The organism is Streptomyces sp. NPDC032721 (assembly GCF_055579625.1).
This window is the reverse complement of sequence record NZ_JBVIMX010000008.1, coordinates 215,498-267,882: the sequence shown is the minus strand read 5'-3', so window position 1 is coordinate 267,882 and position 52,385 is coordinate 215,498. Positions and strand designations below refer to the sequence as shown.

Genomic DNA, 52,385 nt, shown 5'->3' with positions numbered 1-52,385 from the left:
ATAGAACGCTGCACGATCACCTCGCCCGCCGAGTCGGGCTTCTACGTGTCCGCCGAGGGGCGCGGCACCTTCCACAACTGCCGGGTGACCGGCAGCAGCGGCTACGGCTTCCACGTCATGGACGGCTGCCGTACGACGCTGACCCGGTGCCGCACCGAGCGGTGCGCGCGCGGGGGTTACGAGTTCGCCGAGGACGGCCCCGTCGCCGAGGACTGCACCAGCGACGAGAGCGCGGTGCGGACCGCGCCCGAGCCGCCGCCGGTGACGCTGACCGCCACCCAGACCCCCGGACTGCTTTCGACGATCCCCGCCCCGCAGCCCGCCCGCAGCGCGCCCCCGGTGCCGGCCGAGCCCAGCCGGGACTCGCAGTCCGTGCTCGGTGAACTCGACGCGCTGGTGGGCCTGGAGAACGTGAAGAAGGAGGTGCGCGCCCTCACCGACATGATCGAGATCGGGCGCCGCCGCCTGGAGGCCGGCCTCAAGGCCGCCTCGGTCCGCCGCCATCTGGTCTTCACCGGCTCCCCCGGCACCGGCAAGACGACGGTGGCCAGGCTGTACGGCGAGATCCTGGCCTCGCTGGGGGTCCTGGAGCGCGGGCACCTGGTGGAGGTGTCCCGGGTCGATCTGGTCGGCGAGCACATCGGGTCGACGGCGATCCGCACCCAGGAGGCGTTCGAGCGGGCGCGCGGCGGGGTGCTGTTCATCGACGAGGCGTACGCGCTGTCGCCGGAGGACTCGGGCCGGGACTTCGGCAAGGAGGCCATCGACACCCTGGTGAAGCTGATGGAGGACCACCGGGACGCGGTGGTGGTGATCGTCGCGGGCTACACGGCGGAGATGGAACGCTTCCTCACGGTCAACCCCGGTGTGGCGTCCCGGTTCTCACGGACCATCACCTTCTTCGACTACGAGCCGGATGAACTTCTGCGGATCGTGGAGCAGCAGGCCGACGACCACGAGTACCGCCTCGGCACGGGCACCCCGGAAGCGCTGCTGAAGTACTTCACGGCGCTGCCCAAGGGGCCCGCCTTCGGCAACGGGCGCACCGCGCGGCAGACCTTCGAGTCGATGGTGGAGCGGCACGCGGGCCGGGTCGCCCAGTTCACCGAGGTGTCCACCGACGACCTGACTCTGCTCTACCCGGACGACCTGCCCGAACTGCCCTGATTCCCGGCACTGTTGGCGTCGGGGCCGGTCGGTCCCGTGCTCTGCCTGGGCAGTTCCGGTCCCGGCAGCCGTGCCAGGAGCTTGTCGCGCTCGATGGCGAACTCGGGGTCGGCCTGGTACTCGGAGTGGCCCAGGATCGGTGCGGGCAGCGGCTGTTCGCGGGTGCGGCCGTAGGCGAGCGGGTCGAGGAGCGCGTCGTGGTCCACCGGGTGGCGGCCCTCGTCGGGCACGACGCGGACCGGGCCTCCTATCGGGTCGGTGTGCCGCCAGAGGTTGCGCCAGCAGTCGACCTCGTCGTGCAGGTTGCGCAGGCAGGAGGGCCCGAAGTAGGCGGGGAACCAGCGCCCGTACAGCCGCTCCAGCGGGGCCCCGTAGGTGAGCAGGGCCACCCGGCGCCGGGTGGGGTGCGGGAGCTGCCAGACGGCGGCGGAGGCGAGCACGCTGCCCTGGGAGTGGCCGGAGATGACGAGCCGGCCGCCGGTGCGGTCGGTCCAGGTGGCCATCCGCCAGGTGAGGTCGGGGACGGCGCGTTCCGCGTAGCAGGGCGGGGCGAAGGGGTGGGCGGCGCGCGGCCAGAAGGTGCCGACGTCCCACAGGATCCCTATGGTGCGCCGCGCCTTGGGGTCGCGGTAGGCGCGCCTGCCCCAGGTGACGAAGAGCAGGAAGCCGAAGCCGATCAGCCAGGAGCCGAGGGCCTGCGAGGTGTGGGTGAGTGCCTCGACGGGGGCGGGCATGTCCCTGGCGGCCCGGCCGGGCACCTCGTCGTACAGATAGGCGCCGAGCAGGGCGACGCCGCCGAGCAGCAGTGCGGAGCCGGAGAGCACGGCGATCATGCGGGGGGCGAAGTCGGTGAGTGCGGCCGCGGCGCGGGCCAGCGCGATGCGGCCGGTACGGACCGGGTCCGGCGTCTCGCCCGGGTAGGCGGCCTCGACGACGGGGCCCAGGGCGTTGCGGGTGCGCCAGGTGCGGATTCCGTAGCGCACCGCCAGCAGGAGCAGTACCAGCAGGATCGGCGGGATCACTGAGGCCTGCCAGGTCAGCAGCACCGGTGGGCCCGCGACCTCGTCGGCGGGGCCGGTGCCCATGCCGGGGGTGCCGGATCCGTCGAGCCAGTCGGCCACCCGCTGGGCGACGCCGCCGGACATGACGCCGCCGAGCGCGCAGGCCAGCATGGCGACGGCCGGTCCGCCGAGTCCGCGCATGGCGGTACGGGCGATGGGCGCGCGGTGGTGCAGGAACAGGGCCACTGCCGCCAGGGCCAGGACGAGGACCAGCTGGGAGAGGGCGAGGAGCCCGAATCCCCTCGCACCGCCAGTGAGTTGGCCGGTGGAGCGCCAGTCGGGCCGGGACCAGCCCGCGTACAGCACGGCCAGTGCGAGGCCGGTGAGCGCGGCGGCGGGGAGGAGGGTGATCAGGGCGCGGTCCAGGGCGAGGTCGAAGCGGGTTTCGGTGCGTCCGCGCCGGCAGATCACCCAGATGACGACGACACCGCCGACGGCGATCACGGCTTGCAGGGCCCAACCGAGCGCGTCCAGGAGGGAGTTGTCGGCCGAGCGGTCGTAGCGGGCGGTGGCGACGGTGAGGGCGGCGGCCACGGTGAGGAAGCCCGCTGCGGTGTGCGCGCCGCGCAGCCGGGCGACCAGCCTGCGCCCGTACCAGAAGCCGGGGCGGCCGAGGGCGGGGCCCTGGGCGGATCCGGGGTCCTCGCCGAGGGTGGGCAGCGGCTGCTGGGACTCGTAGGCGCTCCAGGTGCGGTGCGAGAGGTACCAGAGCAGTCCGGTGAGGGCGGCGGGCACCAGGGCGGCGAGGGCGATCCGGCGTCCCGGCTGGCTCCACCAGCCGCCGTGTGCGGCGGACATGAAGCCGAGCCAGGACTTCTCGCCGGAGCAGCCGGCCGAGCCGCCGCACTGCCAGGCGGTCAGGTCGAGGGCGACCTCGCAGGCGGCGCCGACCAGCAGGAAGGTGAGGCTGACGGCGATCAGGCGGACGAGTACGCCGTAGAGGCGGACGAGGCGGGGGTGGCCGTTGTCGCTGGGCCGCATCCAGTGGGCGAGGTTGACCACCATGAAGGGGAGCAGCAGCAGCCACAGGGCCCGGATGCCGTTGCCGGAGGTGAGGTTGGACCAGACGTACGCCTCGGGGACCGGCTTGTCGCGGTAGTCGGCGGGCCGTTCCTCGGCGCCCACGTCCTCGGTGCGGCGGAACACGGCGGCGGTGTGGTCGCCGGAGACGCGGACGGTGCGGGGGTCGCCGAGCATCTCCTCGGGGGTGGCGCCGCCCACGCCGTGGACGAGCAGTTCGAGCGCGGGCGCGGGGCCGTCGGCTCCGGCCGGGGAGGGCGTGGCGGATGGGGGTGGGGAGAGGGGTGGGGAGGGGGACACTGGAGGGCTCGCTCTCGCGGACGTACGGCGGGGTGCGCGGCGGAATTTCAGCATCCCGGAACCGGGCCCTCCTGCCCAGCCCGCCGCACATTCTTCGCGAGTCGCCTTCACTTCGTGCGCACCGGACGCCCCTCTGGAGCCCGGCCGCACCACCCGTGGAGGCCCGTCCCCGCCCGTGGGAGGATGAGCAGCCCTTACGACCAGAAGAAGGACCGGGGCCCGCAGTGACCGAGAATCAGAACCTGCTCGCGGAACAACGGCGGGCCCTCATCCTCGACGAGGTACGGCGGCGCGGCGGCGTGCGGGTCAACGAACTGACCCGGCGGCTGAACGTGTCGGACATGACGGTCCGCCGCGATCTCGACGCACTGGCCCGCCAGGGCGTCATCGAGAAGGTGCACGGCGGGGCGGTGCCGGTCACCGAGGCGAGCACCCACGAGCCCGGGTTCGAGGCGAAGTCGGCGCTGGAGCTGTCCGCCAAGGAGGACATCGCGCGGGCGGCCGCCGCGATGGCCGTGCCCGGCAGTGCGGTGGCCCTGTCGGGCGGTACGACGACGTACGCCCTGGCCCGGCACCTGCTCGACGTGCCGGATCTGACGGTGGTGACCAACTCGGTGCGGGTGGCCGACGTGTTCCATGCGGCGCGGCAGTCGGCCGGTGACGGTGGCGGGGCGGCGACGGTGGTCCTCACCGGCGGGGTGCGCACGCCCTCGGACTCGCTGGTGGGTCCGGTCGCGGACCAGGCGATCGGCTCGCTCCACTTCGACGTGCTGTTCCTCGGGGTGCACGGGATATCCGTGGAGGCGGGTCTGTCCACGCCGAACCTCGCGGAGGCGGAGACCAACCGGCGGCTGGTGGACTCGGCGCGCCGGGTGGTGGTGGTCGCGGACCACACCAAGTGGGGGACGGTGGGCCTGAGTTCGTTCGCGACGCTGGCACAGGTGGACACGTTCGTGACGGACCAGGGGCTGCCGGCGGCGGCCCGCGAGGAGATGGCGGAGCACCTGCCGGGCCTGGTGGTGGCCGGGAACCCCAGCGACCCCGTGGACCTCGACGACAACTGACGTGACGTCAATTACCTTTGCGCGTACGCACAGGATCCACCGAACACCCGTTCACCGATCCGGAGGTACACCCCGCATGGTCCGCCAACTCCGGGACGTCGGGCTCGACTTCGTCGAGTCCGCACCCGTCGCCCTGGTCTTCGCCGCCGATCTCTCCGCACCGCCCGAGGACGTCTACCGGGCGCTCGCCGAGGAGACCGCCGACTGGCCGCGCTGGTTCTCCGCGGTGACGTTCGCCCGGCCGAAGGAGGGCGGCCGCGAGGTGCATCTGCGGGGCGGCACCAAGTTCATGGAGACCGTCATGGCCGCCGACCCGTCGAAGCGGTACGCCTACCGGGTCGACGTCTCCAACGCCCCGGCCGTGCGCGCCATGCTGGAGGACTGGCGGATCTGGCCGACGGGCGCCGCGACCCGGGTGCAGTGGACGATGGCGGTGGACGGCCCGCCACCGCTGCGCCTGCTGCTGCGGGCGGCGCGCCCCGGAGTGGGGCGCTCCTTCCGCGACGCGATGCGGGCACTTGACCAGCGGCTGGCCGAGCGGCCGGACATACCCTAGGGCCAGACGCCGGTCTCCAGGAACTGTTCGATGGTGGCCGAGTACGGGGCGATGTCGAGCCCCTGCTCGGCCAGCCAGTCGTCCGAGTAGTACTTGTCGAGGTAGCGGTCGCCGGGGTCGCAGATCAGGGTGACCACGCTGCCGGTGCGGCCCTGTTCGACCATTTCCGCGACGATCTTCAGTGCGCTCCACAGCCCGGTGCCGGTGGAGCCGCCCGCCTTGCGGCCCAGTACCGCGTCCAGGGCCCGTACCGCGGCGACGCTCGCCGCGTCCGGGACCTTCATCATGCGGTCGATGGCGCCGGGGACGAACGACGGCTCCATGCGGGGCCGGCCGATGCCCTCGATGCGCGAGCCGCAGTCGCTGGTGGCGTGCGGGTCACCCTTGGTCCACCCGTCGAAGAAACAGGAGTTCTCCGGGTCGGGGACACAGATGTAGGTGTCGTGCTGCATGTAGTGGACGTAGCGCGCGATGGTCGCCGAGGTGCCGCCGGTGCCCGCCGTGGCGACGATCCAGCTGGGCTCGGGGTAGCGCTCCAGCCTCATCTGCTGGTAGATCGACTCGGCGATGTTGTTGTTGCCGCGCCAGTCGGTGGCCCGCTCGGCGTAGGTGAACTGGTCCATGTAGTGACCGCCGGTGTCCGCCGCGAGGCGGGCGGACTCCTCGTACATCTTGCGCGAGTCGTCGACGAAGTGGCACTGGCCGCCGTGGAACTCGATGAGCCGGATCTTCTCGGCGCTCGTCGTGCGCGGCATCACCGCGATGAACGGCACCCCGATCAGCTTCGCGAAGTACGCCTCGGAGACGGCGGTGGATCCGCTGGACGCCTCGATGACGGGACGGCCCGGCCGGATCCAGCCGTTGCACAGCCCGTACAGGAAGAGCGAGCGGGCGAGCCGGTGCTTGAGGCTGCCGGTGGGGTGGGTGGATTCGTCCTTGAGGTACAGGTCGATGCCCCACTGCTCGGGCAGCGGGAAGCGCAGCAGGTGCGTGTCGGCGGACCGGTTCGCGTCGGCCTGCACCTTGCGTACGGCCTCTTTGAGCCAGGCCCGGTACTCGGGGTCGCTGTGGTCCACGTCGACGGTGGGTACGGCGGTGGGCCGGGTGGCCGGAACACCGCTGCTGTGTCCTGCCGGGTCGCTGATGCTCATCCGCGCCGCTCCTCGTGCTGTTCCGTGCGATTGCGTACGTCCGTGTGACGTCCGGGCGGGGTTGCTGTGCCGTTGGCATGAGCGAGCGGCACGGCTTTCCCGCACACGCCACTTTAAGCCTCCTACCTGCACAAACGTTGACTTTGGGCAGCCATAGGGCTCCCTTGTGTCACCGGTCCCGCGCGGCCGGGGGCGCAGTCGGCGGTGTGCGCCCACCGATGCGCCGTTCCCCCTGGTGCGTGCGCCCTCCCCCATGCAGACTGCCCAGCAGGACGCGGGGGCAGGAACGGGGGCAGGCACACAGCCGGGTTTTCACGGGAAGGGGGCGAACAGGCAATGCCGGAGCCCGATTTCAGCGTGCTGGGCGTACGGATAGAGCGGTGGCCGCGCGCTCTGACGAGGGCGGGGCAGGTCGTCGTGCAGAACGGCACTCTGGCCCTGCTGAGGAGCGACGGTCAGGTGATCGACAGTGCGCCGCTGGGGTCGGTCACCGCGGGGCGGCCCTGGTTCTCCGTCGGCGACGGGCATCTGGTGGCCCGGCTGAACGGCATCAGGTACCGGCTGACCATGCCGGAGGCGGACGGCCGCCGACTCGCCTCCCTGCGTGGCGCAGATGGCTGAAGCGACGCGAGTTGCGGAGTGGTACCCGCTGGGTCACCCTGGCGATATCTCACCCAGGGTGCGTGAGCGGTGACGCTGCGATCCAGCCCGCCGCCCGGTTCGTACCTGTCAGAACCGGATCGTCTTCGACCGCCTTCCGACCTCAATCGGGGAGTCGCAGCCGTGACCAGCCAGCCCAGCAGGCACTGCACGGTGGAGCTGCAAGCCCTGCCGTCGCGGATCGGCCAAGTCCGCAGGATCGTTTCGGCGCAATTGCGCTACTGGCATCTGGACCCATTGATAGACCAGGCCGCGCTCGGTGTCACCGAGCTGCTGACCAACGTGCACCGGCACGCCCAGCCGGACAAGACGTGCACCGTGGAGATCGAGCTGCTCTTCGACCGGCTCACGGTCTCCGTCCACGACCACGATCCCCGGCTGCCCACTTTGCGCGTGGCCGAGCCGTCCGACACGGGCGGGCGCGGTCTCTCCCTGGTCGAGGCGGTCAGCGAGAGCTGGGGCGTACGTCCTCAGGGCGCGGACGGCAAGACCGTCTGGTTCGTCCTGCCCACCCACTCCCCCGCGGCCCCGGCAACGTCCACGTCGCCCGGGGGACACAGCCGCAAGAAACGCACGGCGCAGGTCCGGTCGGCCCCTGTGGGCTGACCGGACCGCGCCGGGCGGCACCGGGCAACACCGGCATCAAGCCATGCCGTTCTTGCCCTTGAGCGGTCCCTCCGTGCTGCCGAACTGCTCGTCCAGCACGGACAGCCTGCGCCAGTACTCGTCCTCGTCGATCTCGCCGGTCGCGAAGCGGCGGCCGAGCACGGTGATCGGCGACTGCTCGCCGTGCCCACGGTGGTGGCCCGCCATCCACGGCGGCCCGCCCGGGCCACGTCCCCGGCCGCGCCGGACCGTGCGGCGCAGGAGGGCGATGCCGCCGATCACGACGGCCGCCCAGAACAGCGGGAAGAGCAGCATCCACGGGCCGGGCCCGCCTGCGTGCGCCAGGGTGTTCATCTCGGTTCAGCTCCTCGGTAGCGGTGGGGTGGTGCTCTGCTGCTACCGAGAGTGGCCCCGGGAGGGGGTGCGGGTCGTCGTGCGGCCGGCTGCTGTTCGCGTACCTCCCCGGGAGTACGGGAGGGGGTTCGGTCTGCTCCGTTGCGGGACCGGGGTCAGCGCGGTTCGCCGTACCAGCGCCACTTGTCCCGGCGCTCGTGGCCCGGGAGTTCGCCCCGGCCGGTGGCCCAGAGCATGGTCGGCCAGGGCGGGGTGTCGGCGGGTACGTCGGGGAAGAGCCGGTGCAGGGTGCGGGCGCACAGGTCGGCGGGCGGCTGCCAGCTGTCGCCGACGCCGAGCCCGGTCGCCAAGTCGTGGGTGTGCACGAGGGTTTCGATCACCCCCATGGCGGCGAACCCCTCGGGGTCCGCCACGCCGAAGGTGTGGTGCGCCCTGGCCTCGGGCGGCTTGACGGTGGTGACGGCGTACAGCAGCCCGGCCGCCGAGTCCAGCGCGGTGAGCAGCCCCGGCACGCCCGCCTCGCGCTCGACGCGCACCGCGTTCCCGGGGGCGCCGGGGGTCTCCTGGGTGTAGCGGAACGGGACGTCGATGTCGGTGCGTTCCGAGGCCAGTTGGACGGCGTAGGAGAACAGGTCGTCGATGAGGTGCTCGGCGGTTTCCCAGCAGTCCCAGTCAAGTCCGCCTGCCTTGACGCTCCAGTCGGCGTCGAGGGCCCGGCCGAGGGTGTCGGCGGCCAGGTCGGCGGCGAGGCGTACATCAGCGGGGGTGATCGTCATGGCCGGACGGTAACAGCCGCCGTCCGAACGGCCACGCGGTTTTTCCGCTCGCCCCCGCCCGCCTCCGCTTGCCCTAGGCCCCGACGCCCACCGCGAGTCCGCGCAGCGGGTCGTCGAGCACCGGCTGCCAGGCCAGCTCGGCCGCGCCGACGAGGGAGTTGTGGTCCAGGGTGCAGGGGAGGATCGGTACTCCCCCGCTGCGTCCCCACAGGCTGCGGTCGGCGACCACCGCGCGCAGCCGGTCCGGTGCGGCGGCCAGCAGTGCCTGGTGGAGTCCGCCGAGGATGATGCGGTCCGGGTTGAGGATGTTGACCAGTCCCGCGAGGCCGAGGCCCAGGCGGTCGACGAGGGCCTCCGCGGCCGCCCGTACGGCCAGTTCCGTGTACTCCGTACGGAGCAGGTCCTTGGACTGCTGGAGCAGCGAGACCTCGGGGCCCGGGGTGCGGCCCGCCTCCGCGAGGAAGGCGAGCGGGTCGACCTCCACGTCGAGACAGCCCCGGCTGCCGCAGTGGCAGGGGCGGCCGTCGGAGTTGACCGTGAGATGGCCCACTTCCAGGGCGAGGCCCGAACTCCCGCTGTGCAGGCGGCCGTCGACGACCAGGGCGCCGCCGACGCCCCGGTGTCCGGTGGCGACGCAGAGCAGGTGCTGGGCGCCCCGTCCGGCGCCGTGCCGGTGCTCGGCGAGGGCGGCGAGGTTGACGTCGTTGCCGGTGAAGGCGGGGCCCTCGATGCCCGCGGCGGCGATGCGCGCGGCGAAGATCTCGCGGACCGGGGAGCCTGCGGGCCAGGCGACGTGGAGGGGGTTGAGCGCGGTGCCCTCGGGTTCGGCGACGGCCGAGGGGACGGCGAGTCCGGCTCCGGCGCAGCGGCGTCCGCTCTCCCGCAGGAGCTGCGCGCCGGTGTCCACGACGGCGCCGATGACCTGGGCGGGGTCGGCGTCGACGACCGTACAGCCGGGGGCGGTGGCGACGATCCGGCCGCCGAGGCCAACCAGTGCGGCCCGGTAGCCGTCGGCGTGCACCTGGGCGGCGAGCACGACGGGTCCGGTGTCGTCGACGGTCAGCCGGTGCGAGGGGCGGCCCTGCGAGCCGGCGGCGGCGGGGCGGGAGTCGACCCGGATCAGCCCGAGGGCCTCCAGTTCGGCGGCGACCGCTCCGGCGGTGGCGCGGGTGACGCCGAGTTCGGCGGTGAGCACGGCCCGGGTGGGGGCGCGGCCGGTGTGCACGAGTTCCAGCGCGGGCCCGAGTGCTCCCCGGCCCCGCTCCAATTTCGTTCTGGTGCTGGCCACCCTGGTCCCCTCGGCGTTCATGGGGTGGAGTCTGCCACGACCCGCAACCGTCTTGCCCCGTTCGCGGAGCCCACCCTATGCTGAGTTTGTGCCGAACCTAAACAAAGTCCGGACGGCCGCACCGGGGGGACCGGGCGCAGACAGCGCCGCACCCTCCCTCTCCCGTCTCCGCACCGTACTGACCCTGTTCTTCGCCCTCGACGGCTTCATATTCGCCGGGTGGGTGGTCCGCATCCCGGCCATCAAGGCCCAGACCGAGGCCTCGGCCAGCTCGCTGGGGCTGGCCCTGCTCGGGGTGTCGGCGGGCGCGGTGATCACGATGACGATGACCGGACGGCTGTGCAGCCGCTTCGGCAGCGCACGGGTCACCGTCTTCTGCGGAGCACTGCTCTCGCTGAGCATCGCGCTGCCGCCGCTGACGCACTCACCGCTCGCGCTGGGCCTCGTACTGCTGGTGTTCGGGGCTCTGTACGGGGGCATCAGCGTCGCCATGAACAGCGCGGCGGTCGACCTGGTGACCGCGGTGCGCCGCCCGATCATGCCCAGCTTCCACGCGGCGTTCAGCCTGGGCGGCATGGTCGGCGCGGGGCTCGGCGGGCTGGTCGCGGGGAGCCTGTCCCCGCTGGTCCACCTGTCGGTACTGTCCGCGATGGGGCTGGTGCTCACGGCGGCTGCCGGTCCGGCGCTGCTGCGGGAATCGCGGAAGCTGCCCCAGGCGGTCGCGCCGGAGCAGGCACACGCTCCCACGTCTCCCACGCCCCCCATGTCCCCCGGGAAGCCGCGGACCGCGCCCGCCACCCGGCGTACCGTCGCCCTCTTCGGCGTCATCGCGCTGTGCACCGCGTACGGCGAGGGCGCGCTGGCCGACTGGGGTCCGCTGCACCTCCAGCAGGACCTGGGCGCCCATCCGGGACTGGCCGCCGCCGGGTACTCCCTGTTCGCGCTGGCCATGACCATCGGCCGGCTGACCGGGACCACCCTCCTGGAGCGCCTCGGGCAGACCAGGACCCTGGTGCTGGGCGGGGCGACCGCAGCCGTCGGCATGCTGCTTGGCGCTCTCGCGCCCTCGCTGTGGCTCGCGCTGCTCGGCTTCGCCGTGACCGGGCTCGGGCTGGCGAACATCTTCCCCGTCGCGGTGTCCCGGGCGGGCGAGCTGGCCGGTCCGAGCGGTGTGGCCACCGCCTCCACCCTGGGCTACGGCGGCATGCTGCTCGGTCCGCCCGCGATCGGTTTCCTCGCCGACTGGTTCACCCTGCCGGTCGCCCTGACGACGGTGGTACTGCTCGCCACCGCGGCGTCCTGCCTCGGGCTGGTGGCCCGCAACGCACCGTCCCGGGTGGGGACCGAGGTGCAGTCCCAGGAGCAGACCCGGACGCAGACCCAAGTGGCCGGATAGACAGCCCCGGATCGCGGTACCCGGGCGGAATCGGCGACTCGGGGGCACGATGTCCCCACGGGGAAGTACCGCCGATCCGTCTGGGGGGACGAGATGAAGGCACACCGCTCGCACGAGTTCGCAAGGCTCACCTTCCGCAATCCCGCGTCGCTGGTCTATCTGGCGCTGGTCGCCGCGGCCGCGCTGTTCGTCACCGTCGACATGCTCCTCGTCACGCAGGACGACACCTCGCCCGCCGGGGTCTGGCTGTTCCTGCTCGCCGCGCCGACCGTCTTCGTGTTCCTGATCGGCGGCGCTCTGCTCGCGAGCGGCGTCGCCGATTCGGCCGTGTACCTCTATCCGGCGCTCGTGCTGTCCGTACTGGTCCAGTCGTACGCGCTCGGGTCCTTCGTCCACCTGTGGCGGGGCGGGCGCGCCGCCGTGCGCGGCATGTCACGATCGACCGTATGAACATCACCGCGCACATCGAACACCTCGCGCTCCAGGGTGGGTTGACGGCAGCCGCCGCCGAGCGGGCGGGCACGGACGCGGTGGTGCCCACCTGCCCCGGGTGGCGGGTCACCGGCCTGTTGCGGCACACCGGCATGGTGCACCGCTGGGCGGCCGACCATGTGGCGCACGGGCTCCGGGAGTTCCACCCCGGCAAGGGCGAACCGGACCTGGACGGGAGCGAGTTGATCGCCTGGTACCAGGCGGGGCACGCGGAACTGGTGAAGGCACTGCGCAACGCGCCGCAGGACCTGGAGTGCTGGACGTTCCTGCCCGCGCCTTCCCCGCTGGCCTTCTGGGCCCGGCGGCAGGCGCACGAGGCGGCGGTCCACCGGCTGGACGCGGAGTCCGCGGCGGGCGGTCAACTCAGCCCTTTCGCACCGGAGTTCGCGCGCGACGGGATCGACGAGCTGCTCAGCGCCATGCACGCCCGCACCCGCAGCCGCGTCAGGACCCCCGCCCCGGGAACGCTCCGCGTCCGGGCCACGGACGGCCCCGCGCCCGATGCCGTGTGGACCGTACACCTGTCGCCGGACGCTCCGCCGCGCACCGTACGGAGCGACGAGGGGGCGGCCGACACCGAGCTGAGCGGTCCCGCCGAGCGGCTCTACGCGGTGCTGTGGAACCGGCTGCCGACCGGGGCGGTCGAGCTGTCGGGCGACCCCGAACTCGCGCGCGCCTGGCGGACGTTGTCCGCCATCACCTGGAGCTGACGCACACCCGGATCAGAGCTGACGGTCCGCCAGCATCCGCTCCAGCACTGTCTGCCGCAGGGGCCGCGTCTCCGCATGGAGGCTGCGGCCCTTTTCGGTCAGTGCGACCCGTACGCCACGCCGGTCCGTCTCGCACATGCCACGCGTCACGAGCCCGTCCCGCTCCAGCCGCCCCACCAGCCGCGACAGGGCGCTCTGACTCAGGTGCACCTGGTCGGCGATCTCCTGGACCCGCAGCGGCTTCCGCTCGGCATCGCACGCCAGCACGTCGAGCACCTCGAAGTCACTGGCCCCGAGTCCGAAGGGATGCAGCTCCCGGTCGAGTGCGCACATGGTGCGGGCATGCAGCCCGAGGACACCGCGCCACTCCTCCACGAGTTCGCGCTCCGACTTCTCCGGCTTCTTCACTGCCATGGCCGCACGTTAGCAGAGAGCAGACCCTTTGTTGCACAAGAATTAAATGCACTTGCATCCCATGCATGTGCATGTAGCTTTGCTGCCCATGACCACTGCGCCCGACACCCCACGCACCAGGACGAGTTGGAGCCCCCGACTGTGGGGCACCCTGCTGGTGCTCTGCGCCGCGATGTTCCTCGACGCCCTCGACGTCTCGATGGTCGGCGTCTCGCTCCCGTCGATCGCCGCCGATCTGCACCTGTCCACCGCTTCGCTCCAGTGGATCGTCAGCGGCTACATCCTCGGCTACGGCGGCCTGCTGATGCTGGGCGGCCGGGCGGCCGACCTGCTCGGCAGGCGCCGCGTGTTCCTGATCGCGCTGGCCGTCTTCGCCGCCGCCTCCCTGCTCGGCGGCCTCGTCGACTCCGGGCCGCTGCTCATCGCCAGCCGCTTCATCAAGGGGCTGAGCGCCGCGTTCACCGCCCCCGCAGGACTGTCCATCATCACCACGACGTTCCCCGAGGGCCCGCAGCGCAACCGGGCCCTGTCCATCTACACCACCTGCGCCGCCACCGGCTTCTCGATGGGTCTGGTGCTGTCGGGCCTGCTCACCCAGTTCAGCTGGCGCTGGACGATGCTGATGCCTGCGCCGATCGCCCTGATCGCCCTGTTCGTCGGCCTGAAGCTGATCCCGAAGAGCGCCCGGGAGGACGCGAAGCACGGCTACGACCTGCCGGGTGCCATCACCGGCACCCTCACCATGCTGCTGCTCGTCTTCACCGTCGTACAGGCCCCGGAGGTCGGCTGGGGTTCGGCGCGCACGCTGCTGTCCTTCCTGGCGGTGGTGGCCCTCTTCACGCTCTTCGTGCGCATCGAGAAGCGCAGTGCCAGCCCGCTGATCAGGCTCGGGGTGCTGCGCTCCGGCCACCAGATCAGGGCCCAGCTCGGCGGGGCCGTGTTCTTCGGCTCGTACGTCGGATTCCAGTTCATCGTCGTGCAGTACATGCAGTCGCTGCTCGGCTGGTCCGCGCTGCAGACCGCGCTCGCCTTCCTCCCGGCGGGACTGCTCGTCGCCCTGTCGTCGACGAAGATCGGTGACGTGGTCGACCGGTTCGGCACCCCGCGCATCGTCGCCGCGGGCTTCCTCGCCCTGGTGATCGGGTACGCGCTGTTCCTGCGCATCGGGCTCGACCCGAGCTACGCGGGCGTCATCCTGCCGTCGATGCTACTGCTCGGCGCGGCCTGTGCCCTGGCCATCCCCTCGCTCAACATCCAGGCGACCAACGGGGTCCACGACGACGAACAGGGCATGGTCTCCGGCCTGTTGAACACCTCCTTCCAGGTCGGCGGAGCGCTCTTCCTCGCCGTGGTCACCGCCGTCATCACGGCGGGCGGCGGCACCGAGGAGGGGACCGCGGTGTCCCCGCAGGCACTGCTGGACAGCTTCCGGCCCGGACTGATCGTGGTGACCGGGATCGCCTTCCTGGGGCTGGTGATCACGGCCACCGGGCTGCGGACGCGCCGCCCCGCGCAGTCTCTGGTGCTGCTGGGCTCGTCGGCCGACGGAACTCCGGCAGCGGCGCCGGACACCGTACGCGAGGAAGCCGTACGCAACGAGCCCGTACGGAAGGAAGCCGCCGAGGCCGTCACCGTACGGGACTGAGCGGCGGGCATCCCACTGACGGACTGCCGCAGGGGGAACACGGCCGGTGGGCGAGCACTGCTTGCCCACCGGCCGTACCGCGCAGCACACTTGGACCCATGGCCCCCCGGACGCAGGCCCAGCGGGACGCGATGACGATCGAGATCGGCTACGCCCTGGTCAGTGCGGCGGTCCTCGCGGGCGTGACCTTCGCCGCCGTCTCCGCACCGGCGTACCTGCTGGACGCCCCGGCGGGCTGGGTCACGGCGACGACCGTCCTCGGCTGGGTGCTGGCGGGCGTGGTCTTCGTCGTACGGGTGGTGTACGTGCTGTGGCGTTACTGGGGCGCCCCGGGCACCGAGCCGGGCGGTCCGGGGCGCAACGCCCGCTAGAGGTACGGGCCTCTGCGCCCGCTAGCCGAGCCACCCCGGCCGTACGAGCCCCGACTCGTAGGCCAGCACGACGAGTTGGGCCCTGTCCCTGGCACCCAGTTTGACCATCGTGCGGCTGACGTGGGTCTTGGCGGTGAGCGGGCTGACGACGAGCCGGCGGGCGATCTCCTCGTTGGACAGCCCGATGCCGACCAGGGCCATCACCTCCCGCTCGCGCTCGGTGAGTTCGCGCAGCACACCCGCCTCGGCCGGTTCCTTCGAGCGGGCGGCGAACTCGGCGATCAGCCGGCGCGTCACCCCGGGCGAGAGCAGCGCGTCGCCGTCCACCACCGCCTTCACCGCGCGTACCAGCTCCTCCGGTTCGGTGTCCTTGACCAGGAATCCCGAGGCGCCGGAGCGGATCGCCTCGAAGACATACTCGTCGAGTTCGAAGGTGGTCAGCATGACCACCTTCACCCCGTCGAGCTCCGGGTCCTCGGTGAGACGGCGGGTGGCCGCGAGGCCGTCGAGGCGCGGCATCCGGATGTCCATCAGGACGACGTCCGGGCGCAGTTCGCGCACGAGCCGCACCGCCTCCTCGCCGTCGGCCGCCTCCCCGGCGACCTCGATGTCTGCCTGAGCCCCGAGCAGGGCCCGGAACCCGGCCCTGACCAGCGCCTGGTCGTCGGCGAGCAGCACCCGGATCACGGCGTTCCCTCTTCCTCTTGTCGCAGCACGTCCTGCGGTACGTCTTGCGGTACGTCTTGCGGGGCTTCCTTCGGGGCCTTCTCCGGTACTTCCTGCGGCCCGCCGCAGGCCCGCCGTGCGTCGCGCGGGGCGGCGCTGAGCGGGAGCTCGGCCTCGACCCGGAAGCCCCCGCCGGGGCGCGGGCCCGCGTCGATCGTGCCACCCAGCGCGGCCGCCCGCTCCCGCATCCCGGCGAGTCCGTTGCCGCTGCCGCCCGCGTCGTCGCCGGTGGCCGGTCCCGCGTCGTCGATGCGCAGCCGCAGGCCCGAGGACGCGTACGTGACCAGTACGTCGGCGGTACGGGAGCCGGAGTGCCTGACCACATTGGTCAGCGCCTCCTGGACGATGCGGAACGCGGCGAGGTCCGCACCGGGCGGAAGCCTGCGCACCTTGCCGGTGGTCTCGGTGCTGACGGTGAGACCCGCGGCGGCGGCCTGCTCGACGAGTTCGGGGAGCCGGTCGAGACCGGGGGCGGGGGTGCGGGGTGCGTCGCCGGGGGTGCGCAGCGAGTCGAGCACCTGGCGGACCTCGCCCAGCGCCTCCTTGCTGGCGGCCTTGATGGTGGTGAGCGCGGTACGGGCCTGCTCGGGGTCGGTGTCGAGGAGGGCGAGGCCCATGCTCGCCTGGACGTTGATGACGGAAATGCTGTGCGCCAGGACGTCGTGCAGCTCACGGGCCATCCGCAGCCGTTCCTCCTCGGCCCTGCGCTTCTGGGCGGCGGCCCGCTCGGCGCGGGCGTGCTCCCACTGCTGGCGTTTGACGCGGACGAGTTCGGAGGCGGCGAGGATCGCCGTCATCCAGGCCGCCGGGCCCAGGCCCTCGGTCCAGGACGCGGGGCTGTCGCCCGTCGGCGGCAGCCACCGGTACAGCCAGTGCCCGATGAGCAGGTGCCCGGCCCACAGGAGACCGAGCGCGCTCCAGGCGGCGACCCGGTGGCCGTGCACCACGGCCGCGAAACAGCCCAGCGCGACGGTGAGGAAGACCGGTCCGTACGGATATCCGGCGCCGAGGTAGACCAGCACCGTCCCGGTGGCGGCGAACACCACGGGCACGGGAAACCTGTGCCGCCACAGCAGTACGAGGGGTCCGGCGAGCAGCAGCGCACGGGCGAGCATGTCGATCTGTTCGCGGTCGGGCTGCATCCGTTCCGCGAACCGGGAGCCGAGCAGGAGGAACACGGCGAGCACCAGGGTCGACACCCAGGGCAGCCCGGCGATTCCGGCACGCCGCCGGGCGGGGCCCGCCCCCTCGCCCGCCCCGCCTCCGGCCTCCTCCCAGTGCCTGGCCCAGCGGGGCGGGCCGAACGGCGGACCGAAGGGCGGGCCCGGCCGGTGCCGGCGGTGGAAGTGGCCGCCGCCCCGACGGCCCCGGGCATGCCCCTGACGGCCCTCGCCCCGGCCCGGCCGCCGGGAGGGGCGGCCCGTGCGTGCGTCCTCTTGCTCCATGCGTTCACGCTAGACGGAACGGGCGGGCCCGGCGTCGGCCGCACGGCGTGATCACTCGTACTCCTACGGGAGTACGGGGGTCCCCGTCACACCCCTGTCACGCCTCCGGCAGCACGCCCACCGTCCGTGCCAACTCCCCCGCCGCGTGCGCGAAGAACGCGTCCCGGTCCTCCACCACTCCTCGGAAGTGTCCGAACACCTCGAAGGAGATCAGCCCGAACAGCTGGGACCACACCTGCACAAACGCCATGGCCACCTCCGGGGGCAGGTCGGGGGCGATCTCGGCCGCCAGCCGTTCCGCCTCGGTCCGCAGTCCGGCGGGCACCCGCCCCCGGGCCAGCCCGCGCGAGCCGTACGCGTCGCGCGCCACGGAGATCAGTACGAGGGCTACCCGGGCCGCGGGCTGGGCGGTGGTCTGCGGCGCGGTGTAGCCGGGCACGGGCGAACCGTAGATGAGGGCGTACTCGTGGGGGTGCTCCAGCGCCCAGCGCCGCACCGCCACGCACACGGCCAGCCAGCGCGCCGGGTGATCGGTCCCGGCCTGGACCGGGACTTCGGCGAGCGCCGACTCCGCCGCCTCGCCCACGGCGTCGTAGGCATCGGTGATGAGCGCGGTCAGGAGGTCGTCGCGGCTCGGGAAGTAGCGGTAGAGGGCGGAGGAGGCCATGCCCAGTTCCCGTGCGACGGCGCGCAGCGAGAGCTTCGCGGCACCTTCGGCGCCAAGCTGTTTGCGTGCCTCTTCCTTGATGGCGGCGGTGACTTCGGCCCTTGCCCGCTCCCGGGCCCCACGCATGGTGCTCATGGTGCCTCAGTGTGCCAGCCACGGTGAGCACTGCACAACAACGCGATCGCTGCACAAAAGAGAGAGCACTGCTCTTGCTTTGGATCGGCGATCCGGTGCAGACTGGTGCTCACAAACGAGAGCACCGCTCTCGCAATGTTCCTCCGACACCCAAGGGGACCCTCCATGACCACCACGCGCTACCTCAAGCCCGGCCGCTTCGACAGACTCTTCGGCAGCGCCGTCGGCTGGCTCGCCCGGCACGGAGTCAGCCTCATGGGCAGCGCCGAACTGTCGGTGGTGGGCCGCAGGAGCGGCGAGTGGCGCCGCGTCCCGGTGAACCCGCTTCCGTACGAGGGCGGGCCCTACCTGATCTCCGCCCGCGGCCACTCCGAGTGGGTGCGCAACATGCGTGCCGCCGGTGGCGGGAAGCTCCAGGTCGGGAGCAGAACCCAGGAGTTCACCGCCGTCGAGGTGCCGGACGCCGAGAAGACGGTGATCCTGCGGACCTACCTCAAGAAGTGGGGCTGGGAAGTGGGCCGCTTCTTCGACGGCGTCACCGCTGACTCCTCCGACGAGGAGCTGCTCGCCGCCGCCCCCAAGCACCCGGTCTTCCGCATCACCGTCACGCGGTGACCTCCGCGCGCACCACACTCCCGTACACACGGAACGACCCGCCGGACCACAGGGGTCCGACGGGTCGGGCAGGACGGGCGAAAGAGGCAGGACGGGCGGGCTTTACGCCGCGTCAGCGCTCGTCGGGGCGGTGCGCCGCGTTCAGCGCGCGCTGCGCCCAGGGGTGCATGCGTACGAGTTCGGCGAGGGTGGTGCGGCCGCTGGTGATCCGGGCGAAAGCACGCCAGGCCGGCCTCAGGCCGGTGAGTGCCGCGTGCAGCATCCCCGGGTGGCGTTCGAACTGGGCGAGCATGCGCTTGCCGACGCCCATTTCGACGCCGAGCCCCGCCTTGATGGCGAAGGCGTAGTTCAGCGCCTGCCGCCGTGCGTCGACCGCGTCCTGCGCCTCGGCGATCCGTACCGCCCACTCCCCCGCGAGCCGCCCGGACCGCAGCGCGAAGGAGATGCCCTCGCGGGTCCACGGCTCCAGGAGTCCTGCGGCGTCCCCGCACACCAGCACCCGGCCCCGGGACAGCGGCGATCCGGCGGCCCGGCAGCGGGTCAAGTGGCCCGAGGACACGGACGGTTCGAAGCCCGCGAGGCCGAGGCGGGCGATGAAGTCCGTCAAGTACTGCTTGGTGGCGGCACCTTCGCCCTTCGAGGCGATGACGCCGACCGTCAGTGTGTCTCCCTTGGGGAACACCCACCCGTAACTGCCGGGAATCGGGCCCCAGTCGATGAGCACCCGCCCCGCCCAGTCCTCGGCGACCGTCGGCGGCACCGGGATCTCCGCCTCCAGACCGAGGTCGACCTGGTCGAGCTCCACCCCGACGTGTGCCCCTATCCGGCTGGCGCTGCCGTCCGCGCCGATGACCGCCCGCGCCAGGACGGTCTCGCCGTCGGAGAGGACGACCGCCACGGTGCGCCGGTCGGGGACCGCCGCTCCGTGCTGCTCGACCCGGGCGACGGTGGCGCCGGTCCGCAGCACGGCGCCCGCCTTCGTCGCCGACTCCACCAGCGCCTCGTCGAATTCGGGCCGGTTGATCAGCCCGAACAGCATCTGCCGGGAGCGCCGGGTGCGCGTCAGCTTCCCGTCGAGCGAGAAGGTCACCGCGTGGATGCGGTCCCGCAGCGGCAGGACGAAGCCCGGCGGCAGGCTGTCGCGGGACGGGCCGATGATGCCGCCGCCGCAGGTCTTGTACCGGGGCAGTTCGGCCTTCTCCAGGAGGAGCACCCGCCGGCCCGCGCTCGCCGCCGCGTGCGCCGCGGAGGCTCCGGCCGGTCCGGCCCCTACCACCACGACGTCCCACACCGGTGCGCCGTCCTCGCCCGAGCCGTGTCCGGTGTCTGCTGCGGCGTCTGCGTTCTCGCTGCTCACGATGTGCTTCTGCTCCTGATCCGAACCGTGGCCATGCTGTCCTGCGGCATCCTACGGCGCGGCGGAAGCCGGGGTCGCTGTGGGAGGATCGGCCATGTCTTCGGCGTGCACACATCTGTCCGCGAAGCACCCCCGATCCGCTGTCGCACCCACAAGGAGCGTGTCCATGACCGCCGTCCACCCGATTGCCTCGACCGTCGCCTCGCTAATGCCCCGCGCCAAGGCGGAGCTGACCGAGCTGGTGGCCTTCCGGTCGGTGGCGGATCCGGCGCAGTACCCCAAGAGCGAGTGCGAGGCCGCCGCGGGCTGGTGCGCCGACGCGCTGCGCGCCGAGGGGTTCCAGGACGTGGCTCAGTTCGACACCCCCGACGGCACCCAGTCCGTGTACGGCTTCCTGCCCGGCCCCGAGGGCGCGCCGACCGTACTGCTGTATGCGCACTACGACGTACAGCCGCCGCTCGGCGAGGACAAGTGGGTGTCGCCGCCGTTCGAGCTGACCGAGCGGGACGGCCGGTGGTACGGGCGCGGTGCGGCCGACTGCAAGGGCGGGTTCATCATGCACCTGCTCGCGCTGCGCGCCCTCAAGGAGAACGGCGGCGTCCCGGTCAACGTCAAGGTGATCGCCGAGGGCTCCGAGGAGCAGGGCACCGGCGGCCTTGAGCGGTACGCGGAGGCGCACCCGGACCTGCTGGCCGCCGACACGATCGTGATCGGTGACGCCGGGAACTTCCGGGTCGGCCTGCCGACCGTGACCGCGACGCTGCGCGGCATGACGATGCTGCGGGTCACCCTGGACACCCTGGAGGGCAATCTGCACTCGGGGCAGTTCGGCGGCGCGGCCCCCGACGCGCTCGCCGCGATGATCCACCTGCTGGCCTCGCTGCGCGACGCGGACGGCTCGACGACCGTGGACGGCCTTGTGGCGGACGGGACTTGGGCCGGTCTGCAGTACCCGGAGGAGGAGTTCCGCCGCGACGCGAAGGTACGTGAGGGGGTCGAGCTGATCGGTACCGGTACGGTCGCCGACCGCATCTGGGCCCGCCCCGCGGTCACCGTCATCGGCATCGACTGCCCGCCGGTCGTCGGTGCCACGCCGTCGCTCCAGTCGAGCGCGCGGGCGCAGATCAGCCTGCGGGTGCCGCCGGGCATGGACGCGGCCGAGGTGACGAAGCTGCTCACCGCGCATCTGCACGCACACGCCCCGTGGGGTGCCAGGGTCACCGTGGAGCAGGTCGGCCAGGGCCAGCCGTTCAAGGCGGACACGGCCAGCCCCGCGTACAGCTCGATGGCGGACGCGATGCGGGTCGCCTACCCGGGCCAGGAGATGCAGATCTCGGGCATGGGCGGCTCCATCCCGCTGTGCAACACCCTCGCCGCGCTCTACCCGGAGTCGGAGATCCTGCTCATCGGCCTGAGCGAGCCGGAGGCGCAGATCCACGCGGTGAACGAGAGCGTCTCGCCCGAGGAGCTGGAGCGCCTCTCGGTCGCCGAGGCCCTCTTCCTCACCCACTACGCGGCATCGAAGAAGGTCTGACCCGCTCCGCTCCACCAAGATCAGCGCTGAGCGAACTATGCGCTGAGCGAAGACCCGTGCGGCGGACGTATGCCGTCTCGTACGTTCGCCGCATGGACCTCGTAGAACTGCTTCCGCACCTGCACATGCTGCGTTTCCCCATCGGCCAGGCCTATCTCTGGCGCGACGGCGGGGAGTTGACCCTGATCGACGCGGGGCACAAGGACGCCGCCGCCGACATCGAGGGCGCGATACGGAGCCTGGGCGCGGATCCGCGCCACCTGCGCCGCATCGTGCTGACCCACTGCCACCGCGACCACGTGGGCGCCGCCGAGGAGTTGGCCCGGCGGTACGGGGCTCAGGTGCTGGCGCACCGGCTGGACGCGCCCGTGATCCGTGGGACGCAGCCCACGCCGGAGCCCCGACTCCTCGACTGGGAGGTCCCGTTGTACGAGCACGGGCTGACGGTGCCCGCCGCCCCGCCCACCCGGGTCGACCGGGAACTGGAGGACGGTGACCTGCTGGACTTCGGCGGCGGTGCCCGGGTCGTCCACGCCCCCGGCCACACGGACGGCTCGATCGGCGTCCATCTCCCGCACCACGGCGTGCTGTTCACCGGTGACAGCGTCGCGGCCGTCGGCGAGGTGATGCTCGGGGTGTTCAACGTGGACCGCGCCCAGTCCCTGGCCACCATGCGCCGGCTGGCCTCGCTCGCCCCGTCCGTCGCCTGCTTCGGCCACGGCGACCCGCTCACGAAGGACACCGCCACCCTGCTCCTGGCGGCCGCCGAAAAGGCCTCGTCGGCCGGCTGACAGGCACGACCGCCCCTCGGCCCGCACGCCCACCTCGGCCGCGCCGCCTCCCGGCCCGCCCCTCTCAGCCGACCGGCACCCCCGCCTCCAGGTTGAGCACCGTCCCGCGCTCCCGCGCCCGCAGCGCCCAGCGCAGCCGCTCGTACCGCTCGGGCGGCAGCAGTCCGGCCGCCTCCTCCTCCGTGACGAACCGCCACTGCCTCAACTCTGGGCCCGGCAGCAGGACTTGACCGGCCGCCTCCCCGTCGAGCCGGCCGCCGTCGAAGAGCATCCGCAGCCCGCCGAACCCCGGTGGCCGGGGCGGCTCCCAGTCGACGACCAGCAGCCGGGGCACGCTGTTGAGGCGTATCCCTATCTCCTCGGCGACCTCCCGCACCCCCGCCCGCGCGGGCGCCTCGCCGCTTTCCACCACCCCGCCGGGGAACTCCCAGCCCGGTTTGTACGTGGGGTCGACGAGCAGCACCCGGTCCTGGGCGTCGAAGAGCAGCACCCCGGACGCCAGGGTCTCGGCGGTCGGCGGCGGGGTCTGCACGATCTCGCACGGCCCGGCCGCCCCGGACCGGAGCGCGTCGGCGATGGCTTCGGCGGTCTCGTACGGGGTGGCCCGTCCGGCGTCCACGACATGCGCGTCCAAGGTGATCCACTCCAGCGCGCCGAGGTAGGCCGGGATGTGGTCGTACGCCCATTGCCGTACCCGCACCTCGGCGTCGGCCGCCGTCATGCCCGGCACTTCACGGCGTGCGATCCGCTCCCGCAGGATCGTTTCCTCCACCTTGATCAGCACGTGTCGTACGGCTATCCGGCGCGAGGCCAGCCCGCCGAAGATCTCGTCCCGGTACTCCTGCCTCAGCAGCGTCATCGGCACCACCAGCACCCCGCCGACCTCCGCGAGCAGCGCCGCCGCGGTGTCCACGACCATCCGCCGCCACATCGGGAGGTCCTGGAAGTCGGTGACCTCCGCGAGACGCTTGGCCGGGAGCAGCTGCCCGAGCCCGGCACCGGTCAGCTCCGGGTCGTAGAACGTGCTGTTGGGGATCAGATCGAGCAGCTCGCGTGCGGTACTGGTCTTGCCCGCCCCGAACGCGCCGTTGATCCAGACGATCATCCGTACTCCAGAACCGATAGGCTGCTGAGCAGCGACGGAGCCTCTCCCGATAGATCATTTGGGAGCGGCATGGGAAACGGCGGCAGCCAGAGCCCAGCGCCCACAACTTCCTTTTCCCATACCTCCTGCAAGTAGGCCACGATGCGCCGCTCCATCGCGAGAGTCACCTCGCTGTAGACGCCCTCGATGCCGGGCAGCTCATGCCCCATCCGTGCCTCGATCGCCACCCGAGGGATGTCCCCAGGCTCGTCGAGTTTGCCCTTGTGCCAGTGCCGCAACCGGTAGATGTCTTCCCCCGCCATCTCCTCCACGGCCGGCATCTCCGGCCGAGCCCACCGCTCGTACCGCGGCCGAACAGGGCGCTCGGCTGCGCCGTCGCGGATCGGGTACCAATAGTTGCGGGTGAAGGAGGCATCCAACAGATGGCCTCCGGTCATTGAGGGGAACACCCACGGGCTGAGATGTGACGCCAGCAACGCCTCATGCATCTGATGCAGGAATGGCGGGATCACAAGTGTTCTCCAGCTGTCGTACTTCGGAGCCGCAAGCACCGAGCACGCGCCGTCCTTGTAGGTCTGGTACTGCACTCGGATCGCGTGGAGGTCTCGATACCGCTGGGTTGCCTCCTCCTTCAGTTCCTGGTCTGGCTCGCTCTGCGGCCAGTGCACGGAGGAGTATCCCCGTTGCAGCCCGAAGGTCTCCCCCGGCGGGCGCATGCCTGTGAACGGGATGGTCCAGATGTAGGCCCACCCGACGTATCCCCAGAGGGTGTATGCATTCATGGCGGTCGCGTGGATCGCCTGGATCGACAGCTCGCGCTTCTTCCTGCGCGTCTGCTGTTTCTTGTACCGGCCGCGCCGACGCTCCTCGACGATGGGCGTCTCCGTACGGAGTTTGTGCAGCCGTACGGCATCGTCCATCAGCATCTTGAAGAGGCCGAGGACGTTCTTCCGGTAGTTCGCTGAGTACTTCGCCGTGACGTACTTGTCGAACGCGGCGTACTCGATGGGCTTGATCTGGTCCACGGTCCATGAAGCCCAGTACGGCTTGATCACGGAGTTCAACATGGACCGGTACTTGACGTTCGACCGCACACGCAGGTCGACCTCGGCGAACCAGAGATCGCAGTACTCCTCCATCCCGACGCGGCTGGAGGCGCGGGGGCGGGGGCGGTGGTTTCGGAGATCAGATTCGCGGTCGAGGCCGAAGTCGTAGGCTTCGTCCTCGTCCTGGAACGGCACCCCGGGCTCAGGCCCGGACGCTGATTCGTAGATCTTCGTCTTGGTGGTTCGGCCGTCGGGGCCGCGCTTGTACTCTCCGCCCCACCATTTCACGCGAATTGAGCGGCCCCGTGTCTCGACATAGGGCATGTCATCCCCCCGGATGTTGGCGAATTGGTGCGGAGGCGCGGGCGGGTACCCCTACCGCCGCGCTTCCTGCTGCTTACTCTGCCGTGCCTACCGAACAGCCACGACAGCTTTCGCAGTCTCGTCCCTGCGCCCTCATGAATCGCCTCACGCGCGCTCGCAAATCGCGATCTCCGGCAACCCTGGAGGGCAGGACGCACACCATCTCGCCGTTCACTTGGGTCGGGTATCCGAGAAAGGACGCCGCCCCAAGATCCAGAGTGATGACAATACTCACCGGTCCCCCTTAGTTACTCTGCGGGACCTCCTCGGGTGAACGGCAAGGGTGACATGACAAATGCGCTAGCGGGAGGGGTTGTTGAGGTTTCACCAGCCCCATGAGGTAACGATCAGGTCACGGCGAAAAGGTTGTGCGCCGATCAATACCGATCAGTCAGAGTCCTCAATCTCACCCGCCCTTCGCAGTGCCGCCACAAGTTCGTCACTGAAGGCGTCAATGTCCCCGATCGGCGCCCCGGGCAGCTTCACGCGCGCCGCCTCAAAAGCCGCAGCCCTCACAGCACCTTCATCAAGGAGGACCCGGGGCTGCGCGCGGCCCGTCGGATCATCGACGAGCACCGGCTCACCGCCCTCACTGACGGCCACACAGCTGCCGACCGCCCAGCCGAGCGCCTTGTCGATCGCGGCGTAGGTCGTGTCACGCACCGACTCGCCCTCTTCGACACGCCGCCACGTGTCCTTGGAGATGCCGGCGGCGGCAGCTGCGGCGAGTCGCGAGGCGAACAACTCAAGGCGGTGCGCCTTAACAACTTTTGCCAGTCGGCCGGGATCTCGGGTTGCCATGTCGACATCTTGGCAGGCTGCGCCAGTTCCAACCAGTTCCACCTAGGTAATCGGCCGGTATTCACTGAGGCAAGGCTAACTAGAGCTAACTATCAGCACACTCTGCGACCCGCCACGCCCACATGAAGGCTAACTAAGGCTAGACAAGTGAGGCTAACTAGGGCTAGTTTTACGGCATGCACCAGCCGCTGACCTTCGAGGTCATCGGAGACGCGATCCGCGAGGAGCGCATGGACGCGGGGCTCACACGCGCCGAGCTGGCGAGACAGGTGGGAATCAGCCCCCGCTACGTCGCCCACCTCGAAAACGGCACCCGCAGACACATGGGCCCCACGCCGTATAGGCGCCTCCGCACAGCCCTCAACACCACGGACGAGCGCCTCCGCCGTCCGATCTGCCCCACACCGGAGGCACAGCCCCCAGAAAGGAAATGAACATGGCCACCAAGGCCTACGAGCTCTACGGAGTACCCGTCGCCCCACAGGACGAGAACCAGGAGTTCATGACCGTCCAGGAGACGGCGCATGTCCTGAAGTGCAGCGTCTCGTGGCTCCGCCGATTCCTCGCGGAAAACCGCGACCTCCACGGCCGCAGCGGACGCCGGATCATCACCAACCGCGCCGACCGCGCCGCCATCTACGAGGCGATCCGCGCAGGTGATCCGCGCAAGGGGCGCAGCAGGCCACAGCGCCGCCGCCCCGTACACCGGGCCGCACTCAGCGCCTGACCCAAAAGAAAGCGGGGCCGCCCGGACGGTCCAGGTCCGATGCAGCCCCTCGGCACACCGCTCACCACAGGAGAGGTACACCGTGACGATCAATCTAATCCACCCGGCAGGAGAGGTCTCCGCCGAGACCGCCCAGCGCGACGGGCACATGACCGCGCTGTCGGTCGCCGAGAACATCATGAGCGCCTCGCCGGTCGTCCCGGCCGAGCTGGAGACGCACTGCAAGCCGTGGGCAGTCAATCGCCTCGCAATCGTTCTGCACTTTTTCGACGCTCCCAACGACGTCGCCCTGTTCGCCGAGCACTTCACGCTGGACCTGTCGCGCATCGTGTGCAGCGACGGGGCGACCGAGGTCATTGCGGAGGGTGTCATCTCCGGGGTGCAGGTCCGGGCCTGGTGCCGTGTCCGCCCGACGCCCGACGAGTCCGCTGCCCGCCTGTCCGAGTTTCTCGCCCCGTCCTCGGTGGTGACCGCGTGAGCGCCGGCCGGACGGTGGTGGCGTCCCGGGTGATTGTCGCCGCGTGGGAGGCGAGTGGCCGTCCGACGGCGGAAGTGGCGGCCGAGGCGCTGGAGTCGGCGCAGCTGCTCCAGGACCCGGAGGTCGCGGCCCGCGCGGCGAAGCTCCAGGGACTGCTGGACCAGCGGTCCGCGCAGGTGGCAACCATGTCCGAGCAGCTGCGTGGGTTGGGTGCGGACATCACTGCGCTGCGGGCCCGGGTCTCCGAGCTGGAGGCGCTGACCCCGGCTCCGATCCAGACGTGCCAGAACTGCGGCGCGGGCTACACCTACGGCCAGGCCTGCGGGAACTGCGAGTTCAAGGCGCGCATGGCCGCCGACATCGAGGAGCGGGGTGACGCCTCGTGATCTGGCTCGAAGCGCTTCTCATCGCCAGCCTCGCCGCGCTCTTCGTCTTCGCCGCGCTCGGCCTCGACGACACCCACTTCGACGTGGACCACCGGGAGAACCGATGACCGACCACCAGCCCACCGTGGACGGCCCGTTCCGTATCCACGTCCAGGCCATCCCCACCGGCGCGACGCTCGACGTGTCGCACTACCTCCACACCCTGATCGTCGCCCTCGCCCACGCGGCGGAAGAGGACGGGGAGTCGGTCCTCGACAACCTCCGGCACATCGCCGGGCTGGACCGGTCGGCCGGCGTGCAGGGGCCCGACTCGCACGCCACACACCAGCGGGACGCCTGCGTGGAGACGCTCCTGGACGAGCTGGTCGACGGCGGCCTCATCCCGGTGTACGGGGTGCAGGTGCTGCGGCTCGCGGACCGGCTCCGGGAGATCGGCCAGCCGAAGGCGGTACCCGCGCAGCTTCAGGAAGGTGCCGCGTGAACGCCGCCCGTGACGACATCCTCTACGCCCTCCGACAGGTGTCCGGGGCGGTCGGCGACGACCTGCCCGAGACGGTACTTGCCCGGTACGAGGCCGAGATCCTCACCAAGACGGCCGCCGAACTCGACGCCGTGTGCCAGGAGTACGGCGTGCTCGGAGTCCGCGACCGCCTCCGCCGCTTGGCCGACGAGACCGGTGAGAAGGACAGCGCACTCGCGCCGACGTCCACTCACCCGACCCCGCTGGTCGTCTCCCGCTTCGACACCGCGATCGAACCCGCCGTCGAGGAGGAGTCCCTCCTCACCATCGGGTGCATCGCCGAGGACGGCACCCCGGTCGCCCTGCTCCTCGACCCGGAGACGCGGTCGAAGGTCGGCCGCTGGCTCCTCCCCGAGAAGGACGTGGACGAGCGGCTCGGCCGTCTCGCCGACCACATCCTCGGCCACGGCGGTGAGTGGACCACCGGCCGCGCCCATCGCTGGCTCCTCGCCGAGGTCGACCCGGGGGTGTCCCGGCACCGGGCCCGGCACGCGCTTCAGCACCTGGCCGCGACCGGCTACCTGATCGAGCACGACCGCAGCGGACGCCGCACCTACACCGCGAACTACCCGCAGGGGGCCACCGAGTGACCAGTCCCAAGCACGCCCGGGACACCGAGCGGGGTCGCTACTACAGCGACCCTGCCGGGGGCCCGGACCTCGTGTCCGTCACCAACGTCCTCGGGACCGCCGTGGCCAAGCCCGCGCTCATCTCGTGGGCGGTAAAGCTCACCACGGAGCACGTCCTCGACAACCTCTACGACGTCCAGACCCGCATCGACGACGACCGGCCCGCGCTCACCCGCGACATCAAGGCCGTCCACCGCGACGTCAAGGACCGTGCCTCCGACCTCGGCGACCGCGTCCACGCCGCCGCCGAGGCGTACGTCCTCGGCGCCCCCGTGGCCGCAGACCCGGAGGTCGCTCCGTACACCGGACAGTTGGCCCGGTGGCTGGACCTGTGGTCGGTCGACCTGGACAAGCACATCGAGGCCACCGAGATCACCTGCCTGCACCGCCGCCTCGGCTACGCCGGTACGGCTGATCTTCTGATCTGGCTGCCCACCGGCCCCGGCGGGGTGCTGGAGCTGTGGCTCATCGACTACAAGTCCTCGGCCACCCGCCCGGCCAAGAGTGTGTACCCGGAGTACACCCTCCAGTTGGCGGCGCTCAGGTTCGCCGAGGTGGTGCTCCTGCCGGACGACACCGACGCACCGATGCCGAAGGTCCAGCGGACGGGCGTCCTCAACCTCCGCGCGAAGTCACACGCCCTGGTGGAGATGCCCGCCGGCCGCGACGCCCACCGGGCGTTCCGCGGCCTCCTCGAAGGGACGCGCTGGCTGCACGCCGCGCCGTCCTCTTACCCCGCTCTCCTCGCCCCCGGCCAGACGGCCGCGCCGCGGCGACGTACTTCCCGAAAGGCGGCCTGACCATGGGTTCGCGCATCGTCACCCTGCAACGCCAGGCCCGAGAACTCGGCCGCCTGCGCACCGGATACACCGACGGGAAACGCCCCGTCCGCTCGCGGACGTGGATCGTGTCCTCGCATGCCGAGCACTACGTCACCGCCGCCGCCGAGGCGTGGGGCGGCACCGTGGAGAAGTGGCAGCCCCTCGGCACCGGTGCACCCCAGTACCGGGTGTTCACCGAGGCGGAGACCATCGACGCGCTCATGCCGCCCGGTGACCCGCTGACTCAGTACAACGAGCTGTGGTCCGGCGGCGGTTGCCAGCGCCGGTGCGACGGCGAGCGGGAGCGCCTCTCCGGCAACCCGTGCATGTGCCTGGCGCAGTTCGGCGAGGACTGGCACCAACAGCCCAAGGGCCGTGTCTGCGCCGCTACTTCGCGGCTCAACGTGATCCTCCCGGACATGCCTGACGTCGGTGTCTGGCGGGCCGAGACCCACTCGTTCTACGCCGCGAACGAGTGGGGTGGGACCGTCGACATGGTGCTCTCCGGCACCGGCGGCCAGGGCATGGTGCCCGTCGCCCTGCGCATCGAGCCCCGCCAGCGGATCGCAGGCGGGCAGACGAAGAAGTTCCCCGTAGTAGTCGTGGAGATCCGCGGCATCACCACCCGGCAGGCGCTTACCGGGCCGCTGCCCACAGCTCTCGCCCTCGACCCGTCCGGCAGCCGTGCCGTGGCCGCGATCGAGGCGCCGCGCCCCGACTACCTGGCGCTGGCCGAGGGGGCGCTGAACTCCGACGACGTCCGCGACGTGTGGCGCCAGGCCAGCCGGGCCGGGCACGTCGGCCCCAAGGGCACGGACCAGCTCTCCAAGGACCTCATGGCCATCGCCGCCCGCAAGGACATCGAGGCGACCACGGACGCGGACGGAGAGTCCGGATGGGCGTCGGAGGCCACGGAGCAGTCGCCGGACGAGGACGGGGTGGTGGACGGCGAGGTCGTCGACGACGAGGAGCAAGCAGCCGGGTGGCCGGCCGCCGCCCTGCCTGGATCGGGGGCCCGCGCATGAACTGGCACCTCGGCCGCATGTGCGGCTTCGACCTGGAGACCACCGGCATCGACGTCGAGGCGGACCGCATCGTCACCGCCTGCGTCGTCCAGTGCGGCGGCCAACACCCCACCCAGTCCGCGACCTGGCTCGCCGACCCTGGAGTGGACATCCCCGACGGTGCCGCGAAGGTCCACGGCATCACCACCGAGCAGGCCCGCGCCGAAGGTCAGCCCGCCGGGCAGGTCGTGGAGCAAGTGGTGGCCGCGCTCGTGCAGGTCGTGCTCTCGGGAATCCCGATCGTCGCGATGAACGCTGCGTACGACCTCACTCTCCTCGACCGCGAGGCGCGACGGCACAAGGTGATGCCGCTGGCCGACCGCGTCGGCGACGACCTCCGCGTCATCGACCCGCGTGTCCTGGACAAGGCCGTCGACCGGTACCGGCGCGGCGGTCGGAAGCTCGAAGACCTCTGCCGCACCTACAACGTCCGGCTCGACGGCGCGCACTCTGCGGACGCCGACGCGATCGCCGCGTGCCGGGTGGCGTGGCGGATCGCCTCGGCCAAGCCGCAGATCGGCGGCCAGAGCCTCGACGAAGTCCACGTCGCACAGGTCGGTTGGGCGCGCGAGCAGGCCGAGGGGCTGGCCGCGTACTTCCGCAAGACGCCCGGCAAAGAGCACCAGGCCGACGGTGTGCGCACCGAGTGGCCGTTCATCCCGCACCAGGCTGGAGGCAACTGATGTTCAGCACACGAACCCGTCGCATCGCTGAGCTGGAGGCCCGAGTCGAGCGCCTCGTCGAACAGCGCGACACCGAGAAGGCGCACCGCATTGCCGCCGTCTCCAGCATGTCGACGGTTGCCGGGCACGCCGACCTCGACGCCCGCCGGTACACCACCGTGCTGTCGCGCTACCAGCAGCGCCTGGCCCGCCTCGCGTACGCGGTCGTACACCTCCGCCGCCAACTGGCCGCCGCCGAACGCGACCTGGCTACCGCCGGGCGCCGGGCGGACAAGGTCAAGGACGGTGCCGCGTGACGACCTTGTTCGACACGACTCCTGCGGCCGGGCTGTCCCCCCGCCCGGCCGCAGGGCCCAACCCCCTCGTCATCGGCATCGACCCCAGCCTCACCGGACTCGGCATCGCCGGAGCCGACTGGGCAGACGCCCTCCGACCGAAGCAGCGCACCGGCCACGACCGGCTCGCCTGGCTCCTCAACGAGGTCACCGACCGCACCAAGCTGGCCGACCTCGTCGTCATCGAAGGCCCGGCGTACGGGCAGCAGTTGCAGGCCGGACACCACGAGCGCGCCGGGTTGTGGTGGCTGATCACTCACGGGCTGCACCGTCGTGGCATCCCGTACGCCGTAGCCAACCCGCACCTACGGACGATCTACGCCACCGGCGTCGCCAACCCGGCCAAGGACCACCCCGCGAACAAGCGGGCCCGGGTCGCGAAGGGCATGGTCCACACCTTCGTCGTCGAGGAACTCGGCATCTGGTGCGAAGGCGCCGGCCGGTACGACGCCGCAGATGCTGCGGTGTTCGCTGCGATGGGCCTCGACTGGCTCGGCTACCCGACGGTCTCGGTACCACCTCAGCAACGTCGTGCGCTGGCCACAGTGCACTGGCCCGAGACGGTTCCGGTGGTGGCTCGATGAAGAACTGGCGCAACAACGCCGCCTGCATCAACCGCGGCGACACCATGTACCCCAACCCCACCGACTACGCCGCCATCCGCACGGCACGTGACCTGTGCGCCACCTGCCCCGTCCGAACCCTCTGCCTCGCCGACGCAATGGCCGCCGAGGACAACGCCAACAGGGACAACCGGCACGGCATTTACGGCGGACTGACCAGCGGCGAACGCTACGGCCTGTGGTTCCGGTCGCTGCCGAAGGAAGAGCAGCAGCGGCTCAAGAAGACCGCGGCCAAACGCAAGGCACGGAGGAAGAAGCGCAGCCCCGCGCAGAAGGCGCAGTTCGCCGCAGCACGGGAGAAGCGCGCGGGGGCGGCCAGGTCGCTGAACCCCTGCGGGACGGACACCGCCTACAACCGGCACGTCCGCAACAAGGAGCCGATCGACGAGGCGTGCCGCGAGGCACACCGGATCGAGGCAGCCCGGTACCGCAACACCGGCAGCCGCAAGGCCGCTGAGTGCGGCACGAACTCCGGCTATGCGAAGCACCTCCGCGACAAGACGGAGATCTGCGAGCCGTGCCGTCAGGCGCACCGAGACGCAGACCGGCGACTGCGGAACACCGGTACCACGAAGGCCGCCGCGTGAACGCCTACCCCCTGCCCGACGGCAGGCAGATCACCGGAGCCCTCACCACCCGCTTCGGCCGCCAAGACCGTACCGGCCGGTGGGTCGAGCAACCCGCCGCCAAGTACGAGTGCCTGATCTGCGAGACCACCGAGATCGTCACCGGCGCCCACGCGGTCATCGCGTTCGGCCAGACCATCCGCCACACCCACCCGGCCACCTGCCCGGGACAGCCCACCCACCAAGGAGCACACGCCGCATGACCCTCCACATCGACGCAGACGTCAAGGTCGACTCCAAGGTCCTCACCGACGTCGCCGAAGCCCTGGAACCGTACGCCACCCAGATGTTCAAGCAGCGCGCCGGCCGGTGGATGGCCGTCGTCGAGCTGTCTCACGTCGAGCGCACCGAGCCCGGTCCGGAGGAGGACAAGGCGCCCTCCGTGAAGGTGCGCATCACCTCCATCGAGGTTGCCGGGGACGAGATCAGCGGCGGCCGACTCCGCGGCCTCCAGCGGGAGATGTACGACCGGCGCACCAGCGGCGGCACGTTGTTCGAGTCCGAGCAGCGGAGCGCCTGATGGGCGGGGCGCGCAGGTCGGGCGGCGACGACTCCCGTTGCCCGGCCTGCCGCGCCCCCACCCTCACCCAACTTGTCGGCCACACCGCCGCGTTAACCGTGACCGCCGACCTCCGGCCGCTCACTCCGACCGAGCAGGCCGCCACGGCCACACCGAACCGGCTCATCTGGTGCCTCTACCAAGCGGGCCCCCACACCCCGCCCCGCCTCCGCTGGACCGGCACCTGGCACCCCACCAACTGCCCCCACCCCCACGTCACCGACCACCGGTGTCCGCCGGCCGAACCCACCACCCTTTTCTGATCGGAGCCGTACCTGTGGAGAACGTCCGCCACATGAACCCGCGCGACCAGGCGGACCCGCACGGCCCCGAACACATCGACGCCGAGCGGTACGTCCTCGGCGACTGCGCAGCCAACCCCCGGCACATCAAGACCATCCGCGACAGCAAGTTCAAGGGCGAGTACTTCAGCCAGCCCGCCCACGAACTGATCTGGACCGTGCTCGGTGAACTCGCGGACGCCGGAACCCCCATCACGGCCACGTCCCTCCTCCTCGCCCTGGACAAGCGCGACGAGACCCAGCGGGCGGGCGGCGCCGCCTACGTCACCAGCCTCTTCGCGTACATCAGCGGCGACCCCCTCTACTACGTGGAAGCCGTCCGCGCCCGCGCCCAACTCCGCGAGGACGCAGACCTCGGCCACAAGATCGCCCAGTACGCCGCCCGCCCCGACGCCGAGCCCGGCGCAGTCACCACGTTCATCGACGAGTACCTGGAGCGGAAAGCCAAGCGCACCGCCGCCCAGACCGAAGCACCCACAGACACCCTCCTGGACTGGAACGCCTTCTTCGCCACCGACTTCGGCGCCGTCGAGCTCCTCCCCGGACGACTCCTCGCCCCCGGCCAGCAGATCACCGTGGTCGGCGAAGGCAAGGCCGGCAAGAGCCTGTTCGTCCAGGAGTGGATGTGGCGCATGGCCACCGGGCAACCCGTCCTCGGCGACCGCCCACAGTCCCCCGTGTCCGTCCTGTACGTCGACGCGGAGAACGGCCACCAGGACATCCAGGAACGCATGGTGTCCTACGGCGGCGGCCCCGGACGTATGGGCCTCCTCTCCTACGCCAGCTTCCCGCCCATCCGCCCCCTCGACACCGCAGGCGGCGGCGCAGACTTCCTCGCCATGGTCAAGGAGTGCGAGGCCCAAGTGGTCTGCCTCGACACGGTGTCGCGCTTCATCAGCGGCCCGGAGAACGACGCGGACACCTGGCTCGCGTTGTACCGCCACACCCTCCTCCCTCTGAAGCGCGCCGGTATCGCGTCCGTACGCCTCGACCACATGGGCAAGGACGGCGAGCGCGGCGCCCGCGGCTCCTCCGCCAAGACCCAGGACGTCGACCACGTCTGGGAGTTGCGTGCCCAGGGCGGCGGCAGCCTCCTCCTGAAGCGCACCCACACCCGTACCGGCATCGGCCCCGACGTGTTCCATCTCGTCCGCCACGCGCACAAGGACGGCGACCGCTACGCCCCCGGCCGCACCCGCCACGTGATCGCCGCGTACGAGCACCAGGAGCAGAACATCCCGGGCACGGTCGAGCACATCATCACCGCCCTCGACGGTGCTGGCGTTCCCAACGACGCGGGCAACCGGGTCGTGCGAGAGAAGCTCGCCGAGCTCCGACTGCCCGGCGGAAACAGCAAGATCGCTGAGGCTGTACGACGCCGCAAAGCCCGGTCCGAAAAGCCCGGTTTCGACGTTTCCCCAGAGCGTTCCCCGAGCGGTTCCCAGCAGCGTTTCCCGGAAACGTTTCCCGGAACGGACCCCGGAACAGACAAAACCGCAGGTCAAACGTTTCCCGGAAACGTAGCGGGAACGCCCGGAACGCCCCCCGTTCCCCCCGTTCCCCCCTCGGAGAGGGGGGACGGGAGGGGAACGCAGGAACAGGCATCCCTAGAACCCCCCCTCTGCACCGTCTGCCACACCCCCCTCCACGGCTACCGAGCCGACCGCGGATACGACACCTGCCTCCCCTGCGACACCACCACCGGCAGCCACCCACACGACGCAGCCTGATCGCGGTCATCCGGTTCCCGCCGGCCCCGCGCGCCACGAGAAGGAGATCCACATGCCCGACCACCCGTACACCGACGAGGACCTCCGCACCGAGGCCGCCAAGCAGCTCGCCACGCTCGCCGAGGATCCCGAGTTCATGTGCATCGGCGAGCGCATGGAAGGCAGCCCGATCGAGAGCACCGAAGACGGCACCTGGGGCCAGCTCGACCGCGAGGACTTCAACGCGGCGCAGCGCTCCATCGGCGACCTCATCACCGATGCGGCCGACGTGTCCGAGTGGGCCGTGAACCTCGGCGCCGATGACCTTGTCCCGTCCGACGAACACCAGCTCACCCTCGACGGCGACAACCGGCCGATCGTCCGCGTCCATTTCGCTTTCGAGCGAAACATGCCTGACGAGATGAAGAACGCCCTTGTAACCGGCCTCGCACAGTCCATCGCCGAAGCGCTGTGATCCGACACTCCTAACCCGCCCGCCCTGTGGGGCCGGCCACCACGGCGGCCCCACCTCACCGCATATCCGAGGAGCAGCAGTGACCCAAGTCCCCGTACCCGCCCCCAAGATCGGCGCCCGTCTCACCGACCCCGGCCGAGGCGAACACCTCTGGATCATCACCACCGCGCACAAGGCGAGCGACGCCATGATCCGCGCCCTCAACCGCGGCGAGACCCCGGACACCGGACTCCTCGACCACGAGAGCCTCCTCACCCTCGAAGGCCCCGGCTGCTTCAAGTGCGAGGAGCCGTACAGCCGTTACCTCGCACACCGGAAGTGCACCGGCTCGATGGAGGTCCAGTCATGACCGAGCAGCCCCGCCGCTTCCGCCTTCTCCGCCACCGCGACGTCACCGACGTCTCCGGCACCGGCTTCGTCGCCGACGGCATCCGCTGGCGCGACGGCACCGCATCTGTGATCTGGCTCAGCGACCGCCCCAGCATCGCGTTCTGGTACCGCATCGGCGAAGGCATGACCGACGCCGAATGGGTCCACTCCCACGGCGGCGGCCCGGACACCACCGTCGTGTGGACCGACGAGGAGGCGTCGGCGAAGACACCGCCCGCCATCGTCCACGCCTGCCCCAGGCCCGACGACAACGGCACGGGCCTGTCCACCGAGGAAACCCCGGCCGAGACCGACGAGGAGCGCGCGGACCGAGAGGAGACCGAACGCGACCACACCGCCGGTGATCACACGCACTGCGGGATCACCTGCGAGGTCCAGATGCCGACCGAGCAGCTCCGGAACTTCGTCATCGCGAAGGGCTACCCGGGCACCGCGGGCGCGCTCGACGAACTGCTCCGCCGCGCAGCCGCACCGCCGGCGCCCGCTGCCGACCGGGCCGACCTCCGCGACCGCATCGCCGACGCCTTGGCCGACGCGGACGAATGGAAGTGGGCGGAGGGGTACGACAAGACGCAGAGCCCCGCCTATCAGGAGTTCATGCGCCAGGCCGACGCGGTGCTGGCCGTGCTCCCCGCAACCGTCAACCAGGCCACCGTGCTCCGCGCAGCCGCCGACCACCTCGACGACTCCGACCGGCTGCGTCACCACACCGATGACCACATGGGTGACGTGAACGCAGCCGCAGACGAACTGCGCCGCCTGGCCGACGAGATCGAGGGGAGCACCTCGTGACCGAGACCACTGACGCCCGAGGCATCCCCATCAAGCCCGGCTCCACCGTCGTCTACGGGTTCAGCGTCGGCCGGTCCGTCGCCCTGGCCGAAGGCATGACCGAGGAGAAGGGCGGCCGCCTCTCCGTGACCCCATCAGGTCGCGTCTGGGTGCGCATCGTCCGACGCTCCTACAGCAGCGGCACCGAACAGCGCGTCCACGTCGCCGCAGACCGCCTCGTCGTCGTCGACGCCCTGCCCGCCAGCCCTCAGCCGACTCAGGTCGAAGGCAACGTCGCCAAGTGGGAGGAGCAGCGCGACCGCTACCGAGAGCGGCTGAACGCCCTTGCCGAGGGCGGCCCGTTGATCGAGTGGGAGGAGCGGTACCCGCGTGAGGAGGTCGTCCGCGACTACCGCCAGTGGCTAGCGCGCGCGGAGAAGGACCTCGCCGAGGCTGCCGAGGGGGACGCCTCGTGACCGCGCTGCTGATCGGCGCCGAGATCTGGCTCGTGGCCGCCATGCTCTGCGGCCACTTCATGTACCCGCCCTGGAGGCGCCGATGAACACCGCCCTCACCGCCTTGATCTGGGCCGCCATCGGAGCCCTCGCGATCTGGGCCGCCGGCGCAGCACTCGCCCTGTACCTGATCTGGAAGGAACGCCGCTGATGACCCGCTACGCCCGTACGCAGCTCCTCCTCGGCGTGCTCACCGCCGGCGCGGCCACCTCATCCGTCGTGTTCATCCGCCACGGCCTGTGGTGGCACACCGGGTTCACAACGTTCGTGGCGCTGCTCCTCGCCGATGCAGCCGCCCGCAACGCCTGGCACCACCGACGCAACGTCAGACGCCTCTCTGCGGCCCTGGAATGCGCCACCCGACCCCAAGACACCAACCACGCCCCGTACGACCCGTGCTGCGCCATGTGGGCTGCCTCCCGCACCGTCCACTCCGGGACCTGCGGCATCGACACCCTCATGCGCAACCTCAACACCGTCTGCTGCGAACTCTGGTGGACGTCCGTCGGTACCACCCACGACCCCCAATGCCCCGCCCGAGCCCGGAAGGACCGAGCAGCATGACCGAGCCCACCACCGAGCAGCTGCTCCACCTCATCGACCGCGCCGCCGACGGACGACTTCTCCCCGACGAAGCCGAGCAGCTCCGAGCCGGCATCGCGCAGTTCGCCGCTCGGGCGACACGAGGCGGACTGCGTCTCCTTGCCGCAGCACAGTTGGCCGCCGACGAGCGCGACCGCTCGTACGCCGCAGAGCAGCGCGCCGACCGCGCCGAGTCCCAGCACTCCGACGCCTGCCAGACCATCGCCGCCATGCACGCCGCCGCCATCGGCCACACCGGCGACGGACCTGCGCGCGGAGTGATCGAGGACGTCGAGGACGTACGGCTCCGCGCCGAGCAGGCCGAGGCCGCCGTCGCCCGCATCCGCGCACTCCACTACGTCACCACGACCTACGGCGAACAGGTCTGCGTCGAGTGCTGCTCGCACGACGAGTACGGCAACGCCCTCATCGGATGGCCCTGCAACACGCTCACCGCCCTCGCCGAGCCCACCCCGGCAGGGACCGAAGGGACCAACTCCCGGAAGTACCAAGTCGATCCCGACCCTGACGTGTGCCGCTGCACCTGGGGAACGCGCTGCACCACCTGCACGGCCGACGACACCACCACGGAGGACTGACCCATGCAGGACGCCCGAGTACGCGAGATCCTCCGCCCCCACCGCGACGGCGGCCCCATCAGCCGCCTCTACGCCACTGGCGAGATCACCGAGAGCACCCTCGACGCCCTCGGGGTGCTCGCCGCCCTCCTTGAAGACGAGGGCCGACACCCCGAGGGCGACCAGATCGACGACGTCTTCCGCTACGCACGGGATGCAGGGGATCGCCCGCCCGTGCGGCGGTGGATCACCAGCCACTGACCCCGAACACACAGCAGGGGCGCGCCTCTTGTCTCCCCAGACCAGGCACGCCCCAACGGTGATCGTCAGCCTACGCCCGGCACGCCTCCTGGAGCGCACGATGACCACCACCCGCGCCGCCCTCCACCTCCTCACCCTCCGCTGGAACGACCTCACCGACAGCCTCACCCCCGGCACCAGCCGCGCCTGGTACGGCGTCGGCATCCGCCACCACCTCGCCGACACCCGCGACCCCGACGACCTCGACGGCGTTCCGCTCCGCAGCCTGGAACGGAACCCGGCACAGATCGGGCAGCGGCCCACCCCGATCGACCTTGCGGTGTTCGCCGCCATGCAGGAGATCACCGCCGTACTGTGCGAGGCCGCCGACGTCACCGCCTCCCGCATCCAGCTCTCGCCGATGGTCGCCGCACCCCACGGCCTCGCCCTCCCCCCGGGCAAGGCCGCCCGCCGGCGCGCCGAGGCAGAACGTGACGCAGCCGACCCGCGGCGCTGGCCGATCGGATCCCGTTCCCCGCTGCTCACTGCAGAGACCGCCCTCGCCTGGCTCACCGCGCGCGCGACCGGGTCCCCCGGCCCGTTCCGGCTCCTCGACGAGGCAGACCACGAGATCCTCCGCGGCTACGTACGCACCTGCCTATGGCAGGCAGAGCAGGCCCTCGACCGAGGTGTTCACGCAGGGCTCACCCTCGTCATCCCGTGCCCCCGATGCGGTGGCCAGGTGACCATGCGGGGCGCCCGCGCGTCCTGCTCGGGCTGCCGGTCACAGTGGACAGACAGCGGGAGCGCAGCGGCGTGAGTGCGCCCTACCCCCAGTCCACGAAACCCGGCAGGGTAAGCACACCGACCACCGCCAGGGGAGACCAGGATGACGGACGTCTACGACGCGATCATCGCCGAAGAGCAGCGCACTTGGACCGGGCCGGAAGCGACGGCCGCGCCCATCCACTCGATGATGTTCCAGGGGCCGGACGAATGCGAGCTGATGAGCCTGGACGTGCCCGGCGTGCTGCCGATCCCCGCTGAGGGAGACGTGATCCTCGTGCACTGGCAGAAGGTGACGGTGGTCTCGGTCTCCACGCACTACGGCCGCGAGGACGACGGGCATCCGCACCTCCACACGACCGTACGGGTCACGGCCCCCTAGGACGGCAGACGGCGGGCAATCCTCGACCGCAGCTCGGCCGCCGCCGGATGCTGCCCCTCGTCCAGCTCGGCGAGGAGCAGCAGCACGGCCCGCGCCTCCGGCTCGGAGAGCAGCGGAAGACGCAGCTCGGCGTCGCCGGATTCGGGAGTGAGAAGAGCGTGAGCGGTCGTCATGTCGTTCATGCCCCGCCAACGCCTCGGCGGTCCGGCCGGTCACGCCCACCCCTGCGTGTGCGGCGGGGCCATCGAGGTGTACGGCGGGGCCGGGGCTACCCCGGTGGCACGTTGCACCGGGTGCGGGGCGATCTGGTCCGAGCGGGGCGTGATCGCCGCCTAGGCCGGGAAGCGTCGGATGATCCACGACTTCAGCTCAACCTTCGCCGGGTTCTACTCCTCGTCCAGCTCGACCAGACCATCACCACGGCGCACGCCTCCTAATCGGAGGCCAGGGGACGCAGCTCGGCGGCGTCCCACACGGTAGGGGGACGTCAGCCGTTAGAAGAGTCACGCAGGGCTTTGATCTGCCGCACCACGATCGCTGCTCCCGCCACAAAGGCCAGGGCTGTTTCCTCAGTGGGGGCCTTCGGTGGGGACGTCAGGTGCTCACCGAAGGACCCGAACCCGTCAGTCCCGTGAATCATGCACCCATCGTCTATTAGGCGATCCGCATTTTTGCTGACCATTAACCACCGCCCGTCACCAGAGATCTGAGCGATTCGCTTACCACTCGTCACGTATGACGGGGAACCAAATCGATTCTCTACTCCGTACTGGGCTACAGCAGCGTCCATTTCGGCCTGCAATTCACGGACTGCACCATCTACGGCTTTATAGTGTGGCGACTCTAACGCTTTGTGGCCGTACCAGTATTTGAACCCCCCCAGCATCTTGAGCTTCGGGACCCGGATGGGGATCATGAGGGCCTTCATCTCCTGTTCCCGCCGCTTCCTTTCTTCTTCCCCTCGCTCTCGTTCTTCTCGCTCCCGCATCTCCACTTGCGCAGCCCGCTGACTCCTTCGGGAGTCGAGCGCGACTACCCACCCGATGATCAATACTGCTCCCGAAAGAACGTAAGCCTCCGTCCCGTCCGGGAACTCAAAGAGGCTCGTAGCAATATTGACGACCGCCCCAGAAATTACCGGGGTAAGGGCTATGCCCACTGCCACTGACCGACGAAACTGCCTATTCACGTCTCCCCCTTGGCATGCCACGCGAACCCTTCACTACTCGCCGCCCCGCGCAGGCGTCTTCCCCCTACCCGACCTAGAACATCAACAGTCGCCAACTCCCCCGCAACCGCCCATGACGACCGCCCTAGCGCCACGCATCTACGACGGCGGCGGCCTAGACCCGCGCTCGCCGACGCCCCACCCGTAGTCGTGCGCTGCGGCTCCCCGCCACTCGATCAACGCCGTGCCGCTGGCCACCAAGTCCTCGGCATCCTCAACCCCGGCCAGGCGGAGCAACTCCGCGAGGTCGCCGTCGCTGTACGCCATACCCAGGATCTGGCTGTCCGCGGTGACCCGCCGGCCGCCCTCGCCCTTCGGTGCGTGCACGATGATCGGCGATCCGGACATACCCCCACCGTTACCCCGGAACGGCTAAAGCGCATCCGGACGACAAATCGACCAAGATGCCAATTCCATGGAAACAGCAGAATCCGTCGGGATACACTCAACCGCCTCAACCGCCAGATACTACAAATGGAGTTTCGCGTGCGCAAAATACTGATGGTCGCAGCTTTGTGTCTTGCCTCGATAGGGTTGACCGCTGGCCCGGCCAGCGCCTCCGGGTCTGGGATTATCGCCACTCAAGGCTACTGCCTGACCCCCAAGGGAGGAAGTCAGGCGAATGGCACCATCATCACCTTGTGGCCATGCTACAACTCCAAGACTGAGTGGGTGTCCTCAAACTACAGGATAGTCCTCAAGGGCAGCGCGAATCAGTGCATTACCCCCTACGGCAACAGCCTCGCAAACGGCACCGTACTTACACTTTGGGAATGCAACGAAGAAGCAAGCTCCCAGCAGTTCAATTCTGTGGGGGGCTACAGCATACGTCGCCTCAATACAGATAAGTGTATTACCGCTAAGGGAAACTCAATCAACAGTGGAGTTTACGCGACCCTGTGGACCTGCACTGCTGGCGCAAATTCACAGGGTTTCTACACGCACAATTGGACCATTGATTAACGAATATTCCAGAAGACGCCCCCGCCCCACCGGCGAATTCGAGGGGTTGTTTGCAACGCAGACTCAATCAGAGTATGGCCACACTCCCCCCAGGTCCTATCGAATGGAGAACTAAGGTGCGAAAAGCATTCACGCTGGCTGCCATGATTTTGGCCGCATTCGCCCTAAACACAGCGCCCGCCTCGGCGGTAGATCCGGGCATAATTGCTGCTGGCAGCGGAAATTACGCTTGCCTGACACCTAAGGGAAATTCATCCGCGAACGGCACTGTCCTCACCGTATGGGAGTGCACTGGAAACTCAAGTCAACAGTTCTTTAGCAATCAAGGCATGCTCGTGCATTACGATTCCCAGAAGTGCATTACCCCCTCCGGGGGAAGGATTGAAAATGGCGCCACACTAACACTGTGGGACTGTGCCCCATACGGAAACTCAAGAGCGCAATTTTTCGACGAATACGCACATGGTATCGCGGTGCACAATTCTGATCAATGCTTCACCGGAAAAGGAAACTCTCTCAGAAGTGGGACCGTCGTAACATTGTGGCAATGCAAAGGTGAATACGCTCAAAATTTTCGCTACATGTTCTGACCCCATGGCGTTCCGCGCATAACTAGGTACACCAAAAGAGCCCCGCCTAAATATCAGGCGGGGCTCTTTTGGTGTACGCCTACGGGAACTCTAATCAAACCAGTTCGAGAAAAGTGCAGCCAACTCTCTGAAATTCAATCCCAGCACGGCCAACGTCGCAGGCTCCGTCCGCGTGCTACGCCTCTGGCTCGACCGGCGACGGCAACGGCTCGAAGAAGTTACGTCGCCCTCCCAGTGCCGCCCGAACCCCAGCCCCTGTGACTAGGCCGTGGCGTTCGGTGCTGTGGATATTGTGAGCAGGCGCTTCACTTCGCAGCGCGCGACGCTCTTCTACTGCCGCCTCCCGTCGGCTGTCGAACCAGACCACCTTGAACGACGCAACGCACGACCACCAGGCATGCTGGTCCGCGTGCGACGCCCAGCGACTCATCGGGTTACGCCCCATTCCGACGTACAAGAGCCGTTCACTGCCGTCGTACAGCCAGTACACGGCCGTCTCGTCCGTTCCCTTACGCTGTGCGCCCGGGTGAATCATCGGGCCCTGCGTCGATTCCTGCATCGGTCTCCTTCGACTTCCGCTTCGCGGGTCCGTCGGTGGCGCCGTCGATGATCTGGCGTACGCGTCCGAATGAGATGCCGAGCAGTTCGCCGATCTTGCGATACGACATGCCGCTGCCGTGCAACTCCTTGACCGCCTGCTGCCGCATTCCACGCACGCGAGCGTGCGTGTCGGGCCAGCCGTCAAGCAGCTGGGTAAGCCGCCGAGCCCTGCCCGCCGCATCCCCGTCCGTGCCTAGCGCATCGATTGAATCGAGCACCTTCCGCACCTCCTCGTCCGTCACGCCCACTCCGCTCATTCGGGAGCGCGGCCTTCCCCGACCTCACTGTGTAGGGTACCCTGCACAGCAGTTGGTTGGAAGCTACGCCCACCAGCCACAACAGAACGGCCCCGGCCGGCGCTTGCGACGCCATGTGGCCGGGGCCAGTCACGCACCTGATGAGACCAGGGGAATGACCATGAGCGATCGTACTTGGACCACCCAGCCCGATGAAGGGCTCCGCCGCGCGCAGCACGCCGACAACACCGCCCGCATCCGGACGATCCTCCGCGACGTCGCCGCCCGCACCGCCCGCACCAGCCCCGGCGCACCGATGACCGATCAGGTCCGCCACGTCGTCGTCCAGCTCGCCGTGTGGAACGCCCACGGCATCTACAACGCGGTCTCCGTCGGCCACGACATCCTCCGCGCCCTGACCGCGCTCCGGAGCGTCCCCCTGACCGGGACGCGCGCCGAGTACGCCGTACGGCTCCGCCTCCACCTCGGCGCGGTGAGCGTCTGATGGCCGACCACAGCAAAGCCCCCACGGATCGCAGTGAAGACGAGGCGCGCCCGCATCCCGAGCTGCCCATCCGCCGCCCCGGAGGCTCCCTGTGACCACGGACTGGACGGCTGTCGCCGACACCCTCGGCCGGGTCGCTGACGGCCTGGACCGCATGCCCCACCTCGACCCCGACGCAGCCGTACGCCTCGTCGTCTGGGGCCACCCGGAAACGCCCTACCCCGGAGACGACGCCCCCGGCGCAGCGCTCTTCGACCAGGTGTCGTCCTTGATCGAGTGCGCGACGGGCTGGCAGGGCAACGGCATCGCCGACGTCCCCGTGGCCGATGCGATCACCGCGGCACGGTCCGAGGCCGCCCGCATTCGCTCGTTCGGCTAACCCCACCGGCCGGGCCACTGCCGCAGTGGCCCGGCCCCACCTTCGCCCCGGAGCTGCACCGTGAACCGCTTCATCTGGTGGGCCGCCCTCGCCGTCATCGGCACCGCAGCCGCCGCCATGACCGCCTGGTCTCTCTACGTCGTCGCCCACGACATCTACGGCGTCCCCGCGCAGCTGGCCGTCCTCACCGCCGCCGTGTTCGACGGCGCCGCAATCGCCTGCCTCTTCCTCGCCAACGAGGCAGCGAAGGAGGGGCGTTCCGCGCTCGGCCCGCACCTCGCAACGCTCGCTCTGTCCGGGGTGTCCGTCTACCTCAACCGCCTCCACGCGCTCCACATCGACGGCGGCCTCGGCGCCACCCTCCTCTTCGCCGCACCCACCATCGCCCTGCTCCTCGTCGCCGGACTCGCGTGGTCCGCCGTCCGGGCCCGCCGCCGCACGGCCGCCGGTGAACGACCGGTCACCCTGCCCCGGTACGGGGTATGGGGCTGGCTCCTCGCCCGCGAGGAAGCGTGGGACGCCACCAAGGCGCGGGCAGTCGCCCACGTCACCACCAGCACGGACCCGATCCGGACCGAATCCGGACCGCGTCCGCAACGCCCCCGGAGCGCGTCCGCCGCACTGCGCGAGCACTTCACCGGCATGGACCCGGCCGACGCAATCCACTTCGCCCACGCCGCGAAGCCGGGCACCCCGCCGGCCGAACTCGCCGCCGAGCTCACGTCGTACGGCGTCCACGTCTCCGCCGTGCAGGTCGCACTCGTCCTCGGCCACAAGCCCGCACACGTCCGGATCGACCGCCCGTCCCCGTCCGGACTCGCTCCGGACCCGGCGCGCCCTGGTGCAGTCGTACCGCCTGTGACCAGTGCGGACCCCGATCCGGATCGATCCGGACCCGTACCGACGAACGTCCTCGAAGCCGTGAAGCTCCTCGCCGCCCGAGGCATCACCGACGAGGTCGAGGCGACCGCCGAGGCGTCCCGCATCCTCGGGCGCCCCGTGCGTGAGGACACCGTCCGCAAGTACCTCGCGACCAAAGCGAAGCCGCAGCCCAAGGCCGATCCGGAGCAGATGGAAGGCGGCTACAACTGATGATCCTCGCCCTGATCATCTTCCCGATGCTCGCCATCCTCGGCGCACTCGGCGTCCTCCTCAGCCTCCCCCGCGCCGAGATCCCCCAGTACGTCCTCGTCGCAGCCCGCTTCGTCGCCGTCGCGACCGCCACCACCGGCTGCGTCTGCGCCGGCCTCTCCTGGCTGGGCTGGTGACCATGCCCGAGACCTCGCTCCGTGACCTCGCCGACGCCTGGCACGCCGTCACCCTCCTCGGCCTCACCAGCCCACAAGCCGCCATCGCGACCGACGCGCTGACGCTGCTCCTCGCCGGGCTCGCCATCCGCCGCGGCCACCACCGCACCGCCGCCACCCTCACCGCCGCATGCACCGCGGCCACCCTGTGGAGCCACACGTGATCTACCTCGCCCTCGGCGCCGGGCTCCTCGCCCTGATCTTCGCCCTCATCACCCGCTCACAGAAGCGGCGCGACACCGCGATCAGCGCCGCCCTCATCGCCCTGCTGATCGCCCTGATCTTCGGGAGCCAGTGGTGACCGACGAGCCCATCACTCCGACCCGGATCATCCCCGCCGGGGAACCTCTGCCCGTCCCACCGGAGCCACCCGTACCGCCTCCACCGCCGGAGTGGCACCTCGCCGAACCCGACCCGGTACCGCCCCCGGCCGCCCCGCCAGCCGTACCGCCGCCTCCCAGTGAGATCCACTTCCACAACCACTACGTCTTCACCAACGTGCCCGTCGTTCTCGACGAGCCGGAGCCCGGTCCCGCCTGGTGGGTGCGCTGCCGCCCCTTCTACAACCTGGCCTGCATCCTGATCGGTTCGCCGATCACCACCTGGTGGGCCGACGTCCTCGGCTCCGCCCGCGATGAGGCCGGACTCGCCGGGGCGTGGGTGATTGCCCTCATCCCGGTCGCCATCCTCGTGTTCGCCGACCAGGTCTACCGGGTCGCCGCCGCCGGGGCCGCCGAGGAGCTGTGGCTCCCCAAGGCGAAGGCCGCCGTCACACGCACCCTCCTGTGGTCCGCGCTCATCGCTACGGCCGTGGCCCTGCCCGCGCTCACCGTCGTCTACGTCCTGACGGGAGTACGCCCGTGATCGTCAACCTCGCCGTCGGTATCGGCGACATGACCAGCGCCACCGTCACCACCGCCGGACTCGTCCTGGGTATCGGGCTGTTCGCCGCCGAACACCTCACCTGGTGGCGCGGAGGAGGCGGTGGAGCAGCAGCGGCCGGAGGTGCTCCCGGCGGCAAGGCGAAGGACCCGAAGGAGCTGCTGCCCTTCTGGACCGGCATCACCTCCGGGACCCTCATGGTGGGCTGCCCCGCAGGCATCCTCGGCTACCTCGCCGGATTTCTGCGCTGGGGCGGCAACGGGCTCGGAGGGCTCATCCAGAACTGGATGACCGGCACCACCGCCCCCTCCATCGCGACGGCCGCCGCACCCAAGCTCGACGGCTACGGCGCGATCATCGTCACTGCGGCCGTCATCGTGCTGTTCCTGATGCGCAAGAAGTTCCCGAAGCCCAACAAGTCCCGCTTCAGGAAGGGCGTGCTCGTCGGTGTCCTCCTCGCCCTCGGCACCGGCCTCTTCGCGATCATCAGCGACCTGGTCATCCCCGGGGCGAACTCGCTCGGCGAGTGGGCCCTCTCCTCGATCGTCACCTTCGATCTCGGGAACCTCGTATGACGACCGCCCAGTGGCTCCGAGCCGCCTGCCAACGCATCGGACGCGGCTCCGGCTACCTCTGCTGGTCCCTCGGCCACCGAAGCGCCACGACCGTCCGTCGGTGGGCCGGCGGAATCCGTGGCTGGCTCGGCGCGGCCAGCGGGTGGGAGTGGTGCCTTCGCGCCGGGATCCTGCTCGTCCTCGCGCTTGTCGCGCGCAAGATCGGCGGTGGGCTCCTCGGGGCGCTGGCGCAGCACTCAGACCGGTCCGCCTGGCTCCTCTGGCCCGCCACCGTCGTGTGGTGCATCGCCGCCTACCGCACCCACGACCGACCCCGCGTCCTACCCACCCCGCCGCCGGCCAAGAGCACCGACGAGGACGCACTCGCCTCGCCTGAGGGCGACGAGGAAGAGACGTCCCCCCGCCCGACCTTCGCCGACCTCATCGCCACCGCGCAGAAGGTCGGCACCCCCCACGTCCACATCGCCGTTCTCGCGAAAGAGCTCGGCACCACCACGGCCGCCGTCCGCGAGCGGCTCACCGCCTCCGGTGTCCCCATCGAGCCGGTGCGGATGAAGGGGCACGGCAGCAGCACGGGCGTCCGGCACGAGGACATCGCACCCCACTACCCCACCCCCTCGCCCCCTTCTGACGGTGTTGTTGACGCAGGTCAAGAGACCAACAACAACGACAACAACACCCAGGGGCTCCGCGTGACCCGCACCGCGGAAGGGGCTCAGATCACCGTCGAAAACCTCGGCGAGCACCACCACAACACGGTGCCTCGCACCGCCTCACCCAACGCAGAGAGCAGGCATTCATGACCAAGTACTACGACGACAACGGCTTCGAGGACCTCAGCTACTACGAGAGCTTGGACGGCCCGCCGGTTACTTGCGGCGAGCTGGGAGCCGGGCTCCTGATCGACCCTCTCAAATGTGATCACGGCTTCAACCCGTACGAAGACGGGCCGTGCCCCCACGGATGTAGTGGCTCATGATCCACACCCTGTTGACCATGCTCCGCGCGTACGAACAGCCCCCGCTTCCGTACTGCGCCCGCTGCGGCGGCCACTACCCCGTACACACCCATTGAAGGAGACCACCATGAGCACCCACCAGTCCGTCACCGACTACATCACCGCCCGCCAGGCCGGTGACGCCGCCCGCTGCCACCAGATCGTCGCCGAGGTCCGAGAACGCTTCGACAGCAGGACCACGGACGGCACCGAGATCGCCGAGCTGTACGAGGCGAATCAGACCGTGCCGCTCGCCGAGAGCTGACACGCTGATGACCAGGCCCCGCCGCGACCCACCCCCGACGCGACGGGGCCTCACGCTTCTGACGTATGGACGCCACCATCTTGCGCGACCACACTGAGGTCGTGATAGAGGTCGTAATTGCCCTTGTCGGATGCCTTGTTGGGGCGGCTGCGCTGGCAGTTGCCTACCTATCCCACCTCCACCAGGTCCGCCGTGCTCAGTTACTAGAAGGAAGAGAACGTCTAGTCGCCGAGCGGGAACGCGCCGAGGACGAGCGCCAAGCCCTCATACAACCGTCGCGCCTTCACGTCGGGTTCATTCGGCAAGCCCAAGACATTCCACGGGCGGTCATCCATGGCCGGTATGAAGCCGGTCCTCCAGGTGAACCGTCGCCGTCGCCTTGGTCGCTCCGGGTGATCAATAGCAGCAACCAACCGCTGCGAGAGCTCACCGCCCACTATGGCGGCCAAGAGCTTCATTTCGATCCGCCAACCGGGCATATGACTCCAGGGCTTATTCGTCAGGCGCCATTGCCAGCGAGCCTTGTGGGCGAGGGTCGGCCGCTTCACTCAGCCACAATCATTCAGTTCACTGACGCTGCCGACGTCCGATGGCGACGCCTTGGAAGTGGGGCCCTTCAGCGCTGGGTATCCAGCCCCGACGGACCACCCTCGTGGGGCCCAGAGCAAGCGCCAATCATCGAGCACGTATACGCAGAGGCGTGGATTAGAGAAGAAGCCCTCACCGAACGGTATTACCCGCATGACGTGAACGCAGCAGAGCCAGAGTGACACTACGCCCGTAGTTGACCTCCAGTCGGTCATACCCCATCATGGGCCGCAGGTCCGGCGTGCCCGGACACAGAAGCCCCGCCACCGAGCGGGGCATTCGCATGTCACGGGACGAACACAACACCCCCACACCGCTTCCACATGTCGCATGATGCCCCTGCACCCACACACGTCCGGGGGGACACATGCACACCCGATTCATCAAGGTCGCCACGGCCGCCACACTGCTCGCCGCCCTCTCAGCCTGCGGATCACCCGGCGAGCTCACCAACAAGCCCGCACCGGCGACCAGCACACCCACCACGACCCCCACACCGAGCCCCACCCCGAAGCCCCTCGTCGTTGGCGACTCCAAGACCATCAAGGACTCCGTCGGTGGCTACGACCTGGCCGTGACTGTCCTCGCCTACACCCAGCCCGCCAAGGGCCCTCAGCCCCCGACGCCCGAGCTCGGCGGAGACGTCTGGGCCACCGTCGAGGTGAAGATCTGCAACACCAAGGGGAACACCTTCGCAGTCACCCAACTCCCCTGGTCCCTGGCATACGAGGACGGCACACGCGTGGAATCCACCGGCCTCAATGGCGGCGACCTCCCCAAGCCGGAGTTCCCCACCACGGAGACAGCCGTGAAGGAAGGCCGCTGCGTGCGCGGGAAGATCCCCTACCCCGTCCAGAGCAAGACCAGGCCCGCCCGGATCGAGTACGCCCCGCAGGCCGCAGCCGAACCCATGGAATGGATCGTGCCTGCCAAGTAGAGGGAGGTGGGCGCCTGTGGCCGGCAACCCCCGCACCGGGCGCCCGTACCGCCGCCTCGTCACCGCACAACGCGCCTACGGGTACCCGTGCTGGCTGTGCGGCCACGACATCGACCCCACCCTCCCGCCGAAACACCGTGACGCGTTCACCCTCGACCACCTCGTCCCACTGTCGCGAGGGGGCAGCCTCCTCGACCCGGCCAACGCACGCTCAGCGCACCGACGGTGCAACTCAGCCAGGGGCAACCGCATGGCCACCGCGCAGGCACGTTCCTCTCGAAGGTGGTGACCCTGTGCTGTACGTCATCACTGGCCCGCCGGCCGCGGGCAAGTCGTCGTGGATCGCAGCACGAGCGCGAGCGACGGACATCGTGATCGACCTGGACCGCATCACCGTCGCCCTCACCGGGCCAGGCGCGCCCCAGTGGAACCATGACCCGATCGTGTCCAAGGTGGCCCTCCGCGCCCGGTACGCGGCCATCGACGAGGCCGTGAAGCACCGCACCACCACCGACGTGTACCTCATCCACACCATGCCCTCCCCCAAGTGGCGGGCCAAGTACCGGCGATGGGACGCGAAGGTCATCACGGTCGATCCCGGTCGAGACGTCGTGATGCAGCGCGTCCGCGACATGCGTTCACCAGGACTCACCGCAGTCGCCACCCGCTGGTACACCCAGCACCGCAAGGGCGGCTCACACCCCATCACCACCCAGGCCTCCCGGGACTGGTGACCGCCAGGGCCCGGCGACTCCCTCCTCGTGCGACTGGCATGGACGGCCGGGTCGACGGGTCGCGACGCGGGTGCGCGCACCTCCTCGCGATCATGATCGCGGCCGAAGGGGAGGGGGGCCGTTGGTCATCGTGGGTTCTGAGGGCCGGGCGACCCAAAAGCCCTTATGGGCCTGTTTTGCGCGTGAGCCGCTGAGCCGACCATGATCACCCCGCCTGTCAACCCCTTTGCCCCCATTTGCTTCGATTTGCTCCAGTGAATCCCGTTGGGGGTGATCATGGTCGCCGACGAGACCCGCGCCGAGCTTGATCAGCTCGGCGTCCGCGCCACCTCGCCCGGCCTCGCCGCGCTCGCCGTCGCGCTCGCCGAGACCGTCGACGGCGCCGACCCTCCCACCGCCGTATCCGTCGCAGCCGCCCGCGAGCTGCGCGCCACCATGTCTGACCTGCGGAAACTCGCCCCAGTGGCAGCGAAGGGGGGTGCGGTCGATGACCTCACTGCTCGACGCGCCAACCGGCGCGGCGCCTGACGGTCTGTTCGGTGTCCAGCGCCCTCGGCTGATCACGGTCCCGCCGTTCGTCTCGTCGTCCGGGCAGGAGGCGGTGGAGCTCGCGGCGGTCGCCGGGCTGACCCTCGACCCGTGGCAGCAACACGCTTTGCATGTGGGACTCGGCGAGCGGCCCGACGGGTCATGGTCGGCGTTCGAGACGGCGATCAACGTGCCCCGCCAGAACGGGAAGGGCGCGATCATCGAGGCCCGCTCGCTGGCCGGGCTGTTCCTCCTCGGCGAGCGGTTGATCTTGCACTCGGCGCACGAGTTCAAGACGTGCATCGAGGCGTTCCGCCGCCTGGAGTCCCTGATCATGAACTGCGACGAACTGCGGCGGCGGGTCTCCCGGGTGCGGCGCACCACCGGTGAGGAGGCCATCGAGCTGTTGAACGGGCAGCGCATCCGGTTCCTGGCCCGCAGCGGCGGAAGCGGTCGAGGCTTCACGGGGAACTGCAACCTCCTCGACGAGGCGATGCACCTCGGCGACGACGCGATGGGCGCGCTGATGCCGACCATGGCGGCTGTGAAGGACCCGCAGGTCTGGTACCTGGGGAGCGCGGGCATCGGGCGGTTGTCCATGCAGCTCGCCCGGCTGCGGGCCCGCGCGCTGGCCGCGATCGAGGCGGGTATCCCGGATCCGTCGCTGGCGTATATGGAGTGGTCGATCGACCCGCACGTCCGCGAGTGCCGGTCGGACTGCACCGATCACGACGACCCTGCCGAGCCTGCGTCGGTGGCCCGCGCGAACCCCGGGATCGGCTACCGGCTGACGCTGGAGCACACCGAGCGCGAGCGTGCCTCGATGGGTCCGGAGATCTTCGCCCGGGAGCGGCTCGGTGTGGGTGAGTACCCGTCGGACTCGGCGGACACGTGGTCGGTGATCGGTGAGGATGCGTGGCGGGCGCTGACCGACGGCGACTCGACCATGGCCGACCCGGTGAGCTTCGCGATCGATGTGACGCCGGAGCGCTCGCACGCGTCGATCTGCGCGGCCGGGCAGTCCGGGGAGGTGGTCCACGTCGAGGTGATCGACAACCGGCCCGGCGTGGACTGGGTGATCGCCCGTGCGGTGGAGCTGACGAAGCGGTGGGGGCCGCGCTGTTGGGTGATCGACGGTGGTGGCCCGGCCGGGTCGCTGATCAAGCCGTTGGAGAAGGCGCTCACCCCGGAGGACGCGGAGGTCGACACCGACGAGGAGTCCGCGCCGTGCGTGCCGGTGGTGCAGCCGAAGGTCCGCGAGATCGCGCAGGCGT

72 protein-coding genes (2 of these 72 running past the window's edge) are annotated in these 52,385 nt (G+C 70.2%); 55 read left to right on the top strand and 17 right to left on the bottom strand.

The window, feature by feature from the left end; all coding sequences use genetic code 11:
- Positions 1 to 1,167, top strand: partial view of a right-handed parallel beta-helix repeat-containing protein gene (locus ACZ5PB_RS19015; RefSeq protein WP_468692520.1) — the final stretch only. 1,233 nt of this gene lie to the left of the window's left edge; only the last 1,167 of its 2,400 coding nucleotides appear in the window; its start codon lies off the left edge, out of view; it ends in the stop codon at positions 1,165 to 1,167.
- On the opposite strand, the gene ACZ5PB_RS19010 is transcribed toward ACZ5PB_RS19015, so the two are convergent.
- Positions 1,137 to 3,602 carry a hypothetical protein gene (locus tag ACZ5PB_RS19010; RefSeq protein ID WP_468692519.1) on the bottom strand — a complete coding sequence of 822 codons (2,466 nt, stop codon included), beginning with the start codon at positions 3,600 to 3,602 and terminating at the stop codon, positions 1,137 to 1,139. The two genes, ACZ5PB_RS19015 and ACZ5PB_RS19010, sit on opposite strands and share 31 nt — an antisense overlap.
- Before the next feature lie 170 nt (positions 3,603 to 3,772).
- Between ACZ5PB_RS19010 and ACZ5PB_RS19005 the strand changes: the two genes are divergently transcribed.
- Positions 3,773 to 4,612: a DeoR/GlpR family DNA-binding transcription regulator gene (locus tag ACZ5PB_RS19005; RefSeq protein WP_468692518.1), complete on the top strand. Its 840-nt coding sequence runs from the start codon at positions 3,773 to 3,775 to the stop codon at positions 4,610 to 4,612.
- A gap of 76 nt (positions 4,613 to 4,688) precedes the next feature.
- On the top strand, positions 4,689 to 5,168 hold the full coding sequence (locus tag ACZ5PB_RS19000; RefSeq protein ID WP_468692517.1) for an SRPBCC family protein: 480 nt from the start codon (positions 4,689 to 4,691) through the stop codon (positions 5,166 to 5,168).
- Here ACZ5PB_RS19000 and cds1 read toward each other — a convergent pair.
- Entirely contained in the window at positions 5,165 to 6,319 is a 1,155-nt protein-coding gene (cds1, locus tag ACZ5PB_RS18995) for an L-cysteine desulfhydrase Cds1 (protein WP_468692514.1), read from the bottom strand. The two genes, ACZ5PB_RS19000 and cds1, sit on opposite strands and share 4 nt — an antisense overlap.
- A 336-nt stretch (positions 6,320 to 6,655) precedes the next feature.
- On the opposite strand from cds1, the gene ACZ5PB_RS18990 reads away from it, so the two are divergent.
- Entirely contained in the window at positions 6,656 to 6,940 is a 285-nt protein-coding gene (locus ACZ5PB_RS18990) for a hypothetical protein (protein ID WP_468692513.1), read from the top strand.
- Between the two features lie 162 nt (positions 6,941 to 7,102).
- Positions 7,103 to 7,585, top strand: a complete 483-nt coding sequence (locus ACZ5PB_RS18985) for an ATP-binding protein (protein WP_468692512.1) — start codon at positions 7,103 to 7,105, stop codon at positions 7,583 to 7,585.
- A 36-nt stretch (positions 7,586 to 7,621) separates the two neighbouring features.
- On the opposite strand, the gene ACZ5PB_RS18980 is transcribed toward ACZ5PB_RS18985, so the two are convergent.
- From ACZ5PB_RS18980 to ACZ5PB_RS18970, 3 genes are all read right to left on the bottom strand, one after another.
- A complete protein-coding gene (locus ACZ5PB_RS18980; RefSeq protein WP_468692510.1) occupies positions 7,622 to 7,939 on the bottom strand; it encodes an SHOCT domain-containing protein in 318 nt (105 codons plus the stop codon).
- Between the two features lie 155 nt (positions 7,940 to 8,094).
- A complete protein-coding gene (locus tag ACZ5PB_RS18975) occupies positions 8,095 to 8,715 on the bottom strand; it encodes a hypothetical protein (RefSeq protein WP_468692509.1) in 621 nt (206 codons plus the stop codon).
- A gap of 73 nt (positions 8,716 to 8,788) precedes the next feature.
- Complete coding sequence (locus ACZ5PB_RS18970) at positions 8,789 to 10,024, bottom strand: ROK family protein (protein WP_468692508.1); 1,236 nt, start codon at positions 10,022 to 10,024, stop codon at positions 8,789 to 8,791.
- Positions 10,025 to 10,091: 67 nt separating this feature from the next.
- On the opposite strand from ACZ5PB_RS18970, the gene ACZ5PB_RS18965 reads away from it, so the two are divergent.
- From ACZ5PB_RS18965 to ACZ5PB_RS18955, 3 genes are all read left to right on the top strand, one after another.
- Complete coding sequence (locus tag ACZ5PB_RS18965) at positions 10,092 to 11,399, top strand: MFS transporter (RefSeq protein ID WP_468692507.1); 1,308 nt, start codon at positions 10,092 to 10,094, stop codon at positions 11,397 to 11,399.
- Between the two features lie 93 nt (positions 11,400 to 11,492).
- Entirely contained in the window at positions 11,493 to 11,849 is a 357-nt protein-coding gene (locus ACZ5PB_RS18960) for an SCO4225 family membrane protein (protein WP_468692505.1), read from the top strand.
- The gene (locus ACZ5PB_RS18955) at positions 11,846 to 12,601 is read left to right on the top strand and encodes a maleylpyruvate isomerase family mycothiol-dependent enzyme (RefSeq protein ID WP_468692504.1); all 756 of its coding nucleotides are present in this window, start codon (positions 11,846 to 11,848) and stop codon (positions 12,599 to 12,601) included. The genes ACZ5PB_RS18960 and ACZ5PB_RS18955 overlap by 4 nt, the downstream gene beginning before the upstream one ends.
- Positions 12,602 to 12,613: 12 nt before the next feature.
- Here ACZ5PB_RS18955 and ACZ5PB_RS18950 read toward each other — a convergent pair whose 3' ends face one another.
- Positions 12,614 to 13,015: a MarR family winged helix-turn-helix transcriptional regulator gene (locus tag ACZ5PB_RS18950; RefSeq protein WP_468692502.1), complete on the bottom strand. Its 402-nt coding sequence runs from the start codon at positions 13,013 to 13,015 to the stop codon at positions 12,614 to 12,616.
- 88 nt (positions 13,016 to 13,103) lie between these two features.
- Between ACZ5PB_RS18950 and ACZ5PB_RS18945 the strand changes: the two genes are divergently transcribed.
- The gene (locus tag ACZ5PB_RS18945) at positions 13,104 to 14,660 is read left to right on the top strand and encodes an MFS transporter (RefSeq protein ID WP_468692501.1); all 1,557 of its coding nucleotides are present in this window, start codon (positions 13,104 to 13,106) and stop codon (positions 14,658 to 14,660) included.
- Between the two features lie 98 nt (positions 14,661 to 14,758).
- Positions 14,759 to 15,031 (top strand): DUF6332 family protein, encoded by a 273-nt coding sequence (locus ACZ5PB_RS18940; RefSeq protein ID WP_468692499.1) that lies wholly within the window; start codon positions 14,759 to 14,761, stop codon positions 15,029 to 15,031.
- A gap of 21 nt (positions 15,032 to 15,052) precedes the next feature.
- Here ACZ5PB_RS18940 and ACZ5PB_RS18935 read toward each other — a convergent pair whose 3' ends face one another.
- The 3 genes from ACZ5PB_RS18935 to ACZ5PB_RS18925 form a co-directional block, all read right to left on the bottom strand.
- The gene (locus ACZ5PB_RS18935) at positions 15,053 to 15,718 is read right to left on the bottom strand and encodes a response regulator transcription factor (protein ID WP_468692497.1); all 666 of its coding nucleotides are present in this window, start codon (positions 15,716 to 15,718) and stop codon (positions 15,053 to 15,055) included.
- Positions 15,715 to 17,202: a sensor histidine kinase gene (locus tag ACZ5PB_RS18930; protein WP_468692495.1), complete on the bottom strand. Its 1,488-nt coding sequence runs from the start codon at positions 17,200 to 17,202 to the stop codon at positions 15,715 to 15,717. The genes ACZ5PB_RS18935 and ACZ5PB_RS18930 overlap by 4 nt, the downstream gene beginning before the upstream one ends.
- 97 nt (positions 17,203 to 17,299) lie before the next feature.
- Complete coding sequence (locus ACZ5PB_RS18925; protein WP_468692493.1) at positions 17,300 to 18,004, bottom strand: TetR/AcrR family transcriptional regulator; 705 nt, start codon at positions 18,002 to 18,004, stop codon at positions 17,300 to 17,302.
- Between the two features lie 165 nt (positions 18,005 to 18,169).
- Between ACZ5PB_RS18925 and ACZ5PB_RS18920 the strand changes: the two genes are divergently transcribed.
- On the top strand, positions 18,170 to 18,619 hold the full coding sequence (locus ACZ5PB_RS18920; protein WP_468692490.1) for a nitroreductase family deazaflavin-dependent oxidoreductase: 450 nt from the start codon (positions 18,170 to 18,172) through the stop codon (positions 18,617 to 18,619).
- Positions 18,620 to 18,731: 112 nt separating this feature from the next.
- Here ACZ5PB_RS18920 and ACZ5PB_RS18915 read toward each other — a convergent pair whose 3' ends face one another.
- Positions 18,732 to 19,976, bottom strand: coding sequence for a geranylgeranyl reductase family protein (locus ACZ5PB_RS18915; protein WP_468692488.1), 1,245 nt, complete (start codon positions 19,974 to 19,976; stop codon positions 18,732 to 18,734).
- A gap of 166 nt (positions 19,977 to 20,142) precedes the next feature.
- Here ACZ5PB_RS18915 and ACZ5PB_RS18910 point away from each other — a divergent pair, with 166 nt between their 5' ends.
- The gene (locus ACZ5PB_RS18910) at positions 20,143 to 21,510 is read left to right on the top strand and encodes a M20/M25/M40 family metallo-hydrolase (protein ID WP_468692486.1); all 1,368 of its coding nucleotides are present in this window, start codon (positions 20,143 to 20,145) and stop codon (positions 21,508 to 21,510) included.
- Positions 21,511 to 21,602: 92 nt separating this feature from the next.
- Positions 21,603 to 22,301: an MBL fold metallo-hydrolase gene (locus ACZ5PB_RS18905; RefSeq protein WP_468692485.1), complete on the top strand. Its 699-nt coding sequence runs from the start codon at positions 21,603 to 21,605 to the stop codon at positions 22,299 to 22,301.
- Between the two features lie 64 nt (positions 22,302 to 22,365).
- Here ACZ5PB_RS18905 and ACZ5PB_RS18900 read toward each other — a convergent pair whose 3' ends face one another.
- The 3 genes from ACZ5PB_RS18900 to ACZ5PB_RS18890 all read right to left on the bottom strand — a co-directional run bounded on the left by ACZ5PB_RS18900 (position 22,366) and on the right by ACZ5PB_RS18890 (position 25,616).
- A complete protein-coding gene (locus tag ACZ5PB_RS18900; RefSeq protein ID WP_468692484.1) occupies positions 22,366 to 23,406 on the bottom strand; it encodes an NUDIX hydrolase in 1,041 nt (346 codons plus the stop codon).
- Positions 23,403 to 24,776: an integrase gene (locus ACZ5PB_RS18895; protein ID WP_468692482.1), complete on the bottom strand. Its 1,374-nt coding sequence runs from the start codon at positions 24,774 to 24,776 to the stop codon at positions 23,403 to 23,405. The genes ACZ5PB_RS18900 and ACZ5PB_RS18895 overlap by 4 nt, the downstream gene beginning before the upstream one ends.
- 426 nt (positions 24,777 to 25,202) lie before the next feature.
- Positions 25,203 to 25,616, bottom strand: coding sequence for a hypothetical protein (locus tag ACZ5PB_RS18890; RefSeq protein ID WP_468692480.1), 414 nt, complete (start codon positions 25,614 to 25,616; stop codon positions 25,203 to 25,205).
- Between the two features lie 176 nt (positions 25,617 to 25,792).
- Here ACZ5PB_RS18890 and ACZ5PB_RS18885 point away from each other — a divergent pair, with 176 nt between their 5' ends.
- From ACZ5PB_RS18885 to ACZ5PB_RS18765, 25 genes are all read left to right on the top strand, one after another.
- The gene (locus ACZ5PB_RS18885) at positions 25,793 to 26,050 is read left to right on the top strand and encodes a helix-turn-helix domain-containing protein (protein ID WP_468692478.1); all 258 of its coding nucleotides are present in this window, start codon (positions 25,793 to 25,795) and stop codon (positions 26,048 to 26,050) included.
- 2 nt (positions 26,051 to 26,052) lie between these two features.
- The gene (locus ACZ5PB_RS18880; RefSeq protein ID WP_468692477.1) at positions 26,053 to 26,343 is read left to right on the top strand and encodes a DNA-binding protein; all 291 of its coding nucleotides are present in this window, start codon (positions 26,053 to 26,055) and stop codon (positions 26,341 to 26,343) included.
- Between the two features lie 82 nt (positions 26,344 to 26,425).
- Positions 26,426 to 26,821 carry a hypothetical protein gene (locus ACZ5PB_RS18875; RefSeq protein ID WP_468692475.1) on the top strand — a complete coding sequence of 132 codons (396 nt, stop codon included), beginning with the start codon at positions 26,426 to 26,428 and terminating at the stop codon, positions 26,819 to 26,821.
- Positions 26,818 to 27,207: a hypothetical protein gene (locus ACZ5PB_RS18870; protein ID WP_468692473.1), complete on the top strand. Its 390-nt coding sequence runs from the start codon at positions 26,818 to 26,820 to the stop codon at positions 27,205 to 27,207. The genes ACZ5PB_RS18875 and ACZ5PB_RS18870 overlap by 4 nt, the downstream gene beginning before the upstream one ends.
- Positions 27,208 to 27,310: 103 nt before the next feature.
- On the top strand, positions 27,311 to 27,688 hold the full coding sequence (locus ACZ5PB_RS18865; RefSeq protein WP_468692471.1) for a hypothetical protein: 378 nt from the start codon (positions 27,311 to 27,313) through the stop codon (positions 27,686 to 27,688).
- Positions 27,685 to 28,317, top strand: coding sequence for a hypothetical protein (locus tag ACZ5PB_RS18860; protein WP_468692470.1), 633 nt, complete (start codon positions 27,685 to 27,687; stop codon positions 28,315 to 28,317). The genes ACZ5PB_RS18865 and ACZ5PB_RS18860 overlap by 4 nt, the downstream gene beginning before the upstream one ends.
- Positions 28,314 to 29,156, top strand: coding sequence for a hypothetical protein (locus tag ACZ5PB_RS18855; RefSeq protein ID WP_468692469.1), 843 nt, complete (start codon positions 28,314 to 28,316; stop codon positions 29,154 to 29,156). The genes ACZ5PB_RS18860 and ACZ5PB_RS18855 overlap by 4 nt, the downstream gene beginning before the upstream one ends.
- A gap of 2 nt (positions 29,157 to 29,158) precedes the next feature.
- Positions 29,159 to 30,202, top strand: coding sequence for a recombination directionality factor (locus ACZ5PB_RS18850; RefSeq protein ID WP_468692467.1), 1,044 nt, complete (start codon positions 29,159 to 29,161; stop codon positions 30,200 to 30,202).
- Positions 30,199 to 30,924 carry an exonuclease domain-containing protein gene (locus ACZ5PB_RS18845; protein ID WP_468692465.1) on the top strand — a complete coding sequence of 242 codons (726 nt, stop codon included), beginning with the start codon at positions 30,199 to 30,201 and terminating at the stop codon, positions 30,922 to 30,924. Before ACZ5PB_RS18850 ends, ACZ5PB_RS18845 begins: the two co-directional genes overlap by 4 nt.
- Positions 30,924 to 31,220, top strand: coding sequence for a hypothetical protein (locus ACZ5PB_RS18840; RefSeq protein WP_468692464.1), 297 nt, complete (start codon positions 30,924 to 30,926; stop codon positions 31,218 to 31,220). Before ACZ5PB_RS18845 ends, ACZ5PB_RS18840 begins: the two co-directional genes overlap by 1 nt.
- Entirely contained in the window at positions 31,217 to 31,843 is a 627-nt protein-coding gene (locus tag ACZ5PB_RS18835) for a hypothetical protein (protein WP_468692462.1), read from the top strand. Before ACZ5PB_RS18840 ends, ACZ5PB_RS18835 begins: the two co-directional genes overlap by 4 nt.
- A complete protein-coding gene (locus ACZ5PB_RS18830; RefSeq protein WP_468692460.1) occupies positions 31,840 to 32,469 on the top strand; it encodes a WhiB family transcriptional regulator in 630 nt (209 codons plus the stop codon). The genes ACZ5PB_RS18835 and ACZ5PB_RS18830 overlap by 4 nt, the downstream gene beginning before the upstream one ends.
- Positions 32,466 to 32,711 carry a hypothetical protein gene (locus ACZ5PB_RS18825; RefSeq protein ID WP_468692458.1) on the top strand — a complete coding sequence of 82 codons (246 nt, stop codon included), beginning with the start codon at positions 32,466 to 32,468 and terminating at the stop codon, positions 32,709 to 32,711. Before ACZ5PB_RS18830 ends, ACZ5PB_RS18825 begins: the two co-directional genes overlap by 4 nt.
- Positions 32,708 to 33,028 carry a hypothetical protein gene (locus tag ACZ5PB_RS18820; RefSeq protein ID WP_468692457.1) on the top strand — a complete coding sequence of 107 codons (321 nt, stop codon included), beginning with the start codon at positions 32,708 to 32,710 and terminating at the stop codon, positions 33,026 to 33,028. The genes ACZ5PB_RS18825 and ACZ5PB_RS18820 overlap by 4 nt, the downstream gene beginning before the upstream one ends.
- Entirely contained in the window at positions 33,028 to 33,330 is a 303-nt protein-coding gene (locus tag ACZ5PB_RS18815; RefSeq protein ID WP_468692454.1) for a hypothetical protein, read from the top strand. Before ACZ5PB_RS18820 ends, ACZ5PB_RS18815 begins: the two co-directional genes overlap by 1 nt.
- Positions 33,331 to 33,362: 32 nt before the next feature.
- Positions 33,363 to 35,099: an AAA family ATPase gene (locus ACZ5PB_RS18810; RefSeq protein ID WP_468692453.1), complete on the top strand. Its 1,737-nt coding sequence runs from the start codon at positions 33,363 to 33,365 to the stop codon at positions 35,097 to 35,099.
- A 52-nt stretch (positions 35,100 to 35,151) separates the two neighbouring features.
- Positions 35,152 to 35,553, top strand: coding sequence for a hypothetical protein (locus tag ACZ5PB_RS18805; protein WP_468692451.1), 402 nt, complete (start codon positions 35,152 to 35,154; stop codon positions 35,551 to 35,553).
- A gap of 79 nt (positions 35,554 to 35,632) precedes the next feature.
- Complete coding sequence (locus tag ACZ5PB_RS18800) at positions 35,633 to 35,902, top strand: hypothetical protein (RefSeq protein ID WP_468692449.1); 270 nt, start codon at positions 35,633 to 35,635, stop codon at positions 35,900 to 35,902.
- The gene (locus tag ACZ5PB_RS18795; RefSeq protein ID WP_468692448.1) at positions 35,899 to 36,735 is read left to right on the top strand and encodes a hypothetical protein; all 837 of its coding nucleotides are present in this window, start codon (positions 35,899 to 35,901) and stop codon (positions 36,733 to 36,735) included. The genes ACZ5PB_RS18800 and ACZ5PB_RS18795 overlap by 4 nt, the downstream gene beginning before the upstream one ends.
- A complete protein-coding gene (locus ACZ5PB_RS18790; protein ID WP_468692446.1) occupies positions 36,732 to 37,190 on the top strand; it encodes a hypothetical protein in 459 nt (152 codons plus the stop codon). The genes ACZ5PB_RS18795 and ACZ5PB_RS18790 overlap by 4 nt, the downstream gene beginning before the upstream one ends.
- 189 nt (positions 37,191 to 37,379) lie before the next feature.
- Positions 37,380 to 37,793 carry a hypothetical protein gene (locus tag ACZ5PB_RS18785; protein WP_468692444.1) on the top strand — a complete coding sequence of 138 codons (414 nt, stop codon included), beginning with the start codon at positions 37,380 to 37,382 and terminating at the stop codon, positions 37,791 to 37,793.
- The gene (locus ACZ5PB_RS18780; RefSeq protein ID WP_468692443.1) at positions 37,790 to 38,410 is read left to right on the top strand and encodes a hypothetical protein; all 621 of its coding nucleotides are present in this window, start codon (positions 37,790 to 37,792) and stop codon (positions 38,408 to 38,410) included. The genes ACZ5PB_RS18785 and ACZ5PB_RS18780 overlap by 4 nt, the downstream gene beginning before the upstream one ends.
- Before the next feature lie 3 nt (positions 38,411 to 38,413).
- Positions 38,414 to 38,650 (top strand): hypothetical protein, encoded by a 237-nt coding sequence (locus ACZ5PB_RS18775; protein ID WP_468692441.1) that lies wholly within the window; start codon positions 38,414 to 38,416, stop codon positions 38,648 to 38,650.
- A 100-nt stretch (positions 38,651 to 38,750) separates the two neighbouring features.
- Complete coding sequence (locus ACZ5PB_RS18770) at positions 38,751 to 39,449, top strand: hypothetical protein (RefSeq protein WP_468692440.1); 699 nt, start codon at positions 38,751 to 38,753, stop codon at positions 39,447 to 39,449.
- A gap of 69 nt (positions 39,450 to 39,518) precedes the next feature.
- Positions 39,519 to 39,797: a hypothetical protein gene (locus ACZ5PB_RS18765; protein ID WP_468692438.1), complete on the top strand. Its 279-nt coding sequence runs from the start codon at positions 39,519 to 39,521 to the stop codon at positions 39,795 to 39,797.
- On the opposite strand, the gene ACZ5PB_RS18760 is transcribed toward ACZ5PB_RS18765, so the two are convergent.
- The 3 genes from ACZ5PB_RS18760 to ACZ5PB_RS18750 form a co-directional block, all read right to left on the bottom strand.
- The gene (locus ACZ5PB_RS18760) at positions 39,794 to 39,979 is read right to left on the bottom strand and encodes a hypothetical protein (protein WP_468692436.1); all 186 of its coding nucleotides are present in this window, start codon (positions 39,977 to 39,979) and stop codon (positions 39,794 to 39,796) included. The two genes, ACZ5PB_RS18765 and ACZ5PB_RS18760, sit on opposite strands and share 4 nt — an antisense overlap.
- A gap of 305 nt (positions 39,980 to 40,284) precedes the next feature.
- Positions 40,285 to 40,962, bottom strand: a complete 678-nt coding sequence (locus ACZ5PB_RS18755; protein WP_468692435.1) for a hypothetical protein — start codon at positions 40,960 to 40,962, stop codon at positions 40,285 to 40,287.
- Between the two features lie 162 nt (positions 40,963 to 41,124).
- Complete coding sequence (locus tag ACZ5PB_RS18750) at positions 41,125 to 41,373, bottom strand: hypothetical protein (RefSeq protein WP_468692434.1); 249 nt, start codon at positions 41,371 to 41,373, stop codon at positions 41,125 to 41,127.
- Positions 41,374 to 41,511: 138 nt separating this feature from the next.
- Here ACZ5PB_RS18750 and ACZ5PB_RS18745 point away from each other — a divergent pair, with 138 nt between their 5' ends.
- Positions 41,512 to 41,988 carry an RICIN domain-containing protein gene (locus tag ACZ5PB_RS18745; RefSeq protein WP_468692432.1) on the top strand — a complete coding sequence of 159 codons (477 nt, stop codon included), beginning with the start codon at positions 41,512 to 41,514 and terminating at the stop codon, positions 41,986 to 41,988.
- A 74-nt stretch (positions 41,989 to 42,062) separates the two neighbouring features.
- Positions 42,063 to 42,578: an RICIN domain-containing protein gene (locus tag ACZ5PB_RS18740; RefSeq protein ID WP_468692431.1), complete on the top strand. Its 516-nt coding sequence runs from the start codon at positions 42,063 to 42,065 to the stop codon at positions 42,576 to 42,578.
- Positions 42,579 to 43,087: 509 nt separating this feature from the next.
- Here the strand turns inward: ACZ5PB_RS18740 and ACZ5PB_RS18735 are convergent.
- Positions 43,088 to 43,420, bottom strand: coding sequence for a helix-turn-helix domain-containing protein (locus ACZ5PB_RS18735; RefSeq protein ID WP_468692430.1), 333 nt, complete (start codon positions 43,418 to 43,420; stop codon positions 43,088 to 43,090).
- A gap of 175 nt (positions 43,421 to 43,595) precedes the next feature.
- Between ACZ5PB_RS18735 and ACZ5PB_RS18730 the strand changes: the two genes are divergently transcribed.
- The 15 genes from ACZ5PB_RS18730 to ACZ5PB_RS18660 all read left to right on the top strand — a co-directional run.
- Entirely contained in the window at positions 43,596 to 43,919 is a 324-nt protein-coding gene (locus ACZ5PB_RS18730) for a hypothetical protein (RefSeq protein WP_468692428.1), read from the top strand.
- A 91-nt stretch (positions 43,920 to 44,010) separates the two neighbouring features.
- Positions 44,011 to 44,298 (top strand): hypothetical protein, encoded by a 288-nt coding sequence (locus ACZ5PB_RS18725; RefSeq protein ID WP_468692427.1) that lies wholly within the window; start codon positions 44,011 to 44,013, stop codon positions 44,296 to 44,298.
- Positions 44,299 to 44,358: 60 nt separating this feature from the next.
- On the top strand, positions 44,359 to 45,390 hold the full coding sequence (locus ACZ5PB_RS18720; protein ID WP_468692426.1) for a hypothetical protein: 1,032 nt from the start codon (positions 44,359 to 44,361) through the stop codon (positions 45,388 to 45,390).
- On the top strand, positions 45,390 to 45,566 hold the full coding sequence (locus ACZ5PB_RS18715) for a hypothetical protein (RefSeq protein ID WP_468692424.1): 177 nt from the start codon (positions 45,390 to 45,392) through the stop codon (positions 45,564 to 45,566). Before ACZ5PB_RS18720 ends, ACZ5PB_RS18715 begins: the two co-directional genes overlap by 1 nt.
- 2 nt (positions 45,567 to 45,568) lie before the next feature.
- Positions 45,569 to 45,769, top strand: a complete 201-nt coding sequence (locus ACZ5PB_RS18710) for a hypothetical protein (RefSeq protein ID WP_468692422.1) — start codon at positions 45,569 to 45,571, stop codon at positions 45,767 to 45,769.
- A complete protein-coding gene (locus ACZ5PB_RS18705) occupies positions 45,766 to 45,906 on the top strand; it encodes a hypothetical protein (protein WP_468692421.1) in 141 nt (46 codons plus the stop codon). Before ACZ5PB_RS18710 ends, ACZ5PB_RS18705 begins: the two co-directional genes overlap by 4 nt.
- Positions 45,903 to 46,469, top strand: a complete 567-nt coding sequence (locus ACZ5PB_RS18700; RefSeq protein ID WP_468692419.1) for a hypothetical protein — start codon at positions 45,903 to 45,905, stop codon at positions 46,467 to 46,469. The genes ACZ5PB_RS18705 and ACZ5PB_RS18700 overlap by 4 nt, the downstream gene beginning before the upstream one ends.
- A complete protein-coding gene (locus ACZ5PB_RS18695; RefSeq protein ID WP_468692418.1) occupies positions 46,466 to 47,062 on the top strand; it encodes a hypothetical protein in 597 nt (198 codons plus the stop codon). The genes ACZ5PB_RS18700 and ACZ5PB_RS18695 overlap by 4 nt, the downstream gene beginning before the upstream one ends.
- Entirely contained in the window at positions 47,059 to 47,865 is an 807-nt protein-coding gene (locus ACZ5PB_RS18690; RefSeq protein WP_468692416.1) for a hypothetical protein, read from the top strand. Before ACZ5PB_RS18695 ends, ACZ5PB_RS18690 begins: the two co-directional genes overlap by 4 nt.
- Positions 47,866 to 48,147: 282 nt before the next feature.
- Positions 48,148 to 48,324 (top strand): hypothetical protein, encoded by a 177-nt coding sequence (locus tag ACZ5PB_RS18685; protein ID WP_468692414.1) that lies wholly within the window; start codon positions 48,148 to 48,150, stop codon positions 48,322 to 48,324.
- 955 nt (positions 48,325 to 49,279) lie between these two features.
- Positions 49,280 to 49,849 carry a DUF4352 domain-containing protein gene (locus ACZ5PB_RS18680; RefSeq protein ID WP_468692413.1) on the top strand — a complete coding sequence of 190 codons (570 nt, stop codon included), beginning with the start codon at positions 49,280 to 49,282 and terminating at the stop codon, positions 49,847 to 49,849.
- Positions 49,850 to 49,865: 16 nt separating this feature from the next.
- A complete protein-coding gene (locus ACZ5PB_RS18675; RefSeq protein ID WP_468692411.1) occupies positions 49,866 to 50,138 on the top strand; it encodes an HNH endonuclease in 273 nt (90 codons plus the stop codon).
- Positions 50,139 to 50,142: 4 nt separating this feature from the next.
- Positions 50,143 to 50,583 carry a P-loop NTPase family protein gene (locus tag ACZ5PB_RS18670; protein WP_468692409.1) on the top strand — a complete coding sequence of 147 codons (441 nt, stop codon included), beginning with the start codon at positions 50,143 to 50,145 and terminating at the stop codon, positions 50,581 to 50,583.
- 276 nt (positions 50,584 to 50,859) lie between these two features.
- Complete coding sequence (locus tag ACZ5PB_RS18665; RefSeq protein WP_468692407.1) at positions 50,860 to 51,111, top strand: hypothetical protein; 252 nt, start codon at positions 50,860 to 50,862, stop codon at positions 51,109 to 51,111.
- On the top strand, positions 51,071 to 52,385 hold the 5' portion of the coding sequence (locus ACZ5PB_RS18660; RefSeq protein WP_468692405.1) for a terminase. 239 nt of this gene lie beyond the right edge of the window; only the first 1,315 of its 1,554 coding nucleotides appear in the window; the start codon lies at positions 51,071 to 51,073; its stop codon lies off the right edge, out of view. The genes ACZ5PB_RS18665 and ACZ5PB_RS18660 overlap by 41 nt, the downstream gene beginning before the upstream one ends.

Bases quoted from the DNA above. Each gene is read 5' to 3' on its own strand.
- ACZ5PB_RS18910 (WP_468692486.1), top strand. From the start codon at position 20,143: ATGACCGCCGTCCACCCGATTGCCTCGACCGTCGCCTCGCTAATGCCC.
- ACZ5PB_RS18940 (WP_468692499.1), top strand. From the start codon at position 14,759: ATGGCCCCCCGGACGCAGGCCCAGCGGGACGCGATGACGATCGAGATC.
- ACZ5PB_RS18810 (WP_468692453.1), top strand. From the start codon at position 33,363: ATGAACCCGCGCGACCAGGCGGACCCGCACGGCCCCGAACACATCGAC.
- ACZ5PB_RS18980 (WP_468692510.1), bottom strand. From the start codon at position 7,939: ATGAACACCCTGGCGCACGCAGGCGGGCCCGGCCCGTGGATGCTGCTC.
- ACZ5PB_RS18805 (WP_468692451.1), top strand. From the start codon at position 35,152: ATGCCCGACCACCCGTACACCGACGAGGACCTCCGCACCGAGGCCGCC.
- ACZ5PB_RS18945 (WP_468692501.1), top strand. From the start codon at position 13,104: ATGACCACTGCGCCCGACACCCCACGCACCAGGACGAGTTGGAGCCCC.
- ACZ5PB_RS18930 (WP_468692495.1), bottom strand. From the start codon at position 17,202: ATGGAGCAAGAGGACGCACGCACGGGCCGCCCCTCCCGGCGGCCGGGC.
- ACZ5PB_RS18830 (WP_468692460.1), top strand. From the start codon at position 31,840: ATGAAGAACTGGCGCAACAACGCCGCCTGCATCAACCGCGGCGACACC.
- cds1 (WP_468692514.1), bottom strand. From the start codon at position 6,319: ATGAGCATCAGCGACCCGGCAGGACACAGCAGCGGTGTTCCGGCCACC.
- ACZ5PB_RS18925 (WP_468692493.1), bottom strand. From the start codon at position 18,004: ATGAGCACCATGCGTGGGGCCCGGGAGCGGGCAAGGGCCGAAGTCACC.
- ACZ5PB_RS18740 (WP_468692431.1), top strand. From the start codon at position 42,063: ATGGCCACACTCCCCCCAGGTCCTATCGAATGGAGAACTAAGGTGCGA.
- ACZ5PB_RS19000 (WP_468692517.1), top strand. From the start codon at position 4,689: ATGGTCCGCCAACTCCGGGACGTCGGGCTCGACTTCGTCGAGTCCGCA.
- ACZ5PB_RS18895 (WP_468692482.1), bottom strand. From the start codon at position 24,776: ATGCCCTATGTCGAGACACGGGGCCGCTCAATTCGCGTGAAATGGTGG.
- ACZ5PB_RS18795 (WP_468692448.1), top strand. From the start codon at position 35,899: ATGACCGAGCAGCCCCGCCGCTTCCGCCTTCTCCGCCACCGCGACGTC.
- ACZ5PB_RS18850 (WP_468692467.1), top strand. From the start codon at position 29,159: ATGGGTTCGCGCATCGTCACCCTGCAACGCCAGGCCCGAGAACTCGGC.
- ACZ5PB_RS18770 (WP_468692440.1), top strand. From the start codon at position 38,751: ATGACCACCACCCGCGCCGCCCTCCACCTCCTCACCCTCCGCTGGAAC.
- ACZ5PB_RS18760 (WP_468692436.1), bottom strand. From the start codon at position 39,979: ATGAACGACATGACGACCGCTCACGCTCTTCTCACTCCCGAATCCGGC.
- ACZ5PB_RS18815 (WP_468692454.1), top strand. From the start codon at position 33,028: ATGGGCGGGGCGCGCAGGTCGGGCGGCGACGACTCCCGTTGCCCGGCC.
- ACZ5PB_RS18665 (WP_468692407.1), top strand. From the start codon at position 50,860: ATGGTCGCCGACGAGACCCGCGCCGAGCTTGATCAGCTCGGCGTCCGC.
- ACZ5PB_RS18780 (WP_468692443.1), top strand. From the start codon at position 37,790: ATGACCGAGCCCACCACCGAGCAGCTGCTCCACCTCATCGACCGCGCC.
- ACZ5PB_RS18730 (WP_468692428.1), top strand. From the start codon at position 43,596: ATGAGCGATCGTACTTGGACCACCCAGCCCGATGAAGGGCTCCGCCGC.
- ACZ5PB_RS18690 (WP_468692416.1), top strand. From the start codon at position 47,059: ATGACGACCGCCCAGTGGCTCCGAGCCGCCTGCCAACGCATCGGACGC.
- ACZ5PB_RS18840 (WP_468692464.1), top strand. From the start codon at position 30,924: ATGTTCAGCACACGAACCCGTCGCATCGCTGAGCTGGAGGCCCGAGTC.
- ACZ5PB_RS18820 (WP_468692457.1), top strand. From the start codon at position 32,708: ATGACCCTCCACATCGACGCAGACGTCAAGGTCGACTCCAAGGTCCTC.
- ACZ5PB_RS18900 (WP_468692484.1), bottom strand. From the start codon at position 23,406: ATGATCGTCTGGATCAACGGCGCGTTCGGGGCGGGCAAGACCAGTACC.
- ACZ5PB_RS18975 (WP_468692509.1), bottom strand. From the start codon at position 8,715: ATGACGATCACCCCCGCTGATGTACGCCTCGCCGCCGACCTGGCCGCC.
- ACZ5PB_RS18785 (WP_468692444.1), top strand. From the start codon at position 37,380: ATGACCCGCTACGCCCGTACGCAGCTCCTCCTCGGCGTGCTCACCGCC.
- ACZ5PB_RS18960 (WP_468692505.1), top strand. From the start codon at position 11,493: ATGAAGGCACACCGCTCGCACGAGTTCGCAAGGCTCACCTTCCGCAAT.
- ACZ5PB_RS18970 (WP_468692508.1), bottom strand. From the start codon at position 10,024: ATGAACGCCGAGGGGACCAGGGTGGCCAGCACCAGAACGAAATTGGAG.
- ACZ5PB_RS18710 (WP_468692422.1), top strand. From the start codon at position 45,569: ATGCCCGAGACCTCGCTCCGTGACCTCGCCGACGCCTGGCACGCCGTC.
- ACZ5PB_RS18775 (WP_468692441.1), top strand. From the start codon at position 38,414: ATGCAGGACGCCCGAGTACGCGAGATCCTCCGCCCCCACCGCGACGGC.
- ACZ5PB_RS18750 (WP_468692434.1), bottom strand. From the start codon at position 41,373: ATGTCCGGATCGCCGATCATCGTGCACGCACCGAAGGGCGAGGGCGGC.
- ACZ5PB_RS18685 (WP_468692414.1), top strand. From the start codon at position 48,148: ATGAGCACCCACCAGTCCGTCACCGACTACATCACCGCCCGCCAGGCC.
- ACZ5PB_RS18905 (WP_468692485.1), top strand. From the start codon at position 21,603: ATGGACCTCGTAGAACTGCTTCCGCACCTGCACATGCTGCGTTTCCCC.
- ACZ5PB_RS18880 (WP_468692477.1), top strand. From the start codon at position 26,053: ATGGCCACCAAGGCCTACGAGCTCTACGGAGTACCCGTCGCCCCACAG.
- ACZ5PB_RS18955 (WP_468692504.1), top strand. From the start codon at position 11,846: ATGAACATCACCGCGCACATCGAACACCTCGCGCTCCAGGGTGGGTTG.
- ACZ5PB_RS18950 (WP_468692502.1), bottom strand. From the start codon at position 13,015: ATGGCAGTGAAGAAGCCGGAGAAGTCGGAGCGCGAACTCGTGGAGGAG.
- ACZ5PB_RS18920 (WP_468692490.1), top strand. From the start codon at position 18,170: ATGACCACCACGCGCTACCTCAAGCCCGGCCGCTTCGACAGACTCTTC.
- ACZ5PB_RS18765 (WP_468692438.1), top strand. From the start codon at position 39,519: ATGACGGACGTCTACGACGCGATCATCGCCGAAGAGCAGCGCACTTGG.
- ACZ5PB_RS18865 (WP_468692471.1), top strand. From the start codon at position 27,311: ATGACCGACCACCAGCCCACCGTGGACGGCCCGTTCCGTATCCACGTC.
- ACZ5PB_RS18890 (WP_468692480.1), bottom strand. From the start codon at position 25,616: ATGGCAACCCGAGATCCCGGCCGACTGGCAAAAGTTGTTAAGGCGCAC.
- ACZ5PB_RS18680 (WP_468692413.1), top strand. From the start codon at position 49,280: ATGCACACCCGATTCATCAAGGTCGCCACGGCCGCCACACTGCTCGCC.
- ACZ5PB_RS18715 (WP_468692424.1), top strand. From the start codon at position 45,390: ATGATCCTCGCCCTGATCATCTTCCCGATGCTCGCCATCCTCGGCGCA.
- ACZ5PB_RS18990 (WP_468692513.1), top strand. From the start codon at position 6,656: ATGCCGGAGCCCGATTTCAGCGTGCTGGGCGTACGGATAGAGCGGTGG.
- ACZ5PB_RS19010 (WP_468692519.1), bottom strand. From the start codon at position 3,602: ATGCTGAAATTCCGCCGCGCACCCCGCCGTACGTCCGCGAGAGCGAGC.
- ACZ5PB_RS18845 (WP_468692465.1), top strand. From the start codon at position 30,199: ATGAACTGGCACCTCGGCCGCATGTGCGGCTTCGACCTGGAGACCACC.
- ACZ5PB_RS18885 (WP_468692478.1), top strand. From the start codon at position 25,793: ATGCACCAGCCGCTGACCTTCGAGGTCATCGGAGACGCGATCCGCGAG.